This is a genomic window from Paenirhodobacter sp. CAU 1674, from assembly GCF_029222945.1.
In the GTDB taxonomy this organism is placed as follows: Bacteria; Pseudomonadota; Alphaproteobacteria; order Rhodobacterales; family Rhodobacteraceae; genus Rhodobacter.
This window is the reverse complement of record NZ_JARHUH010000001.1, coordinates 395485-453029: the sequence shown is the minus strand read 5'-3', so window position 1 is coordinate 453029 and position 57545 is coordinate 395485. Positions and strand designations below refer to the sequence as shown.

Annotated in this window: 48 protein-coding genes and 1 tRNA gene (2 of these 49 only partly in view); 33 read left to right on the top strand and 16 right to left on the bottom strand. The window is 64.2% G+C overall.

Annotated elements, in window-relative coordinates; genetic code table 11:
• From P2G62_RS02080 to P2G62_RS02070, 3 genes are all read right to left on the bottom strand, one after another.
• Positions 1-914, bottom strand: the beginning of a protein-coding gene (locus P2G62_RS02080; RefSeq protein WP_275733188.1) for a phage tail tape measure C-terminal domain-containing protein. It extends 1183 nt beyond the left edge of the window; 914 of the gene's 2097 nt are visible here — the first part of the coding sequence; it begins with the start codon at positions 912-914; the stop codon falls past the left edge of the window.
• Entirely contained in the window at positions 914-5407 is a 4494-nt protein-coding gene (locus P2G62_RS02075) for a RecQ family ATP-dependent DNA helicase (protein WP_275733221.1), read from the bottom strand. Before P2G62_RS02075 ends, P2G62_RS02080 begins: the two co-directional genes overlap by 1 nt.
• A gap of 1208 nt (positions 5408-6615) precedes the next feature.
• Positions 6616-7518, bottom strand: a complete 903-nt coding sequence (locus P2G62_RS02070; protein ID WP_275733187.1) for a LysR family transcriptional regulator — start codon at positions 7516-7518, stop codon at positions 6616-6618.
• 110 nt (positions 7519-7628) lie between these two features.
• On the opposite strand from P2G62_RS02070, the gene P2G62_RS02065 reads away from it, so the two are divergent.
• The 7 genes from P2G62_RS02065 (at position 7629) to P2G62_RS02035 (ending at position 11119) form a co-directional block, all read left to right on the top strand.
• Positions 7629-8366 (top strand): SDR family oxidoreductase, encoded by a 738-nt coding sequence (locus tag P2G62_RS02065; protein WP_275733186.1) that lies wholly within the window; start codon positions 7629-7631, stop codon positions 8364-8366.
• Positions 8366-8677 (top strand): SDR family NAD(P)-dependent oxidoreductase, encoded by a 312-nt coding sequence (locus P2G62_RS02060; protein ID WP_275733185.1) that lies wholly within the window; start codon positions 8366-8368, stop codon positions 8675-8677. The genes P2G62_RS02065 and P2G62_RS02060 overlap by 1 nt, the downstream gene beginning before the upstream one ends.
• A 145-nt stretch (positions 8678-8822) precedes the next feature.
• Positions 8823-9125: a metalloregulator ArsR/SmtB family transcription factor gene (locus tag P2G62_RS02055; RefSeq protein ID WP_275733184.1), complete on the top strand. Its 303-nt coding sequence runs from the start codon at positions 8823-8825 to the stop codon at positions 9123-9125.
• Positions 9122-10174: a permease gene (locus tag P2G62_RS02050; RefSeq protein ID WP_275733183.1), complete on the top strand. Its 1053-nt coding sequence runs from the start codon at positions 9122-9124 to the stop codon at positions 10172-10174. The genes P2G62_RS02055 and P2G62_RS02050 overlap by 4 nt, the downstream gene beginning before the upstream one ends.
• 10 nt (positions 10175-10184) lie before the next feature.
• On the top strand, positions 10185-10421 hold the full coding sequence (locus P2G62_RS02045; protein WP_275733182.1) for a thioredoxin family protein: 237 nt from the start codon (positions 10185-10187) through the stop codon (positions 10419-10421).
• Between the two features lie 118 nt (positions 10422-10539).
• Entirely contained in the window at positions 10540-10998 is a 459-nt protein-coding gene (locus P2G62_RS02040; protein ID WP_275733181.1) for a GNAT family N-acetyltransferase, read from the top strand.
• 44 nt (positions 10999-11042) lie between these two features.
• Positions 11043-11119, top strand: a tRNA-Arg gene (locus tag P2G62_RS02035).
• Positions 11120-11225: 106 nt separating this feature from the next.
• Here the strand turns inward: P2G62_RS02035 and P2G62_RS02030 are convergent.
• Together P2G62_RS02030 and P2G62_RS02025 are read right to left on the bottom strand one after the other, a co-directional pair.
• Entirely contained in the window at positions 11226-11720 is a 495-nt protein-coding gene (locus P2G62_RS02030) for a hypothetical protein (RefSeq protein WP_275733180.1), read from the bottom strand.
• Complete coding sequence (locus tag P2G62_RS02025; protein ID WP_275733179.1) at positions 11720-12322, bottom strand: response regulator transcription factor; 603 nt, start codon at positions 12320-12322, stop codon at positions 11720-11722. Before P2G62_RS02025 ends, P2G62_RS02030 begins: the two co-directional genes overlap by 1 nt.
• A 774-nt stretch (positions 12323-13096) precedes the next feature.
• Here P2G62_RS02025 and P2G62_RS02020 point away from each other — a divergent pair.
• From P2G62_RS02020 to P2G62_RS02005, 4 genes are all read left to right on the top strand, one after another.
• Positions 13097-15244: a hypothetical protein gene (locus P2G62_RS02020; protein ID WP_275733178.1), complete on the top strand. Its 2148-nt coding sequence runs from the start codon at positions 13097-13099 to the stop codon at positions 15242-15244.
• Positions 15245-15359: 115 nt separating this feature from the next.
• Positions 15360-17561, top strand: a complete 2202-nt coding sequence (locus P2G62_RS02015) for a hypothetical protein (RefSeq protein ID WP_275733177.1) — start codon at positions 15360-15362, stop codon at positions 17559-17561.
• Positions 17562-17921: 360 nt separating this feature from the next.
• Positions 17922-19886, top strand: a complete 1965-nt coding sequence (locus tag P2G62_RS02010; protein WP_275733176.1) for a type I secretion system permease/ATPase — start codon at positions 17922-17924, stop codon at positions 19884-19886.
• Between the two features lie 10 nt (positions 19887-19896).
• Positions 19897-21225 carry an HlyD family type I secretion periplasmic adaptor subunit gene (locus tag P2G62_RS02005; protein WP_275733175.1) on the top strand — a complete coding sequence of 443 codons (1329 nt, stop codon included), beginning with the start codon at positions 19897-19899 and terminating at the stop codon, positions 21223-21225.
• 81 nt (positions 21226-21306) lie between these two features.
• Here the strand turns inward: P2G62_RS02005 and P2G62_RS02000 are convergent, their stop codons facing one another.
• Positions 21307-21666, bottom strand: coding sequence for a DUF5368 domain-containing protein (locus P2G62_RS02000; RefSeq protein ID WP_275733174.1), 360 nt, complete (start codon positions 21664-21666; stop codon positions 21307-21309).
• 10 nt (positions 21667-21676) lie between these two features.
• Positions 21677-23035, bottom strand: a complete 1359-nt coding sequence (locus P2G62_RS01995; RefSeq protein ID WP_275733173.1) for an FAD/NAD(P)-binding oxidoreductase — start codon at positions 23033-23035, stop codon at positions 21677-21679.
• Positions 23036-23586: 551 nt separating this feature from the next.
• On the opposite strand from P2G62_RS01995, the gene P2G62_RS01990 reads away from it, so the two are divergent.
• From P2G62_RS01990 to P2G62_RS01965, 6 genes are all read left to right on the top strand, one after another.
• Positions 23587-25119: an acyl-CoA carboxylase subunit beta gene (locus P2G62_RS01990; protein WP_275733172.1), complete on the top strand. Its 1533-nt coding sequence runs from the start codon at positions 23587-23589 to the stop codon at positions 25117-25119.
• Positions 25120-25129: 10 nt separating this feature from the next.
• Positions 25130-25588: a DUF6497 family protein gene (locus tag P2G62_RS01985; protein ID WP_275733171.1), complete on the top strand. Its 459-nt coding sequence runs from the start codon at positions 25130-25132 to the stop codon at positions 25586-25588.
• Positions 25589-26165: 577 nt separating this feature from the next.
• A complete protein-coding gene (locus tag P2G62_RS01980) occupies positions 26166-26480 on the top strand; it encodes a hypothetical protein (protein ID WP_275733170.1) in 315 nt (104 codons plus the stop codon).
• A gap of 102 nt (positions 26481-26582) precedes the next feature.
• Positions 26583-26978 carry a hypothetical protein gene (locus P2G62_RS01975; RefSeq protein ID WP_275733169.1) on the top strand — a complete coding sequence of 132 codons (396 nt, stop codon included), beginning with the start codon at positions 26583-26585 and terminating at the stop codon, positions 26976-26978.
• A 337-nt stretch (positions 26979-27315) separates the two neighbouring features.
• A complete protein-coding gene (locus tag P2G62_RS01970; protein WP_275733168.1) occupies positions 27316-27516 on the top strand; it encodes a hypothetical protein in 201 nt (66 codons plus the stop codon).
• 176 nt (positions 27517-27692) lie between these two features.
• A complete protein-coding gene (locus tag P2G62_RS01965) occupies positions 27693-29696 on the top strand; it encodes an acetyl/propionyl/methylcrotonyl-CoA carboxylase subunit alpha (protein ID WP_275733167.1) in 2004 nt (667 codons plus the stop codon).
• Between the two features lie 126 nt (positions 29697-29822).
• On the opposite strand, the gene P2G62_RS01960 is transcribed toward P2G62_RS01965, so the two are convergent.
• Complete coding sequence (locus P2G62_RS01960) at positions 29823-30233, bottom strand: DUF4174 domain-containing protein (protein WP_345799259.1); 411 nt, start codon at positions 30231-30233, stop codon at positions 29823-29825.
• A 244-nt stretch (positions 30234-30477) separates the two neighbouring features.
• On the opposite strand from P2G62_RS01960, the gene P2G62_RS01955 reads away from it, so the two are divergent.
• The 5 genes from P2G62_RS01955 (at position 30478) to P2G62_RS01935 (ending at position 35819) form a co-directional block, all read left to right on the top strand.
• A complete protein-coding gene (locus P2G62_RS01955; RefSeq protein ID WP_275733165.1) occupies positions 30478-31392 on the top strand; it encodes a hypothetical protein in 915 nt (304 codons plus the stop codon).
• Positions 31364-33493 (top strand): methylmalonyl-CoA mutase, encoded by a 2130-nt coding sequence (gene scpA, locus P2G62_RS01950; protein ID WP_275733164.1) that lies wholly within the window; start codon positions 31364-31366, stop codon positions 33491-33493. Before P2G62_RS01955 ends, scpA begins: the two co-directional genes overlap by 29 nt.
• Positions 33494-33691: 198 nt before the next feature.
• Positions 33692-34384 (top strand): TerB family tellurite resistance protein, encoded by a 693-nt coding sequence (locus tag P2G62_RS01945; RefSeq protein ID WP_275733163.1) that lies wholly within the window; start codon positions 33692-33694, stop codon positions 34382-34384.
• Entirely contained in the window at positions 34384-35400 is a 1017-nt protein-coding gene (locus P2G62_RS01940) for an endonuclease/exonuclease/phosphatase family protein (protein WP_275733162.1), read from the top strand. Before P2G62_RS01945 ends, P2G62_RS01940 begins: the two co-directional genes overlap by 1 nt.
• Complete coding sequence (locus P2G62_RS01935; RefSeq protein ID WP_275733161.1) at positions 35397-35819, top strand: AAA+ family ATPase; 423 nt, start codon at positions 35397-35399, stop codon at positions 35817-35819. The genes P2G62_RS01940 and P2G62_RS01935 overlap by 4 nt, the downstream gene beginning before the upstream one ends.
• Here P2G62_RS01935 and P2G62_RS01930 read toward each other — a convergent pair.
• The 4 genes from P2G62_RS01930 to P2G62_RS01915 all read right to left on the bottom strand — a co-directional run bounded on the left by P2G62_RS01930 (position 35816) and on the right by P2G62_RS01915 (position 41449).
• Positions 35816-37369 carry a Ppx/GppA family phosphatase gene (locus tag P2G62_RS01930; RefSeq protein WP_275733160.1) on the bottom strand — a complete coding sequence of 518 codons (1554 nt, stop codon included), beginning with the start codon at positions 37367-37369 and terminating at the stop codon, positions 35816-35818. The genes P2G62_RS01935 and P2G62_RS01930 overlap by 4 nt on opposite strands.
• A 56-nt stretch (positions 37370-37425) precedes the next feature.
• A complete protein-coding gene (locus tag P2G62_RS01925; protein WP_275733159.1) occupies positions 37426-39591 on the bottom strand; it encodes an RNA degradosome polyphosphate kinase in 2166 nt (721 codons plus the stop codon).
• Positions 39592-39666: 75 nt separating this feature from the next.
• Positions 39667-40359, bottom strand: a complete 693-nt coding sequence (locus P2G62_RS01920; RefSeq protein WP_275733158.1) for a DnaA/Hda family protein — start codon at positions 40357-40359, stop codon at positions 39667-39669.
• Complete coding sequence (locus tag P2G62_RS01915) at positions 40343-41449, bottom strand: AI-2E family transporter (RefSeq protein ID WP_275733157.1); 1107 nt, start codon at positions 41447-41449, stop codon at positions 40343-40345. Before P2G62_RS01915 ends, P2G62_RS01920 begins: the two co-directional genes overlap by 17 nt.
• Before the next feature lie 303 nt (positions 41450-41752).
• Between P2G62_RS01915 and proS the strand changes: the two genes are divergently transcribed.
• The 6 genes from proS to P2G62_RS01885 all read left to right on the top strand — a co-directional run bounded on the left by proS (position 41753) and on the right by P2G62_RS01885 (position 47253).
• Complete coding sequence (proS, locus tag P2G62_RS01910) at positions 41753-43090, top strand: proline--tRNA ligase (RefSeq protein WP_275733156.1); 1338 nt, start codon at positions 41753-41755, stop codon at positions 43088-43090.
• Positions 43090-43578 (top strand): DUF2937 family protein, encoded by a 489-nt coding sequence (locus tag P2G62_RS01905; RefSeq protein WP_275733155.1) that lies wholly within the window; start codon positions 43090-43092, stop codon positions 43576-43578. The genes proS and P2G62_RS01905 overlap by 1 nt, the downstream gene beginning before the upstream one ends.
• A 104-nt stretch (positions 43579-43682) precedes the next feature.
• Complete coding sequence (locus P2G62_RS01900; RefSeq protein ID WP_275733154.1) at positions 43683-44840, top strand: cytochrome c peroxidase; 1158 nt, start codon at positions 43683-43685, stop codon at positions 44838-44840.
• Positions 44841-44950: 110 nt separating this feature from the next.
• Entirely contained in the window at positions 44951-46243 is a 1293-nt protein-coding gene (locus P2G62_RS01895) for a lipoprotein-releasing ABC transporter permease subunit (protein WP_275733153.1), read from the top strand.
• Positions 46236-46919: an ABC transporter ATP-binding protein gene (locus P2G62_RS01890; RefSeq protein WP_275733152.1), complete on the top strand. Its 684-nt coding sequence runs from the start codon at positions 46236-46238 to the stop codon at positions 46917-46919. The genes P2G62_RS01895 and P2G62_RS01890 overlap by 8 nt, the downstream gene beginning before the upstream one ends.
• A 10-nt stretch (positions 46920-46929) precedes the next feature.
• Positions 46930-47253: an ArsC/Spx/MgsR family protein gene (locus P2G62_RS01885; RefSeq protein WP_275733151.1), complete on the top strand. Its 324-nt coding sequence runs from the start codon at positions 46930-46932 to the stop codon at positions 47251-47253.
• A 150-nt stretch (positions 47254-47403) separates the two neighbouring features.
• Here the strand turns inward: P2G62_RS01885 and P2G62_RS01880 are convergent, their stop codons facing one another.
• Together P2G62_RS01880 and thrS are read right to left on the bottom strand one after the other, a co-directional pair.
• On the bottom strand, positions 47404-47610 hold the full coding sequence (locus P2G62_RS01880) for a cold-shock protein (RefSeq protein ID WP_275733150.1): 207 nt from the start codon (positions 47608-47610) through the stop codon (positions 47404-47406).
• A 244-nt stretch (positions 47611-47854) separates the two neighbouring features.
• Complete coding sequence (gene thrS, locus P2G62_RS01875; RefSeq protein WP_275733149.1) at positions 47855-49801, bottom strand: threonine--tRNA ligase; 1947 nt, start codon at positions 49799-49801, stop codon at positions 47855-47857.
• 327 nt (positions 49802-50128) lie between these two features.
• Here thrS and P2G62_RS01870 point away from each other — a divergent pair, with 327 nt between their 5' ends.
• On the top strand, positions 50129-50875 hold the full coding sequence (locus P2G62_RS01870; RefSeq protein ID WP_275733148.1) for an alpha/beta hydrolase: 747 nt from the start codon (positions 50129-50131) through the stop codon (positions 50873-50875).
• A gap of 82 nt (positions 50876-50957) precedes the next feature.
• Positions 50958-51668 (top strand): alpha/beta hydrolase, encoded by a 711-nt coding sequence (locus P2G62_RS01865; protein WP_275733147.1) that lies wholly within the window; start codon positions 50958-50960, stop codon positions 51666-51668.
• Positions 51669-51770: 102 nt separating this feature from the next.
• Here the strand turns inward: P2G62_RS01865 and ilvN are convergent, their stop codons facing one another.
• Both ilvN and P2G62_RS01855 read right to left on the bottom strand, forming a co-directional pair.
• Positions 51771-52331 carry an acetolactate synthase small subunit gene (ilvN, locus tag P2G62_RS01860; protein WP_275733146.1) on the bottom strand — a complete coding sequence of 187 codons (561 nt, stop codon included), beginning with the start codon at positions 52329-52331 and terminating at the stop codon, positions 51771-51773.
• An 83-nt stretch (positions 52332-52414) separates the two neighbouring features.
• A complete protein-coding gene (locus tag P2G62_RS01855) occupies positions 52415-54160 on the bottom strand; it encodes an acetolactate synthase 3 large subunit (RefSeq protein ID WP_275733145.1) in 1746 nt (581 codons plus the stop codon).
• 674 nt (positions 54161-54834) lie between these two features.
• On the opposite strand from P2G62_RS01855, the gene P2G62_RS01850 reads away from it, so the two are divergent.
• The 3 genes from P2G62_RS01850 to P2G62_RS01840 form a co-directional block, all read left to right on the top strand.
• Positions 54835-55437 carry a TRAP transporter small permease subunit gene (locus tag P2G62_RS01850; protein ID WP_275733144.1) on the top strand — a complete coding sequence of 201 codons (603 nt, stop codon included), beginning with the start codon at positions 54835-54837 and terminating at the stop codon, positions 55435-55437.
• Entirely contained in the window at positions 55437-57260 is a 1824-nt protein-coding gene (locus P2G62_RS01845) for a TRAP transporter large permease subunit (protein ID WP_275733220.1), read from the top strand. The genes P2G62_RS01850 and P2G62_RS01845 overlap by 1 nt, the downstream gene beginning before the upstream one ends.
• Positions 57261-57492: 232 nt before the next feature.
• Positions 57493-57545, top strand: partial view of a hypothetical protein gene (locus P2G62_RS01840; RefSeq protein WP_275733143.1) — the 5' end (the start) only. 397 nt of this gene lie beyond the right edge of the window; the window shows 53 of its 450 coding nt (coding positions 1-53); it begins with the start codon at positions 57493-57495; the stop codon falls past the right edge of the window.

The following is a 57545-nucleotide window of genomic DNA, read 5'->3' as shown; positions in this document are numbered from 1 at the left end:
TTCTCCGCAAAGACCTGCCAGGCCGCCCTCGCCACGTCCGTGAAACTGACCTGCGCGCCAGTGGTCTCGTTGATCTCGTTCCGCATCCCGGCAATCGCGGCCGAGCCCAGCGCCACGGCGGCCGTCACCAGCGGGAAGCGCCCAGCGACTTGCAGGATGCCTTGGCCAAGGGTGCGGGCCATGCCGCCCAGGTCACGGAAGAGGGCGCCGACCCCGCCATTCCCAAAGCCATAAATCTGAGAAATCTGGCTGCCCTGCTGCGCCATGACCATGAAGGGATTCATGCCGCCTGCGAGTGACACCCCGATATCCTGTAGCTGGAAGGACAGGTTCGCCATACGGTGGCTGGCGTTGCGCGTGGCATTGCTCATTCCGCCCAGCGCGGTGGTGCGACCCTTGATCGCCGCGATGCTGGCCAGAGTTGCCTGCCGCTCGCGGGCAATGGCTGCCGTCATCTCTTCGGCAGAAATCGCCCCAACCCGGTGCGCTTGTCGGATCTCGGTCAGGGTTGATCGATACTCCCGCACTACCGCGAAGAGCGGGTTGTGCTTGGCGCGGAGGTCATCAAGCGCCCGACCATAGGCCGCAACATCCGCCGCGTCGCGCGCCATGCCGCCCGAGACGCCGGTGGATCGGTTCACCGTGTTCATGACTGTGCCGGATACCGCCCCCGCCTGGCGCAAAGCCGTCGCAGCCCGTGCCGCCCGATCGGCGAGGTCCTGCATCTGGCGCATGGCCTCGCCAGCCGACACCCCGGCGGCGTTGAGCCCCGCCGCCGCCCGTGGGCCTGCCGCCTCGATCAGGGTCAGCGCCCGGGCACCCTCCTGGCCGATGCCCACCAGTTCGGCCTTCAGCGCCTGCCCACCGGTCGCGACAAGGCGCACCGATACCCGGCGTTCAGATCGGCTGCTCATTATCTCATCTCGTCATGTTGGGTGGCTTTCACTTGGGCGTTGATGCCGCGCACGGCGAGCAGCAACAGCCCCCGTTGCGCGCTGCGGACATTCTGTGCCCATTCCGCCAGCCATTCGATCGCATCGGGCACAGGGATTGGCTTGTTGCCCAGTTCGCGCGCAAGGTCTGCAATGCCCTCGGCGATCAGATCGACCCATCGGTTCGAACGCTGTTCGTTCAGAACATCAAGGATGTTCTGGATCTTGAGGAGTGCCGTCGGGCGCCTGCGCAAACTCGCTACAAGGCGCTGCATCTCGCGCAGGCGCCAGATGCTTGGCAGCTTTTCGTTGGCCATTTCAACGGGTAGCCCGAGCTTTTCGGCATATGCGCGCACCGGACCAAGCCGCCGCCAATCGCGCGAGATGATGGCTGTGCGCGCCCAGCTAAAGCCGGGTTCCAGCCGCGAAAGTCGCACCAACTCGTCGACGGCCGCGACCGCCTGTTCAGTGTCGTCTGCGCCTACGTCTAAAAATTGCACGCGCCCGCGGCCAACCGGATCATACTGCGCCATCACACCACCACCGGGATCGAGGCTGCGCAGTTTGTCCACGGTGATCGCATGACCCGCCTTCATGCGACCGCGGGCGGGTTCGATCACCTGATTGGAGGCATCAATGATATAGCGGGTCGAGCGGTAGTTCTCGGTCAAGAACTTCGGCTTGGCGCGGTAATCTTCCTCGAAGCGGCGGATGAACGAGATCGAGGCACCGGTGAAGGCATAGATATTCTGATCGTCGTCTCCCACGGCAAAAAGGCTCAGCCGCTGGTCTGGGTCGTCGATCGAGCGTCCGGCAACGGCGGCAATCAGCGCGTATTCCTCGGGGCCGATGTCTTGGTATTCATCCACCAAAATCCAGCGATAGCCCTGAATAAGCGCCTCGCGCTGCGCCTCGGCCTCGGATTTGCTCAGACCCTCGCCGTTGATCTGGCGCACCGCCTCGCGCAGGATCGCATCAAAGTCGCGCGGCTCTGTGGGGCCGCCCGCAAAGCTTGCCCCAACGAGCCGCATTGCCAGCGCGTGACAGGTCGAAACGGTGACGTAGGCTGCATCCTCACCGACCAGATGGCGCAGGCGGGCGCGGATCTCGGCGGCGGCATGGCGGTTGTAGCTCAGCACGAGAATGCCACGCGGGTCTTCGCGCTTTACCCGCAAAAGATAGGCGATGCGATGCACCAGCACCCGCGTTTTGCCCGATCCCGGCCCCGCCAGCACCAGCACGTTGGTTTCTTCACGCTCGTCAGCGACAATCTCTTGCTGGATCGGATTGCCCAGATTTTCGACGATCTGCTTCCATGCCGTGCCAGTGGTCTGGCGGCGAATTTCGACGCTGCGTCCGGGCATCCAGCGTTGCAAGAAACGGTCCTGATCGAGCGCGAAGTAATCTTCGGAAAGGCGCACAGCCTCGTTGATCTGCTCCAGCCCCTTCTCCGCATAGGCCGCCATAACATGGGTTTGCAGCGTTTGTTCGCGGTAGTGCTCTTCAAGCGGCAGAAAGTCCTTTTTGGTGAAACCGGCACGGCTTGGGCTCAGATAGATGGTCATCGCCGAGCGGAACACGGTCAGCCCCTTGCCGAGCGTCATCACCTGTTGTTCGTGCAGCCACAAAAGCGCGCGCTCCATGAGCTTGGTCATGTCCTTCACGCCCGCGGCCTTCAGAAACGCGTCGCCGGTCAGGGCCGCCATCATATCACCGACGGTCGTGTTTACCTGAATATCCTTGCCGCGTGTGCCTGCGGGCAGTGTGGCGATCAGGAAATCGAGGAGCTTTTCGGCGGCCATCCAGCGCACTTCAGAAGTCTGCTCCACAACGCGCCACGAGCGTTGTAACACGACCTCAAGCGTCTTGCTGGAGAGCTTGCGCAGACGAATGTTGCCTGTCCCGCCGTCGCTGTCGCGCCCGTCGCGCTCGATGCTGCGCAAGAGCCGTTCCAGGACATGCGGGCTTACATCCTCTTGGCCCTCGCCGCGCAAAATCTGGCTCGCCGTTGCCAGATCAAGCACAGCACTATCGCCCACACCCGCCTCGGGCGCCAGTTCGCGCATCCGCGCAATCAACGCCTTTTCCAGCCGCATGGCGCGCGTCATGCGCTGGCGCGACTGGTTTTCAACCCCGATATGCACCGAGACGGTGACGGCAATGTCATTGCGTGCAATCCCAAGGGTTTCGAGATCGGCCATCGCCTTGCTTAGCGCACGATGCGAAAGACCGCTGATGCCGGTCAGCTCGTCGGTCGAAATGCCTTGATCGGAGGGTGTGTTCATCACATGGCGCACAATGCTTAAAAGCTGGTCGCGCCACGCTTGGGTGATTTCGGCGCCATTCAGGCGGGCTTCTGCCTCGGCCACCGTGCGCACCATGAGAGAGGAGGGAAACACCTGAACCCGGTTTTCCTCACGCGTGACCAGCGTGGCTTCCTCGAGCCAGGACACCGCCGTTTTAACGCGTGTGTCATCGGTGGCACTGTCGCGCACGAATTCGCGGTCTTTTTCTTCGCGCACGATCTCGCCGGGCGTTGCCACCACCTCGCCACTGTTGCGTGTGTGTTCGTCAAGGCGGCGCAGCGCCTTGAGAATGGCGCCGATCTCGTGGCGCTCAAGCCGTGAACGCGCGGTGAGAGAAAACTGCCGTTCGACATCGTCGGAATGATAGAGCAGCACACAATCGGCTGGCGCCCGATCGCGTCCGGCGCGGCCTGCCTCTTGCAGGTAGTTTTCAAGCGAGCCGGGAATATCGGCGTGAACCACCAGCCGGATATCGGGTTTGTCGATTCCCATCCCGAAAGCGTTGGTGGCCGCAATCACCCGCAAATCGCCCGTGCGGAAGCGTTCTTGCACCGCCTGCTTGTCGTCTGCGGTCAGCCCGGCGTGAAAATGCTCCGCCGCCAGCCCCTGCGCCTTGAGGAAACCCGCGACGCGCTCGGTCTCCTTGCGGGTGGCGCAATACACCACGGCCCCCGATTGCTCGCCCTCAGGCAAGTGCTCGGAAATCACCGCCAGAATATCGCCGAGCTTGCTGCCTTTGCCGGTTGGCTGCACTGAAAATCTCAGGTTGGTGCGCGTGGCCCCGCCGTCGAAAAGCCCAAGCTCAACGCCGAGCCGCTCGTGGAAATGTTCGGTGATATCGCGCACCACCTCGGGTTTGGCGGTGGCCGTCAGGCACAGAACCGGGGCAAGCGGCGCATCGCCCGAAAACTCGCGGATGAAGCGGCCGATATAACGGTAGTCGGGCCGAAAATCGTGCCCCCATTTCGACACGCAATGCGCCTCGTCCAGTACCCAAAGCCCCACTTCGCGCTGCTTCAGCACCGAACGGATCGACACGCTTCGCAATTGCTCCGGCGAAATCAGCAAGATCGCGGCCTGCCCGAGCCGCACCCGGTCCAGCGCATCTTGCCGCTCGGGCATTGAAAGCATGCCGTTGATCGTCACCGACGAAGTGATCCCGGCGCGCTCCATCCCCTGCACCTGATCGGCCATCAGCGCGACGAGCGGCGAAATCACCACCGTCAGCGCGCCGGTCTTGTCATAAAGGCTGAGCGCCGGGACCTGATAGCAGACAGATTTGCCGGTGCCGGTGGGCAGAATGCCCAGCACATTTGCATGGCTCATCGCCTCGGCCACAATAACCTCTTGCAGCGGTCGACCGTTCTCATCCACTGGCTGCGGACGGAACCCCTCAAAGCCGAACCACTTTTTCAGCGCGCCAACGGGGTTGTTCTTTTCAGCGCACCATTCGCAGCTTGGGTCGCCACAGTTGGTATCGCGCAGCGCGCGCACGATCAGCGCGGCCTGGGGAAAGCTCGCCCGCACCCAGGGCGGCATGACGGATTCGCCACCCGCAACCGAGATCCAGGCCAACGCATAGGCCAGCGGCCAGCCCATTTGCGGGTCGGATAATTCATCGAGGACGGGCCCGATCTGCGCACCGCATGCCTTGCCCATAAGGAGCGCCCTGATTGCGACAAAGGCAGTGGCGCGATCGGGCAGCGGGGCTTCGCGGATATGGGTGAAGGCTGCGTCAAAGCCATCGGCATGAACCCTGCGGGTTGCAAGGTAATGATAGGCAATCAGGGTCTCGGGCGATTGCGCCCCGATCTCGGCCAGCGCCTTAACCTGGTTCTCTAACACCTCAAACACCAGCCGCGCATCAAGCTCGGGGTCATTCACATGCCCCGCCTGCAACCGCCCGTCATGGTAATGTTTCACGAGGTGATGGTAGGGGTTGCGCGGAAACGCCAGAGGGTTGAGCCAAAGCGTATCGATGGGCGCTGTCATCTTTGCCGCTAACCGCGGGCGCGCCGCCAGCAGATGCTCGATGTCGTGGCGCAGGATGTTGTGGCCGATGACATGCGGCGTCTTGTCGAGCGCCTTTTCAAGCCGGTCGAGCGCCGTCTTGAGCTCGCCCTTCGGCGCCACAACCGCGGGGCCATTACCATGCTGCACTGCAGCCAGATCAAATATCTCGGCAGTCTTGGGATTGACCTCGAGATCGACTGACAGACACCGTTCTAGCAAAGGAACCTTGTCGTCGGGCCGTGATCGTATGAAGTTAAAAAAGCCCATATGCTCCAAGGCGATAGATATTATGATGCGAGTTTAGATCGCTCCTGGAGACACCGCAATAGGACAGGTTTTGACGCGGAGATGGGGAATTGCGCAGGGATTTGGAGGGCAGGGTGTCCCCCCGGTCGACTTCTATGGTGTGTTGTATTCGGTCCTTACCCGCCGGTCGAGAGCACGCAAAGCCGCGGCGAAGTTTGGCGGCGAGTGTCGCTGATGCGGGAGGAGCCGACAATTCACGTGTAAGACGCCGAATATTCTTAACACCCTCCCCACAGAAGCGGGTCATCCCCTATGGCCTTCACGAGATCCACAAGTCGCGTGCGCGCCTTTAATACATCGCTTGGAGTGCCCAGCCCCATATTATCCACCTCAATCCCAAGGAGATAATCGACAACTTCTTCCTGCGTTTGCCCATTTCTAAGCATGCCCGCTGCTCTGAGTAGGTAGGCATCGTATTCGTCTTCGAAAGGCTTACCTCTCCACGCCTCTTCGCTGCTAAGTAGTCCAATTGGGTCCCATTTTGCCCACCCAATGTCGCGAAGGCGGTCGATGTCGATCTTGGTGTGACGTAAGTTCATGGTCTCACAATGCTCGGCGCTAGAATGGGTCGGAATAGTAGGGAGTGATCAAACGTCTGCATAGGGCTCGAAACGGCCATGCGGCGTCGCGTCAAGCCCCCTCTGCAGGCGTGGTGTGATCTGACTTTCCGCGCGAAACCGTGGCGAGTGCGGGTGGCTAAAGGCCAATATATGCAGGGGTTCGCGCTCGGGTTCGGTCAGCATCAGGCCCTTGGCGATGCGCTCGATCACATCGACCGAGGGGGGGGGCGCCCCTGTTCAAGCCAGGTGCACCAGGTCGGGCTGATATTGGCGCGCAGGGTGACCTCTTTGCGGCGAAGCTCGGCCTGCCGCTGGTGTCGCTCGAAGGGGAGGCGCTGGCCCGACATCTGGGCTGATTTACGGGCTTTGCCGGGCTCGACATGCCCGCCAGCAGCGCCCTGACCCGGGGCCAGATCGACTGGTATCCCGCAGGGTCGACGTTGCTCGAGGATCTGCGTGCCTTCGAGGCGTGGGGCTGAGGCCGCATCGGGCGGCGGATCAGTCCCGACAATCTGCGGGCTGCGCAAAGAGCGGGGTGACCCAATCGAGGAACACCCGTACACGCGGCGAGAGCTGCTGGTAGCGTGGATAAAGCAGCGAGACCGGCGTGGGCGGTGGCGTGTGGTCGGGCAGGACCTCGATCAGCGTGCCGCGCGTCAGATCCACCTCGGCGTGGTAGCGCGGGATCTGGATCAGCCCCAGCCCCTGCCGCGCGGCAGCGAGGTAGCTTTCGGCGGCATTCACCGCGAGTTGCACCGGCAGCGTGACGTCGCGCGTCTTGCCCCCCTCGCGGAATTCCAGCGGCAGCACCGTCCCCGTCGCGGTCGAGCGAAACCCCACCATCCGGTGCCCCTCCAGCGCGTCCGGCTGCTGCGGCACCCCGTGGCGGGCAAGGTAGTCAGGCGCGGCCAGCGTCACCTCGGGTAGCATCGCTATCCGCCGCGCGATCAGGTCGCTGTCCTGCGGCTCGCCCACGCGCAGTACGCAATCGACCCCCTCGCGGATCAGATCGACCAGCCGGTCGCCCTCGCTCATGTAGACCTCGAGATCGGGATAGGCGCGCAGGAACCCGGGCAGATGCGGCAGCACGAAATGCCGCGCCAGCGTGCCATGCACATCGACGCGCAACCGGCCCTTGGGCAGGGCCCCGGCAAAGGCACCCTCGGCATCCTCGATATCGGCCAGGATCCGCAGACAGCGCTGATAATAGGCCTCGCCATCGAGCGTCGGCGCCACAGTGCGGGTGGTGCGCTGCAACAGCTTCACCCCCAGCCGCGCCTCCAGTGCCTTGACCGCATCGGTGACGGTCGAACGCGGCAGCCCGAGATCGGCGGCGGCCCGGGTAAAGCTGCGCCGCTCGGCCACCCGGGCGAAGACATGCATGGCGTCAAGGCGGTCCATCGAGGCTTAGTATCCGAAATTGGCGAATTGTGATGCCAATTTTTCGCAGATTATCCAGAATATTCCAGGGTTATATCTGTTTCATCCGAAACCCGAGACAGGAGCACCCCATGTCTGGACCGACCAAAACCGCCCTTGTCACCGGCAGCTCGCGCGGCATCGGTGCCGCCATCGCGACCCGGCTGGCGCAGGACGGCTTCAACCTCGTGATCAACTACACCGGCGCTGCAGAGGCGGCGGCCAAGGTCGTCGCGGCGATCGAGGGCGCGGGCGGGCGCGCCATCGCCGTGCAGGCCGATGTGTCCGACCCCGCGGCAGTCAGGGCGATGTTCGACGCCGCGGAGGCGGCCTTTGGCGGCATCGACGTGCTGGTGAACAACGCCGGCATCATGCAGCTCAGCCCGCTGGCCGCAGCCGATGACGCCCATATCGACCGCCAGATCGCGATCAATCTGAAGGGCACGCTCAATACCCTGCGCGAGGCCGCGCGGCGGATGCGCGATGGCGGGCGGATCGTCAATCTGTCCTCCTCGGTCGCAGCGCTGAAATTCGAGAGCTATGGTGTCTATGCCGCGACAAAGGGCGCGGTCGAGGTGCTGACCGGCATCCTGGCCAAGGAGATGCGCGGCCGGGCGATCACGGTGAATGCGGTTGCGCCGGGACCGACCGGGACCGATCTGTTCCTTGACGGCAAGCCCGAGGCGCTGATCGAGAGACTCGCCAAGGCCAATCCGCTGGAACGGCTCGGCACGCCCGAGGATATCGCCAACACGGTGGCCTTTCTGACCGGCCCCGATGGCGGCTGGGTCAACGGGCAGGTGCTGCGCGCCAATGGCGGCATGATCTGATGAGCAAGAAAATCGCACTTGTCACCGGCGCGTCGAGCGGCTGTGGCGGGCTGACCGCGCTGGCGCTCGCCCGCCGCGAGCTGCGCGTCTATGCTTCGATGTGCGATATCGCCGGGCGCAATGCCGCCAAGGCGCGGGATGTGGTCGAGAACGGCGCTGCCGAGGGGATCGACCTGCGCCCACTGGAGCTGGATGTGCAATCCGAGGCCTCGGTCGGCGCGGCGGAGCGGGCGGGAAGCGGTCTTTCGCTGAATATGCAGTGTGACCTGCCACGGGGTTTTCCCGTCAACGTCGATCAGAGCTTGGCTTGATACCACGGACAGGGAAAGCGCAGGTCGATCGGGGGGCCTGAGATGGCACGTCGCCCCGGGGCGCAGGGAGCGCGGCTGCGGCATCAGGTAGCATCGCTTTTGCCTCCGCTTAATGCGCTTATGCGCATAAGCAAATGAGGTTGTGATGATCGTTCAAACATTGTCCGCATTGGCTGACCCGACCCGCTTGGGGGCGATGCAAATCCTGTGGGATCATGGTGAGCATTGTGCCTGCGAGTTGCTTGACCGTCTGTCGGCCACGCAAAGTCGCCTGTCGCGGCATCTGGGGGTGCTCAAGACTGCCGGGCTGGTGGTGGATCGGCGTGACGCGCAATGGGTGCGCTATCGTATCAACCCTGATCTGCCCGCTGAAACCGAGGCGGTCGTGGCGGCGGTTCTGGCCGCTGCGGCGACGGAAGGCCGGGTGCAAGACAGGAGCGCCGCATGACCACGCTTTCCCCCACAAAATCCCGTCCCGCATGGCAATGGAGCGTCGTCGTTCTGGCGGCCGCCGTGGTCTGGTGGGCGCTTTATACCCGCCTTCCCGCGCTGTCGGCGGCTCTGGTCGGGCTGTTGCCGGTTGCGCCGGACAGCCATCTGGGCGCGGCGCTGGCGTTCTTCTTCTATGACGTGCCCAAGGTGATGATGCTGTTGGCGCTGGTCGTCTTCGCGATGGGCGTGGTGCGCAGCTTCTTCTCGCCCGAGCAGACCCGCGCGTTGCTGGCGGGGCGGCGTGAGGGCGTGGCCAATGGCATGGCGGCGGGGCTGGGGGTGCTGACGCCGTTCTGTTCGTGCTCGGCCGTGCCGCTGTTCATCGGTTTCGTCTCGGCCGGGGTGCCGCTGGGGGTGACGTTCTCCTTCCTGATCGCGGCGCCGATGGTGAACGAGGTGGCGCTGATCCTGCTGATCGGGTTGGTCGGCTGGCAGGTGGCGGCGGTCTATCTTGCCTTCGGGCTGGGCATCGCCATCGTCGCAGGCTGGGTGATCGGGCGGCTGCATCTGGAGGGATGGTTGCAGGACTGGGTGCGCGACATCCATTCCGGCGCGGCAACGCCGGGCGCGGTCGAGGGCACGGCGTTCAGCTGGCCGGAACGCTATCGCCGCGGCTTCGATGCCCTGCGCGAGATCTTTGCGAAGGTCTGGCTGTGGATCTTGCTTGGCATCGGCATGGGGGCGGCCATCCACGGCTATGTGCCGCAATCGCTGCTCGAACGGATCATGGGCGCGGATGCCTGGTGGTCGGTGCCCGCGGCGGTGGTGCTGGGCGTGCCGATGTACACCAACGCCGCCGGTGTCATCCCGATCGTCGAGGCGCTGCTGGGCAAGGGCGCCGCGCTTGGCACGGTGCTGGCCTTTATGATGTCGGTGATCGCGCTGAGCCTGCCCGAGATGATCATTCTGCGTCAGGTGCTGACGCTGCGCCTGCTGGCGGTGTTCATCGGCGTCGTCACCGCAGGTATTCTGGGTGTCGGCTTCCTGTTCAACGCTCTGTTCTGAGGAGAGCATGATGAAAGACGTCAAAATCTATGGTCCCGGTTGCAAGCGTTGCGAAACGACCGCGGAGATGATGCGCGCGGCCGCCGCCGAACTGGGCATCGAGGTGCAGGTCGAGAAAGTCACCGACATGGCCGCGATCGCCCGTGCGGGTGTGATGTCCACACCGGGGATCAGCGTCGACGGCAAGCTGGTGCATGCGGGCGGTCTGCCTGACCCGGAAAAACTGGCGGGTTGGTTGCAGGGGTGAAAAGACGGGCAGGGGGGCGCGGGTCTATTCGCGCTGCCCCCTTTCCTTTCATCGCCAAGTGGCGACAATAGGGTGGTGCATTTGATGTACCACCCTCATCAGTCGTTCGGAGAAGCCGATGATCACCATCACCCGCGAACATCCCGTGCAGGAAGATCTGGCGCTTTTGCATCGCCGCCATACCGATGCGATGCATGCCGATACGCCGCCCGAATCGATCCACATGCTGCCCGCCTCGGCGCTTGCCGCCCCCGGGATCGCCTTTTTCGTGATGCGTGAAGAGGGGCGGGCTGTGGGCATGGGCGCACTCAAGCGGATCGACCCGACCCATGCCGAGATCAAATCCATGCATATCCTGCTGGAGCTGCGCGGGCGGGGCCTTGCGCGGATGATGCTGGATCATCTGATTACCGAAGCGCGCGAGGCCGGTTTCGCCCGGATCAGCCTGGAAACCGGTGCGCAACCGTCGTTTCTGGCGGCGCGCGGCCTTTACCTGGCGGCGGGTTTTGTCGAATGCGAACCCTTCGCCGGCTATCGCCCCGATCCGAATTCGACCTTTATGACGCTTGTGATCTGACGGGCTTGCACGCGCCCGCGCCATGGCGCAAAACGGAGGCGTGCGGTCCCGTAGCTCAACTGGATAGAGCAGCCGACTTCTAATCGGCAGGTTGAGGGTTCGATTCCTTCCGGGATCGCCAAAGCTTTGAACGCAAATGGCCCGGTTTTCAGCGGGCACAACAGCGCCGGATCACAGCGTTAATCCCTGGGTTCAAACACCCACAGAAACAACGCCCTGCAGGCAGATCAGCACGGATAGCCGAAGGCACGGATCATCTCCCAGAGATCGCGGTTCAGGGTGGTCAGATCGGATATGGTCTCGCGCAGGCCGGAAATCGCCTCGGCGTCGAGGCGTCGTTTTTCCCCCATGCGGATGGCATCACGGCGGTCGGCGATCCGCATCTGGATCGTGCTGATACCGCCGCCATCCGGGTCGAAGGCATAGATCGCGTGGTTGTAACGGTTCCGCTCGGCCGCATGCCGCACCATCTTTTTGGTCACCTGCAGAAGTCGGTTCAGATCCGCCTCGGGCAGGCCCTTGTGCTTGGCAAGACGTTCGACCAGATCCACCCGCGCACGGGTGGTGTTGAGCGTCAGAAACAGGATCAGCGCGGTATCCTTGTCGCAGCCGATCAGCCCGGCAATGACATGCACCAGCAGACTTTCGGTATTCGTCCAGACATAGGTCAGTCGGCCAATCTCTTGCAGCGCCCCGTCGAAGCTGGAGGCGGCGGGGCGCATCAGCTGCGGCCCTGCGCGGCCATGTATCGACTCGCGGCCTCGGTGCGGTTGGCAACACCCAGCTTGGCGATGATATTGTGGATGTGCAGCTTGACGGTATGTTCGGACAGACCTAGCGCATTGGCGATGACCTTGTTGCGCTGGCCCTGCGCAGCCAGATGCAAGACCTCGCTTTCGCGCGCGGTCAGACCCTCGCAGGGTCGCCGTTCGGCGGCCATCTGATACGCGGCCTCCTGCGCATCCGAACGGCCCACCAGTGTTGCGGGCACAAGGATTTCCCCCGACAGGAACACCTTCATCAGCGCGACCAGTGCCTCGATGGGCATGCTGATCGGCAAGAACCGCATCTGCTCGCTTGAGATGCGGTCCTGCTGGCGGTGCAGCAGCCTGCGCGCCAGTTCGCAATCGCGATAGGCCAGCACCGGCGCCGCCCTGCCGCACAGGCTCCGCATCCTCTCGGGGGTTTCGAACAAAGACGCACCATAGGTTTCTTCAAAGACCACCAGGCGTGCCCCCCCAGGCGCCCCGGTTGCATCGAATTCACTGCGCTCGATCCGCCGGGTGCCAATGTCGCTGATCTCGCTCCCCACGAGACGCAGCATGACGTCCGGAAAAACAAACGTGCTGCCGATATAAACAATCTGATCGCGCGTGCCTTCGGCGGGCCGCACGACGGAACTGGTGCCAGTCACTGATCTTCCCCCCAATCACAATACTTAATAATTGCCAGCCCTTTTTTTGGGCTGTTTTCTATTCCCTGTGGGAATAATAGCTCAAAACGGCTGTTCCTGAAACTAATCGAAAGATTATCGCCGCCCGCTTGAATGATTCGTTCTTGACCGGCGGGTCGCCTTGGGGCTGCGAAATGGCAGGGCCGACCCAATACAACCCAGGCGTGAAACATGATTGCCCGCATGACTTTACCTTGGGGCATCTTGGGGTATTGCTGATTGCGGGCCCTGTCGTGCAGCCCCGCCGACAGGATTAGACCCCGCGCCCGTGGCTGTTCTGCAATCTTTGATAGATCGTTAATAAAATCAGTGTCTTGGCTGAAATTCGCAAAAAACTAACCATTTGGTCATCTAGCACGGTCCAGAGCTTGCTGGCAGCCTGAGTTTGCTGGCCCTCAGGGGTCAGGATCGGTTTTGGGGGAGTGGGGCCAGGGCCCCGACGAATCAGGAACAGCGATGTCTGCGCAGCATGGCCCTTGGGGTCCGACTGCGCGGAACGACGGGCACTGACGCCATCGGCGGCAGTGATCGGTGCGCTGTTGTCTGGCCGATCCCACGAGGGAGCCGATCAACGCAACCAGCCCTGTCTATGCCGCTTTGGAGATGACTGGCGGTGCTCGGGGCAGCAAACCGAGGAGAGAAGCCATGTCCCGCAGAGGTCACAGCGGCACCAATCAGGTGATGTTCGACGATCTGGAAGTGGAAGAGGTCGACATTGATGTCGATGCCGAGATCGAGATCGAAAAGGCCGATATCGACATCGACAATCAGCAGCAGCAACAGCATGCCGACGCAGATGCGGATGCCGATGCAGACGCCAACGCCGGTGCGGTCGCGAATTCCGAGGTGAAGGTCGATACCGACACCGACACCCGGACCGAAACCGATCAGAACCAGCAGCAACAGCAACACCAGCAGCAGCAAAACAGCAATGGCGGGGATGACAGCAACGCCAATTCCAACGATGTCGATGTGAACATCGATTTCGGGGGCGGCGAATGGATTCCCCGCGATGACGACAATATTGACATTGACCTGTCGGACCATGCCTCGATCGGCGAATTCTACGGCGCCGGGCGTGACATCGAGACCGGCAATGACCAGTCGCTGAGCAATATCCTGAACAATTCGTTGACGGGTGGCGGCATGGCGACGGGCGTGGTCAACGCGCAAAACGCCAGCCTCTATGACGATGACACGCTCTATGATCCCAGCGTCAGCAACAATGCCGCGTTCAACTTCGATGGCACGGCGGCGGGCGGTCATGCCACCTCGGCTGACGGGATCAACACCAGCTCCAGCGGCGGTGCTGGCGGCGGCGAAGGCGCGGCCAATGGCGGTGTGGCCTGGGGGGGCGCGGCGCTTGGCGGCTTTGCGGCGGGCGGTGATGGCGAAGGCGACGAAGGCGGCAATGCCGAAACCGAAACCGGCAGCGGCGGCGATGCGGCGGTGAACTCTGCCGCGCTGGGTCTGGGCCTGAGCCAGGCCGATCTGGACAATGAAACCACCGGCGGGCGCGGCGGCGATGCCGACGCCGATACCGATATCGACACCCATGTCGAGGATGAATCCTCGACCACGGGCCAAAGCGGCAGTGGCGGTGATGCGGGGGCCGTGGGTCTTGGTCTGGGCCTGTCGGGGGCCGCGTCCGAAGCCGAGGCCGAGGATGCCACGGGTGGCGATGCCGGTGCCCTGGCGTTGGGTCTTGGCGTGGGCGCCAATGGTGCGACGGCCGAAGCCGAAGATGCCAATGGCGGCGATTCCTCGGCAGAGGGTCTGGGCCTTGGCCTGGGGCTCGGGGCGTCGGGCGCCGGGGCCGAGGGCGGTGACGGCGGCGATTCCGGTGCGCTGGGACTGGGTGGCGGTCTGGGCGCCGCGGAAAGCGATGCCGATGCCAAGAGCGGCGGCGCCAGCGGCCCGATGGGCATGATGATGTCCGGGCTCGGCATGCCGCATGGCGGCAGTGACAGCGGCGGCGGCAGCGTGGCCTCCTCCGAGGCGACCGGGACCGGCACGGGCCAGGGCATCGGTTCCTCTCAGGGCGGTGACGGCGGTGCGGCGGGGGCCGAATCCGGCGATGTCGGCGCGGTTGGCACGGGCCAGGGCATCGGGTCGTCGCAGGGCGGCAATGGCGGCAGCAATGACGCCTATGCGGCCAATCAGGGCGACGGCACCGGCCAGGCCAGCACCGGCACCACGCAGGGCGGCATGGGCGTCAACCAGGCCAGCTCGGGGGCGCAATCCGCCGCGGATGGCCACGGGGGTGCCGACAGCGATGCCGGTGATGGCGGGATCACCTACCTCTTTGCCGATCACGACATCGACGGCAGCGCCGAGGGGATGGCGCAGGCGATTTCGGGCTATGGCACGGGGGGCTATTCCGAAAACGCCGCCAACAGCAGTGCCGATGGGTCGGGCATGTCGAGCGCGATGCTGGGCAGCACCGGGGATGGCGGCGCGGGCTATGCCCATGGCGGCAATGGCGGCTATGGCTATGGCGGCGACGGCGTGATCGGCGACAGCACCGGCGGCAGCGCCTATGGCGGGGCTGCGGGCGATGTGTTCAACGGTGACGGCGGGGCCGGGGGCAGCGCCGGTGTCTGGGGCTCGCATAACGGTGACGATGGCTATGTCACCGGGGAATCCCATGCCTCCGCATCGGCGACGCTGGATCTGGCGGCGTTCAACCAGAACATCGTCATGGGCGCCAATGTGCTGGGTAATACCGTCGACATGACCGTGGTCGGTGGCAACCACAGCACCACGCTGATCGGCGATGACGACATGAGCTGAACCTGAACCGATACGGCGGGCCCCTGACGGGGCCCGTCTGGCTGCTTTTCGTCAGAAAACAGCCCCGCCTGAACCGCAGGCACCGGGGGGGCAGACGCATCGGGGGGCGCGTCTCATGGCATTTGATCACATCACTGAAACTGTCGCGCATTTCATCGGCGCGTTCCAGATGGACACCGAAGCCGCGCGCCTGCGCGAGGCGTATGACAGTTTTCGCGGCCATCCGGCCGCGCCCGATACCACCTTCGATCCGGTGCAGGTGCGCATCCATATCACCTCGCCCTATGATCTGGAGGATTTCGACCCCAAGCTGCGGCTTGCCTTGCCGGTGGCCGCGCCAGGCCAGCCCGAGCCGTGGGCCTGGCAGATCGCGCCGCCCGCGCATGTTCAGGTCGCATCCCCGGAAATGCGGCATTCCGATCAGTTCGACGTGCCCGCGGCCCCGGCGCGCGGCGCCGATGTCCACTGGACGATCCCGCTGCCGCCCGAGCTGCTGACGGTCACGATCCAGGTGTTGTATCTGTCGGACAATGACCTGCTTTCGTTTCGCGGCGGCACAGAGTTCATCGCCCCCGAAGATCTGACCGCGCGGCTGCACGACTATGCGCAGCAGGCGACCGTTCTGGGCGGCGATCTGTCCGGTCTTATCTCGCAGATGCTGCCCGATGCGGGCCCGCCCGGCGCGTCCGAGGCGCTGAGCTTTGCGCAGGCCATCACCGCACTGCCAGCAGATCAGGGCGAGGGGGGGCTGATCCGGCTGGCGCCCGGCGTGGCATCGGACACCGATGCGACCGACCGGCTGTATGTCAACGGGCAGCATGCCGAAGCGATGCCCGAGCATCGCGATTATCTGCCCGCCCCGATCGCCGCGCGGATCGACCCGCCCGAAATCAGCGAGGCCGACACCGAGGCGCCGCATGCGGGGTCCGCCAGCGCCTATGCCGTGCCTGCGGGCCATCATCTGAGCACCGGCGGCAATCTGACCGTGAACGAGGCCTATATTGCCGTAAATGGCGTGGATGCCGATGTGATCCTGGTCGGCGGCGATCTGGTGCAGATAGATGTGATCAATCAGGTCAATCTGGTCTATCTGACCGACGCAACCGGGGGCGCCGACGCTTTGGTCGCGGGCCATCTGGTCGCCCGCAGCCCTGTGGATGCCGTCCTGTCCGGGGGGGCGCAGGTCGGTGTGGCGCAGGCGCAAGACGATCTGTCGGGCGTGACCGGCAGCGATACGACAGGGGCCACAGAGGCCGCCGACAGCGGGGCCGGGGCCTTCCATGTGCCGGGCATGGCCCGTGCCTTCAACGCGGCGCAGATCGACCCCGCGCTGATCCTGCCGCCCGGCCCGGACGGCACCGACGATCCCGCGGCCTCTCCTGCGCAAGAGGGCCCGCTTCAGCTGCCCGCCTATTGGCAGGTCGAGCGGATCGAAGGCGATGTGGTGTTCGAAAACCGCATCGAGCAGCATATCTTCGCCAGCGACCATGACCGGGTCGAGGCCGTGTTCACCGCTTCGGCCAGCCAGATCAGCACCGGCGACAACACGCTGTCGAACTTCACCACGATCGAGGCGCTGTCGATGCATTACGATCTGATCATCGTCGGCGGCAGCTACATCACGCTGAACGTGATCGAGCAGATGAATGTGCTGTTCGATGTCGACCAGATCATCGGTCTGCCCGATGGCGGCGCGCTGGGCTGGGGGGATGATCTGTTGCTCAACAGCGCCGAGATCCTGCACGGCAGCCGCGATACGTTGCAGGCGCTGCAGGACAATTTCGCCAAGCTGCTCGACACCATGGCGGCGGGCGCGGGCACCCTGTCGGCGGCGGTTGCGCAGGATCCGTTGTTTGCGGGGCATGGCACGCTGTCTGCTTTGTATATCTCGGGGGATCTGATCGAGACAAACATCGTCCGGCAATTTTCCTATCTGGGTGACGTCGATCAGATCGCTTTGGCCGAAGGGGCCGCGATGGCGTCGGCAGTCCTCGCGGGCATGCAGATTGATACCGGCGAGAATGCGATGCTGAACGCCGCGTCGATCAACGATTTGGGCATCGATTCCACGGTGATGGCGGCGGGGCAGGTCTATTCGGACGCCCTGATCCATCAGGCAGGGTTGATCGACGATCAGATGCCGGGGCTGGACGGGCTGGCGGGGCCGGGCTCTGCCCTGGCCAGCGAGGCGGTGGCCTTTCTTGCGCCCGAGATGATGGAGCATGGCCCCCCCGATGATCCGCAGGGCGGGGCCGCCTTGGCAGATCTGGCGGCGCAGACCGCCCCGCAGGACGGGCTGCATCTGCTGACGGCCTGAACACCGCGCGGCAGGGCGGCCCGCCGGGCGCCGCCGCCACACCAGACCGCCGCAAGGCGGCGCACAGGGAGAGACAAGGTGAAGGACCATACCGACGCCAGCAATGCACCCCCGCGGGCACCGCAAAGCGACCTCACCGCGAGCGCAGGCCCGGTCCCGCCGGAGCCGTGCCCTGCGCCCGCCACAGCAAACCCGTCGCCCATGTATGCCCCCATGGCGGCGGAGGTGCCGAACCTGCAACAACCTGCGCTGTCTCGTGCGGCGCGGATGACGGCAGCGGCACAGCCAGCCCGGGCTGCTTCTGCCGCAGCGGAAATGGCCCGGGCTGCGCGCGCGGACGCGCCGGACGCACCGGCCGGCATGCCGCCCCAGTCCCGCGCCGAGGCCCTGCGCGAAGCCGCAGATCTGCGCGGCCCGAACCCCGGCGGCACACCGCTTGCCCCGCCGATTGAACAGGACCGCGGCCCGCGCCTGCGCACCGAGGATGGCGCCAAACCGCCGCGCAGGCCCGGCCAAGGCCCCGAAGACGGCGGCGGGGGCGGCGGGTCGAACGGTGGCGCCACCTTCCACCGTCGTCTGGGCCCGGAAGATTATAGCGGCGCGATGAAGCGGGGCATCCGCGCGGTGCGGGTCAACCTGGGCCTTGTCTTCACCATGACGCTGGCCACCAATATCCTGATCCTTGCGATCCCGATCTATCTGTTCCAGATCTCTGACCGGGTGATGACCAGCCGCTCTGTCGATACGCTGATCATGCTGACGCTCGTGATCGTCGGCGCGGTGGTCTTGCAGGCAGCACTGGATGCGATCCGCCGCTTCATCCTGATGCGCAGCGCGGTCGAGCTGGCCGCGCAGCTGGGCGCGCCGATCCTGTCGGCGGCCGCGCATGCCTCGCTGGCGGGCAATGGCCGCGAATATCAGACGCTGGGCGATCTGCAGCAATTGCGCGGGTTCCTGACCTCGGGGACCTTGCTGTCCTTTCTGGATGTGCCCTTCGCACCGCTGTTCATGCTGGCAATCTTCCTGGTGCATCCCGATCAGGGCATGATCGTGGTGGTCACCGGCCTTGCGCTGGCGCTGATCGCGCTGATCAACCAGAAGGTCACGCATGAACCCTTTGCTCGTGCCACCGCCGCGCAAAGCCGCGCCAATCTGCATCTGGATTCGATGACCCGCAACAGTCAGGTGATCAACGCGATGGCGATGATCCCCGAGGCGGTCGAGATCTGGGGCCGCGACACCGCGCAATCGCTGCGCGCGCAGGTGCTGGCGCAGGATCGCAACATCGTTTCCGCTTCGGTGTCGCGCGGGGTGCGCCTGCTGGCGCAGGTCTGCATGCTGGGCTGGGGGGCGCATCTGGCGCTGGCGGGGGAAATCACCGGTGGCATGGTCATCGCCTCGTCGATCATCGCGGGCAAGGCGCTGGCGCCGATCGAGGGCGCGATCGAGGGCTGGCATGTGTTCTTGCTGACCCGCGCTGCCCATGGCCGCATCCAGCGGTTGCTGCAAGGCTCCCGGCTGCAGTTCGAACGGCTCTGGCTGCCGCGCCCCGAAGGTCGGCTGGATGTCGAGCGGCTGCTCTATGTCCCCGGCGGCACGAAACAGGTGGTGCTCAACGGCATTTCCTTTTCGCTGAACCCCGGCGAGGCGCTGGCGGTGATCGGCAATTCGGGCGCTGGCAAGACGACACTGGGCAAGATGCTGGTGGGATCGGTGCTGCCGACCTCGGGCAATGTGCGGCTGGATCTGATGGATCTGCGCAATTGGGACCCGCGCCAACTGGGCGAGAACATCGGCTATCTGCCGCAGGACGTGCAGCTGTTTCCGGGCACGATCAAGGAAAACATTGGCCGGATGCGCCGCACCGCCAAGGACGAAGACATCTATCGCGCCGCCGTGCTGGCCGATGTGCATGACATGATCGCGCAACTGCCGCAGGGCTATGAAACGATGGTGGCCGCCGATGGCGCGCCGCTGTCGGGGGGGCAGAAACAGCGCATCGCGCTGGCGCGGGCGTTCTTTGGCAATCCGCGGTTTCTGGTGCTGGACGAGCCGAATTCCAATCTGGATGTGGCGGGCGACAAGGCGCTGGCGCGCGCGATCGAACATGCCCGCGCCAATGGCATCACCACCGTGGTCATCACGCAAAAACCCGCGCTGCTGAACTCGGTGGACAAGATCATGCTGCTGGCCAATGGCAGCGTCGCGCTGTTTGGCGCCCGCGATGTGGTGCTGGAACGGCTGGCCGGGCAGGCCGGGGGCGCGGGCGATGCCGCCGGGCTGGACAAGGGCCCGGGCGGTCAGCTGCCGCGGCGCGATACATAGGGGGCGGGTGATGACAACGGTCGATCCGGTGGAATGGTATGCCGATGTCCCGCGCCGCGTGTGGGGCCATGCGGTCCTGGGGTTTGCGCTGATGGTTCTGGCCTTTGGCGGGTTCGGCATCTGGGCGTTCCGCGCCCCTCTGGCGGCAGCGGTGATGGCGCAGGGCAGTTTTGTCGCCACCGGCCAGAACAAGGTGATGCAGCATCTGGAAGGCGGGATCATCGCCGAAATTCTGGTTCGCGAGGGCGAGACGGTCAGCGCCGGACAGCCGATCGTGCGGCTGGATGGCACCCTTGCCAGCGCCACCAAACGCGAGCTGGACGTGCGCCGCGCGCGGCTGGAGGCAACCGAGGCGCGGCTTCTGGCCGAACATCGGGGCGCCGACAGGTTGCTGTTTCCCGCCAGCCTGACCGATAAGGCCGCCGATCTGGAAATCGCGTCGATCATGGAAGGTCAGCGCAAGGGGTTTGAGGTCGCGCGCTCGGCCCTTGCCAATGATCTGGCGCTGATCGGTCGCAATATCGAGGCGCTGGAGGCGCGCAGGCAGGGCTATGCGCTGCAGCGTCAGTCACTGGCCGCACAGGCCGCGATCCTGTCCGAGGAACTAGGCAATAAGCAGGGTCTGCTCGACAAGGGCATCGTCTCGCGCGACACGATTTCGGCGCTGCGCCGGGCGCTGCTGGATGCGCAGGGGCAGGGCGCCCGACTGGAGGCCGAGGTGCAGGAGATCGACAGCATGCGCGCGCGCTATCAGACCCAGATCGAGCGCACGCTGGATGAACACCGGCAAGCGGCGCTGAGCGAATTGCAGGGTATACAGGCCGAACTGGAAAGCGTGCGTGAACAACTGAACAAGGCGGAAAACGTCTTGTCGCGCACCGAACTGCTGGCGCCGGTCGCCGGGACGGTCGTGCGGCTTTACTATCATACCGCGGGCGGGGTGATCGAACCGGGGCGCGCGGTGGCCGAAATCCTGCCCGCGGATGCGCCGCTGATCGTGGAAACGCTGATCTCGCGCTCGGATATCGACAGTGTTCAGGTCGGGCAGGAGGCCACGATCAAGCTCAACGGTTTGAACCAGCGCACGACGCCGGTGCTGTCGGGGCGGGTGGATTATGTCTCGGCGGATGCGGTGGCGACCGGCGAGCCGGCCTCGGGACGCGAGGCCTATGTCGTGCGCGCCTCCTTGACCCGCGACGAGTTGCGCCGGGTGCGGCATTTCACGCCCAAGCCCGGTATGCCGGTGGAAATCATGATCCGCACCGAAACCCGCAGCTTCGCGCAGTATATTGCCAAGCCGGTCATCGACAGCATGTCGCGCGCCTTCCGCGAGCAATGACGCAGGGCGGACGACGGCGCAACGGAAACGGCGGGCTGAGTGGGGGCAGCCTGCCGTTGCCCGGACAGTCTTGCAATCGGCTCAGTCGGTGTCGCGGGGTTTGCCCGCGATAAGCGCCTGCGCGGTATAGACCAGGATCGCAGTTCCGATTGCGCCCGTTCCCGCCACGCCCAACAGGACGATCCAATCAATCGGCCCGCCTATGTCGGACAGGCCGGAATGGGTGACCCATTGCACGAAAAGCACCGCCGCGATGCCGCCCACCGGCATGAAAAGTTGCGCGGCCAGAAATTTGCGTGCCGACAGATGCCGGTCGCGGATCAGCACATAGAGATAGGCGATCGTCACCACTGCGGCGACGGCGACCATCGTCCAGAACAGGCCCCGCCCGAAGATCTCTTCAAAGACCGCGACCAAGGTTTCCAGCGTCAGTTGTTGCATGATCCTCTCCTCAGGCCTTGCCGCGCAGCATCGCATTATAGGTGGGTTTGAGCGCAATTTCCTTCATCAGCCAGGAAATCCACAGCTCCTCGAGCGGCGCGATCACCCCGGGGAAGGAGGGGGTGAGGTTGTTCTTGTAGTCGAACTCCACCAGCATCGCGCGCCCGATCTTGGTGATCATCGGGCAGGAGGTGTAGCCGTTGTAAACCGCCGTGCCCTCGCGCCCGGCGATGTCGGCGACAAGGTGATCCTCGACCACGGGGATCTGCCATTTCACGCTCGCTGCGGTCTTGCCCTTGGGCACGCCGTTGATGTCGCCCACGCCAAAGACATTGGGATAGCGCAGATGGCGCAGGCTGCCCTGATCGACCTCGATCCAGCCCTGATCGACCCATTTGTCGGCCCAGCTCAGCCCCGAGTCGCGCACGACCTGGGGGGCGCGCTGCGGCGGGATCACATTGGTGAAGTCAAAGGCGATGGCTTCGGTGCGCGCGCCGGTCACCGTAACGGTGCCATCAGGATTGAGCACACGGCTTTCGGGGATGCGGTAATAGGCGGTGCGCGCCTCGGCGTCGATCCCGGTCAGGACATGGTTCCAGCGCGTGTCAAAGCCGCGATCCCCGAACAGGAGTTTGACCTTCTCATTCACCACCGGCACCGAGAAGAGCGTGTCGTTATGCGCCGCATAGATGATTTGCGAGGCATCGCGCGTGCCTTTGCGGCGCAGATAGTCGTCGGTGATGAAGGTGTATTTGAGCGGGGCGCCCGCGCATTTCATCTCGGTCGCCGGGCGGCCAAACAGGCCCACGCCGCCCTTCGCGGTGAACGCGTCCATCGCGCGCCAGGTGGCTTCTGCATAGTCGGGGCCCGCATAGACCGCGCCGATCCCGTTGCTGCCCACCTGATCCAGTGAAAAGCCTTCGATCGCGTTCCAGTCCAGGGTAAGCCCGGTCGCGAGGATCAGATAGTCATAAGGGAGCTTGTCGCCGCCCGCAGTGGTGATGACCTGCGCCTCGGGGTCGATGTTGGCGGCGTACTCCTGGACCCAGTTCACGCCTTTGGGCAGCCAGTCGCCTGTGCCCGAAACCGAATAGGCGGCGGGTTTCAAACCCGAGGCGATCAGCGTGAAACCGGGTTGGTACCAATGGTCTTTGCGGCCATCCACGATGGTTATTTCAGCACCGTCCAGGCGCTCGACCAGGCGGTTGGCCATCCCGGCACCTGCGGCGCCAGCGCCGAGAATGACGATTTTCGCTTTTGTAGAAATGGGTTGGGCCTGGCTCTGGGTCGCTAGACTGAGCACCGCCGCACCGCCTGCCAAGCCCAAAAACCCGCGCCGGGACGGGCGGAAATCCTTCAGGTAGGACATGGTTCTGATCTCCTCATCACATTCACGATTTGGAATACCATGGTATGCAGCGCAAGGCGACCTGCCAAAGGTGACAATAAGACATATATTAACGGGCAAATTGTCGCGCTTGTGTCAGGTGTTCTGATTTTCCCGGCCGACCAATAATCGCGCGACCTGTTTCGCGGGGTGTGTATCGCCCCGGTGAAATCCTGATCAGGATCAGCCGCGGATCTGAATGCCTCGACAGGTGCGCGCATGGCATTCGTGGCATCCCCCGGAAGATATGGGGCAGGTTCAGGCTTTGCCGCCAACGGTTCCGGCCGCGGCGCATCGGTCAACGCGTGGCTGAGCCTCGGAATTGGGTCGCCGAAACCGCCGTTTGGGGCTACAATTGCGCCTCAGATCGCAACCTTGAAGCCCGCCATCGGACGGATTGCGTTTTCGAAGGCTGGTTTGCTGATTTGCAATTTGCGGCGCGGCGCCTGTCAATATTTTGCAAATTTACGGAAATCCGCTTTGTAACATTGTTGCGCGCGTATAGTGTGCGCCAAACCGTCGGAGGGGACCCCATGAAAGATATCCTGAATCAGCTCGAAGAGCGCCGCGCCGAGGCCCGTCTGGGCGGTGGTCAGCGCCGTATCGAGGCCCAGCACAAGAAGGGTAAACTGACCGCGCGCGAACGCATCGAGCTGCTGCTCGACGAGGGCTCGTTCGAGGAATTCGACATGTTCGTGGCGCATCGCTGCACCGAATTCGGCATGCAGGCCGAGCGCCCGGCGGGCGACGGCGTGGTGACCGGCTGGGGCACCGTGAACGGCCGCATGGTCTATGTCTTCAGCCAGGATTTCACCGTTTTCGGCGGTTCGCTGTCTGAAACCCATGCGCAAAAGATCTGCAAGATCATGGACATGGCCATGCAGAATGGCGCGCCGGTCATCGGTATGAACGATTCCGGCGGCGCGCGCATTCAGGAAGGCGTGGCCTCGCTCGCAGGCTATGCCGAGGTGTTCCAGCGCAACATCATGGCGTCGGGCGTGGTGCCGCAGATCAGCCTGATCATGGGCCCCTGCGCCGGTGGTGCGGTCTATTCCCCGGCGATGACCGACTTCATCTTCATGGTAAAAGATTCGTCTTACATGTTTGTGACGGGCCCCGATGTGGTGAAGACCGTCACCAATGAAATCGTCACCGCCGAGGAACTGGGCGGGGCCTCGACTCACACCCGGAAGTCCTCGGTTGCGGATGGCGCCTATGAAAACGACGTCGAGGCGATCGCCGAAACGCGCCGCCTGATCGACTTCCTGCCGCTGTCGAATCGTGAAAAGGCGCCGGTCCGGCCGTTCTTCGACGATGTGGCGCGGGTCGAGGAAAGCCTCGATACGCTGATCCCGTCGAACCCGAACCAGCCCTACGACATGAAGGAACTGATCACGAAGATCGCCGATGAGGGCGATTTCTTCGAGATCCAGAAGGATTACGCGGGCAACATCATCACCGGCTTCATCCGCATGGAAGGCCAGACGGTGGGTGTGGTCGCCAACCAGCCGATGGTTCTGGCAGGCTGTCTGGACATCGACTCGAGCCGCAAGGCCGCGCGCTTCGTGCGCTTCTGCGATGCGTTCGAAATCCCGATCCTGACGCTGGTCGACGTGCCCGGCTTCCTGCCCGGCACCGGCCAGGAATACGGCGGCGTCATCAAGCACGGCGCGAAGCTGCTGTTCGCCTATGGCGAGGCGACCGTGCCGAAGGTTACCGTCATCACCCGCAAGGCCTATGGCGGCGCCTATGACGTTATGGCGTCCAAGCACCTGCGCGGCGATTTCAACTATGCCTGGCCCACGGCGGAAATCGCGGTGATGGGCGCCAAGGGCGCGGTCGAGATCCTGTATCGCAGCGAGTTGGGCGAACCCGAGAAGATCGCGGCGCGCACCAAGGATTACGAGGGCCGCTTCGCCAACCCCTTCGTGGCGGCGGAAAAAGGCTTCATCGACGAGGTGATCATGCCGCATTCGACCCGTCGCCGGGTGGCGCGTGCCTTTGCTTCGCTGCGCAGCAAGAAACTGTCGAACCCCTGGAAAAAGCACGACAACATTCCGCTCTGAGGGGCGCGGAATGGGGCGCGTGGCCGGGCAGGTGCGGGGCATCGCGGGGCTGATTGCGATCAGTCTCGGGGTTGGCCTGCTTGCCCGGCCCGTCTCCGCCCAAGATCGGGGGGCGATTGTCCTGCCGGACGTGCCGCCGATCGCGGTGCCTTCGGGGCAGGAGGTTCGCTGGATCGATTCGATCACCGATACCGGCGGGCCCGAGGGGCTGACCCTGCGCTTCCGGTTCCTGGCGCCGCAGATCGGCGGGCCGGACCCGATCGCGCCGGATGTCGCGCTGGAGGATATGGCGGCGCTTTGCGAGAGTTTCGCACTGCCGCGACTGCCCGCGCTGGGACCAAAGCCCGCGCAGGTGGTGATCAGCCTGTCGGATCGGGTTTTGCCCTTCGGGGAGGCCGACGACGAGGCGGTGCAATATTTCGAGGCCTATTCGGTGACGGACGGGGCCTGCATTTGGGAGATGTTCTGATGCGCAAGGACGTGGCACATGGCAAAGGGCAGGGGGCGCAGACTGGCGTCAGCCTTGGTCTTGGCCTGCCCGACGCTTGCGCGCACGGGCATGCGCGGAAAGTCGCCGATGCACGGCGGCCACAGCGCTGTGACATCGTTCGTCCCCCCTTCTGTGGCGCTGCGGCGCAGAGTAATCTGATCTGCGAGGGGAATCCTCTGCCTCATGGAATGAAACAGGGGCGAACGACTGCGGGCAGAGCCCCGTTCAGCGTTGCGCCGATCAGGAGAAAAGCATGTCGAAAAAAGTTCTTATCGCGATCGCTCTGGTTGGTTTCGTGGCCGCTTGCGCCCCGAAAGAAGAGCCGGTTGCTCCGGTTTCGGTCGAGCCGACCTACACCGGCAAATACAAATAATCTGGTTGCGGGGCGGGGCGTCAGCCCTGCCCACACCGATCCGGTTGCTCTGGCGCCGGGCCTGACCTGCACCCTGCTGTCGCCCGCAGGGAAGACTTCTTCTGATTTGATATGGCGCATGGCGCAGAATCGCGCGGCGGTTTACCTTAGGGAGGCTAACAAGCCAAACGGGAGGATGGACCCATGCGAATTCGCCTTGCACTCGGCCTCGGGACATTGGGCATTGTCGCTGCCTGCGCAGCACCTGCCCCTACGCCGATCATGCCTGAACCGATCTATGACAAATACGGTGATGTCGTCACGGCGGGATGCCGCCCGCGCGATACGGCCATCTCTGCGCAATATCCCGGCACCTTGCCGATTTGCGAAGAACTGTGTGGCCCCGGCCAGACGGCAGCCGCAAGCGATGTTGCCGGTCAATATACCTGCGTTCCGATCCGCGAACCCAATGAGGGCCGCGATTCCGGTGATACGGACCAGCAGCCCACGCGCGGTTGAGGCAAGAGCAAAACACGCGCGCGAGCGTATTTGTGTAGCGCATGCTTTGCACAGCGCTCCGGGTCGCGATAACGTGCGCCCCCTAACCAAGGAGGGCGCACGATGCTGAAGCACCGTGGATTCCCCGGGCGTCTGCCGGGGACTGATTTTCAATTTGTCATTCGGCGCGCCAACAAGCAGGGCGCGACCAAGATCATCAAACGCGAACGGTTCCGCGACCGCGCGCCTGCCGACAAGCGGGCGGATGCCGGATTCATGGCGGCACTTTGGGCGCAGTTCGGTGAAGAACCGTTCGAACGCGGCAATCTGGATGCGGGGCGGCTGAGCTGGCTGTTCGGCCGAGAGGTGGTTCCCGCCGAAGAGCCCTTCGATCCGGCGTCCTATGACGCCTTGCTGAAGATCGACCTGAAGAAAGCCCAGGCTTCCTTCCCCGAAGTCTTTGCCGCTCCCGAAGAATTCATCTGGGATGATGAGGACGAGGAGGGCGATTGGGCATGATTTCGCCGCGCGCCCCGTGGATTTGGCAGCATGCCGCCGACGCCGGTTTTCCGGCGCGATTGGGCTTTGCCAAACCCCGCCCGAGCGCGCAGCATGAGGGTGTGCAGCGCGATGCGGCGACGCGTGGCGCTGCGCGATCCATCCCTACCCCTTCCCTTTCCTCGCGGTCTGATCTGTCGGTCAGACCGCACCTTTTCTCCGTTTGCGGTGCGGCAGATCGGCAAGCCATTGCCGATGCGCGGGTTTTTGCGCGCCAACCGGCGGCTTTGGGCTTTAAATCGTCGGCGATTGCGCTAGATTCTTCTGGAACAGAACAATCCCTTGGAGGCAGAACCCCATGCGTAAATCCCCGATCCTTCTTGCAATCTTCGTTGCGTCCGCTCTGTCGGGTTGCATGGCGACCGACAGCGAACGCGCGCTTGGCGGTGCGGCTGCCGGTGCGCTCGTCGCGGATGCGACCGACACCAACGTGCTTGCTGGTGCGGCAATCGGTGCTCTGGCCGGCACCTATTGCGACGACGCGGGCATCTGCAACTAAGGCGCAGGCCGCCTCTTTTTCGCTGATCGGGGCGCGTGCGCGCGCCGCTGTTCAGCCGTCAGATCATGCCATCGGGGCTTTGCCGCCCCGGTGGCATTTTGTTTTGCCAATCGAACCACCAATCACGAAGAGCGGGGCGGGGTTTGCACCCTCGTGCCCGATGGGAAGGGACTGACATGTTCAAGAAAATCCTGATCGCAAACCGCGGCGAAATCGCCTGCCGGGTGATCAAATCGGCTCGCAAGATGGGCATCAAGACGGTGGCCGTCTATTCCGATGCCGACGCGCATGCGCTGCATGTGAAGATGGCTGACGAAGCCGTGCATATCGGCCCGCCGCCCGCGAACCAGTCCTATATCGTGATCGACAAGATCATGGATGCGATCCGTCAGACCGGCGCCGAAGCGGTGCACCCGGGCTACGGCTTCCTGTCGGAGAACATGAAATTCGCCGAGGCCCTGGAACAGGCCGGCGTCGTCTTCATCGGGCCGCCGTCGCCTGCGATCGAGGCGATGGGCGACAAGATCACCTCGAAGAAACTGGCGCAAGAGGCCGGCGTTTCGACGGTGCCGGGCTATATGGGGCTGATCAAGGACGCCGACGATGCGGTCAAGATCTCGGGCGAGATCGGCTATCCGGTGATGATCAAGGCCTCGGCCGGCGGCGGCGGCAAGGGCATGCGGATCGCCTGGTCGGAAGCCGAGGTCAAGGAAGGCTTCGAATCCTCGAAGAACGAAGCGGCCAACAGCTTTGGCGATGACCGTATCTTCATCGAGAAATTCGTGACCCAGCCGCGCCACATCGAAATTCAGGTGCTGGCCGACAAGCACGGCAACTGCGTCTATCTGCACGAGCGCGAATGCTCGATCCAGCGCCGCAACCAGAAGGTGATCGAAGAGGCGCCTTCGCCGTTCCTCGATGCCGCGACCCGCAAGGCGATGGGCGAACAGGCCTGCGCGCTGGCCAAGGCCGTGGGCTATACCTCGGCGGGCACGGTGGAATTCATCGTCGACGGCGATCGCAACTTCTACTTCCTGGAAATGAACACCCGTCTGCAGGTGGAACATCCGGTCACCGAGCTGATCACCGGCGTCGATCTGGTCGAACAGATGATCCGCGTCGCCGCGGGCGAGCCGCTGCCGTTCAAGCAGGAAGACCTGAAGATCAACGGTTGGGCGATGGAATCGCGTCTGTATGCCGAAGACCCCTATCGCAACTTCCTGCCCTCGATCGGCCGTCTGACCCGCTATCGTCCGCCGGTCGAAGGCCACACCACCCGCGGCGGCATCGTGCGCAACGATACCGGCGTTTACGAGGGCGGCGAGATTTCGATGTTCTACGACCCGATGATCGCCAAGCTGTGCACCTGGGGTGAAACCCGCGCCGATGCGATCGAGGAAATGCGCCTGGCGCTGGATACGTTCGAAGTCGAGGGCATCGGCCACAACCTGCCGTTCTGCTCGGCGGTGATGGACCATCCGAAGTTCTGCGCAGGCGAAATGACCACGGCCTTCATCGCCGAGGAATACCCCGACGGGTTCGAGGGTGTCACCCTTGAACATGCGACGCTGAAACGTGTCGCGGCGGCTGCGGCGGCGATGAACCGCGTCTCGGAAATCCGTCTGTCGCGGATCTCGGGGACGCTGGGCAACCACGAACGCCATGTCGGGGAAAACTGGGTCGTCACCCTGCAGGGCGAGGAATTCGTGGTGAAGGTCTCGGCGGACAAGGCGGGGTCGACCGTCAAGTTTGCCGACGGCACGCATCTGCGCGTCGAATCCGACTGGGTTCCTGGGCATTCGCTGGCCGAACTGCTGATCGAAAGCCAGCCGCTGGTGCTCAAGGTCGGTCTGATCCCCTCGGGCTTCCGTCTGCGGGTGCGTGGGGCCGATCTGAAGGTGCATGTGCGCACGCCGCGGGCCGCCGAGCTGGCCAAGCTGATGCCGGAAAAACTGCCGCCGGATACCTCGAAATTCCTGCTCTGCCCGATGCCGGGTCTGATCGTGAAGATCAACGTGGCCGAAGGCGACGAGGTGCAGGAAGGTCAGGCGCTGGCGACCGTCGAAGCCATGAAGATGGAAAACATCCTGCGCGCCGAGCGCAAGGGTGTGGTCAAGAAGATCAACGCGGCCCCGGGCGCCAGCCTGAAGGTCGACGAAATCATCATGGAGTTCGAATGACATGATGCTGTCGCAGGCCAAAGGCGCGCGGGGCATCGCCCCCACCGCCCCGGCGGCTGCGGCAGCCTGTCCGAAACCCGCCCGGGGCTGTGATGGCCCCGGTGCGATCCTGTTCAAACTGGGGAATTACCGGTTCGTGCCGTTGCGGATTTCCTCGCGCCGGATCGGCATCTTGTCGATCGCCCGCATGATCTCGCGCCCGTCCCAGGGCATCGGCTTGCGGATCGAAACCTGCCCGTCCTTGGTCATCAGCACCAGCGAAAACCCGCGCGGGCGCAGTTTCAGCCGCGCCGGGCTGGGGGTGCCGGGCTCGGTATCGGTGATGACCACCACGTCGCGGGCCGCCAGTTCCGGCCAGCGCGCCTGCAACAGCCGCATCTGTTCGACAAAGGCCGGATCGGCGGGGCTGTCGGCAAAGACGACGACGGGGCGGTTTTTCCAGATGAATTCGTTCAAATCCGCTTCACTGCCCGCAATCGGGGCGAACTCGGCCGCCTCGGCCGGTGCATCCGAGATGGCGTCCTGGGCGGCCGCCAATAGCGGTACAGCGCCTGTCCACGCGGCAAAAAAAGCAATGAAACCAAGCCTGAGCGCGCGTGACATTGACACCTCCATTGCCCCAGATATAGGCCCTGTGTCCTTGTGCTTCTATGGGCAATCGGGCGAATTTTCGCAAAATCCGGGCATTAAGCAGTTCTCCAGAGATATGCGGGCACACTCAGCCATGGGTCGGACCCGCGGACGCCAGCGCGTTCCCCGGGCGCATCGAACGGGCTGGAACATGGATGTCATCTTGCACATCGGTGCGCATCGCACCGGCACAAGCTCTCTGCAGGCGTGGCTTTTGCAGAACGAAACCCTGCTGGCCCAGGCGGGCACCGCCGTCTGGGGGCCTGAACGCACCCGCGCGGGTCTGTTCGCCGGGCTGATCAAGCGCCCCGATCTGGTCACTGCCGAGGATGACCTGCTTGCGCGCCGGGCCGCGACCCGGATTGCGATGGAAATCGACCGTCTGGAAGATGCGGGCCTGCGCCGGTTGATCGTTTCGGAAGAAAACGTGATGGGCACGATGCCGGTCTGCCTGGATCACGCGACGCTCTATCCCGATCTGCGCGGCAGGCTGGACCGTGTGGCCGAGGCGATCGGCCCGCACCTGACCGGCGTCGCGCTGTCGGTGCGGCGCCCCGATCAGTGGTGGGCCTCGGTTCTGGCGGTGGCGCAGGCGCGGGGCGCCAAGGCCCCGGGCGCCGAATTCCTGGATCGGCTGGCACGGCATCCGCGCAGTTGGCGCCGGGTGGTAGAGGTGGTGCGCACGGCCTTCGGCCTGCCCGTCACCGTCTGGTCGTTCGAGGGGATGCTGGGCGCGCATGCCGCGCAACTGCAGGCGATGGCGCCACAGGCCGATCTGCCTGCCGGGCTTTATGACCAGCGGTGCATACGCAATGCCGCCCCCCGCCTTGCGGCGGCGGGTCGCGGCGCCGGACACCGGGGGGGCGGCACGCGCTACATGCCGTTTTCCACCCGGCAATGCGGGGCGATGACGCTGCGCTACCTCGAAGATCTTGCCTGGTTGCGCAGCGCGCCGCCGGGCGTGGTATATGTTGAAATGGACGCTGAAACACCGGGGGCACATCCGGGTGCGGCGGCAGAGGAAGAAGGACTGTTCCATGACGAACAAAAAAGAGGATTGGGTTAAGGTCGCCCAGAAGGAACTGCGTGACCGGCCGCTGGAAAGCCTGACCTGGCATACGCTCGAAGGCATCGACGTGAAGCCGCTTTACACCGAAGAGGATGTGAAGGATCTGCCGCATATGGGCACGCTGCCCGGCATCGGCCCCTTCACCCGCGGTGTGCGCGCGACGATGTATGCGGGCCGCCCGTGGACGATCCGTCAATACGCGGGCTTCTCGACCGCCGAGGAAAGCAACGCCTTCTACCGCCGCGCGCTGGCGGCTGGCCAGCAGGGCGTGTCGGTTGCCTTCGATCTGGCTACCCACCGCGGCTACGATTCGGATCACCCGCGTGTGGTGGGCGATGTCGGCAAGGCCGGTGTGGCGATCGACAGCGTCGAGGATATGAAGATCCTGTTCGACGGTATCCCGCTGGAAAAAGTCTCGGTCTCGATGACGATGAACGGCGCGGTGATCCCGATTCTGGCGAACTTCATCGTCACCGGCGAAGAGCAGGGCGTCGATCGCAGCCTGCTGTCGGGCACCATTCAGAATGACATTCTGAAGGAATTCATGGTCCGCAATACCTATATCTATCCGCCCGAGCCCTCGATGCGGATCATTGCGGACATCATCGAATATACCAGCAACGAGATGCCCAAGTTCAACTCGATCTCGATTTCCGGCTATCACATGCAGGAAGCGGGCGCGAACCTGGTGCAGGAACTGGCCTATACGCTGGCCGACGGGCGCGAATATGTGCGTGCGGCGCTGGCGGCGGGGATGGACGTGGACGCCTTCGCGGGCCGTCTGTCCTTCTTCTTCGCGATCGGCATGAACTTCTTCATGGAGGCCGCGAAACTGCGTGCCGCGCGTCTGCTGTGGCACCGCATCATGACCGAGTTCAACCCGAAGAAGACCGGCTCGCTGATGCTGCGCACCCACTGCCAGACCTCGGGTGTCAGCTTGCAGGAACAGGACCCCTACAACAACGTGGTGCGCACCGCCTATGAGGCGATGGCGGCGGCGCTGGGCGGCACGCAGTCGCTGCACACCAACGCGCTGGACGAAGCCATCGCGCTGCCGACCGATTTCTCGGCCCGGATCGCGCGCAATACCCAGCTGATCTTGCAGGAAGAAACCGGCATCACCCATGTCGTCGACCCGCTGGCGGGCAGCTATTACGTCGAAAGCCTGACGGCCGAGCTGGCCGAAAAGGCCTGGGCGCTGATCGAGGAAGTCGAGGCGATGGGCGGCATGACCAAGGCCGTGGCCTCGGGCATGCCCAAGCTGCGCATCGAGGAATCGGCGGCGCGTCGTCAGGCGATGATCGACCGGGGCGAAGAGGTGATCGTGGGGGTGAACAAGTATCGCCTCGCCAAGGAAGACCCGATCGACATTCTGGACATCGACAACGTCAAGGTGCGCGAGGCGCAGATCGCGCGGCTTGAAAAAATGCGCGCGACCCGTGACGAGGCAGCCTGTCAGGCGGCACTGGCCGAACTGACGCGGCGCGCGAAAGAAGGTGGCAACCTGCTGGAGGGCGCTGTCGCGGCAGCGCGCGCCCGTGCCAGCGTCGGGGAGATTTCACTGGCCATGGAAGAAGTGTTCGGGCGTCACCGCGCCGAGGTGAAAACGCTGGCCGGCGTCTATGGCGCGGCCTATGACGGCGACGAGGGCTTCGCCCAGATCCAGCGCGATGTCGAGAAATTCGCCGAGGAAGAGGGGCGCCGCCCGCGTATGCTGGTCGTCAAGATGGGCCAGGACGGTCACGACCGTGGTGCCAAGGTGATCGCGACCGCCTTTGCCGACATCGGCTTTGACGTCGATGTGGGCCCGCTGTTCCAGACCCCGGAAGAGGCGGCGCAGGACGCGATTGACAACGACGTGCATGTGGTGGGGATTTCCTCGCAGGCCGCCGGTCACAAGACGCTGGCCCCGAAACTGATCGAGGCGCTCAAGGCGCAGGGCGCCGAGGACATCATCGTGATCTGCGGCGGCGTGATCCCGCAGCAGGACTATGATTTCCTGAAAGCGGCGGGTGTGAAGGCGATCTTCGGGCCGGGCACCAATATTCCGGCCGCCGCGCGCGAGATTCTGGATATCGTGCGCGCGACCCGCGCCTGAGGGACCGGCCGGGGGCGCCACCCCCGGACCCCCGAGGTATCTTGAGCAAGCTGAAAAGGGCAGGGGAAACCTTGCCCTTTTGCATGCGGGGGCGGGGGGGCGCTGCGACGATAGGCAGCGCTGCCGCCGACGCAAATTTGACCGCCCCTGCGGTCTTGCGCTGGTGCAAAAGCTGCGGCGAGGCGCTAGAGTGCCACCATGGACAAACCGCTTTCGCTTTGGTCGCGCATTTCGCAGGCGCTCGCCGCCCTGACCCGGGGCGAAGGGCTGTCGGCCGTTTTCGATCACCTGCGCACCCCGCCCGAACGCTCGGTCGCGTTCACCATCGCGGTGATTGCCCTAGGGGCGAAGATGGCCAAGGCCGACGGTCGGGTGACGCGCGACGAGGTGGCCGCCTTCCGGCGCGTGTTCCAGATCCCGCCGGGGGAAGAGGCCAATGCCGCGCGTGTGTTCGACATGGCACGCACCGATGTGGCGGGGTTCGATGCCTATGCGCGCAAGATCGCGGCGATGTTCGGCCCCGGTGCGCCGGTGCTGAAGGATCTGCTGGAAGGCTTGTTCGCGATTGCCGTGGCGGACGGCGATTACCACGAGGGCGAGGATGCCTTCCTGCAGGAAGTGGCCCGGATTTTCGGGTTGGAGGAATGCTGCTTCCGGGCGATCCGGGCCAGTTTCGTGCCCGAGGCTGCGCCAGACCCCTGGGCGGTGCTGGAACTTCCTCCGGGCACGCCGCTGGACGAGGTTCGCGCGGTATGGCGGAACCGGGTACGCGAGGCCCATCCCGACCGCGCCATTGCCCGCGGTCTGCCCCCCGAGGCGGTGCGGCTGGCCGAGGCGCGGCTGATCGCACTGAACCGTGCCTGGGATGAAATCCGCGATCGGGCGGCGTGATGCGGATAGCCACCTACAATGTCGAATGGTTCGCCAATCTGTTCGACCGGAGGGGGCGCCTGCTGGCCGATGACGAATGGTCGGCGCGCTACAAGGTGACGCGCGCACAGCAACTGGGCGCGTTGGGCATCGTGTTCACGGCGGTGAATGCCGATGCGGTGCTGGTGGTCGAGGCGCCCGACAACAATTCGCGGCGCAAGACCGTGCCGATGCTTGAGGGGTTCGCCGCCGAATTCGGGTTGCGTCAGCGCCGCACACTGATCGGGTTCTCGAACGACACCCAGCAGGAAATCGCGCTGATGTATGACCCCGATGTGATCACGGCCACGCATGATCCACGCGGTGGCGAGGGGGCCAGCCCGCGGTTCGACCAAAGCTTGCGGATTGATCTGGATATTGATGCCACCTTGGACACGGTGACCTTTTCCAAACCGCCATTAGAGGTCGCGCTGGAAACGAAATCGGGCGAAACCCTGCGCCTGATCGGGGTGCATATCAAGTCCAAGGCGCCGCATGCCGCCCCCAGCCCCGAGGCGGCAACCCGGATCGCGATCGAGAACCGGCGCAAGCAGCTGGCGCAATGCATCTGGCTGCGTCAGCGCGTGGATGAACACCTTGATGCGGGCGAGCGGTTGATCGTGCTGGGCGACTTCAACGACGGTCCGGGGCTGGACGAATACGAACAGCTGTTCGGCCGTTCAGGGCTGGAAATCGTTGCGGGCGAGGGCGGCCCGCCGGAGCGCCGGATGCGCGACCCCCATGCACGGCTGTCGCACCGGCACCACAGCACCGCGGCGCAGCCTTCGTCGGCGCGGTTCTATCTGGCTGACGAGAAACAGTATTTCTCGGCGATGCTGGATTACATCATGCTGTCGCCCGATCTGTGCGCGACTGGCCCGAAATGGCGGATCTGGCATCCGTTCGACGATCCGGTTTGCTATCGCACCCCCGAGCTGCGCGAGGCGCTGCTGCAGGCGTCCGATCATTTCCCTGTCACGGTGGATATTTCGCTATGAATGCCTATCTTTGGGGTATGCAACCGATCCGTCACCTTGCCCTGATTGCCTGTCTGGCCGCCTCTCCGGTGCTGGCCGAGGAGGCTCCGTCCACGCCGCAAGGCGACATGGAAGAGGGGTTCAGCCTGCTGGAGCGGGGCGCGCGGCTCTTGTTTCGCGGTTTTTTGGACGAGATGGGCCCGGCGCTTGACGACATGCAGGGCGGTCTGGAAGAGGCCGCGCGCGAGATGGGCCCCGCGCTGCGGCAGTTGCTGGCCCTGGTAGATGATGTGCGCAATTACGAACCGCCCGAGCGGCTGCCCAATGGGGATGTGATCATCCGCCGCCGTGCAGATGCACCGCCGCCCCCCGAACTGCCCAAGCCCCCCGAAGACGTGCCGGGCAGCACCGCCTCGCCCGAAGGCGAAATCGAGCTTTAGGGCAAGATCACCTTGGGTTCGGCCTTGAGCGCAGTGGCAAGCGAGGCAAAGCGTGCTTCGGCCACCTCGCCGAACAGGCCCGCGCCGCGCTTGGTCAGGCGCAATTCAAGAAGGTTTTTCTTGGGTTTGTAATCCAGCGCGCCGGCATCCTGCGGTTCGTGGATTGCGAACATCGCGCCAAAGCGCATCGCCTTGCCCAGCACCTCGGCTTCCTGGATCTGTTCGGGGGTGAGCAGGGAAAACAGCGGCTCGAACCGGCTGCCCGCGCGGGAATTCTTGTAGCGATGCAGCAAGGCCAGCCCCAGAAACACCCGCTCGGGGTGGCTCAGCGCGGCCATGTTGGCGCGGGTGACATTATCGAAACAGGCCTCGGCGCGGTAATCGGGATGGGTGCGCCAGGTGGTGTCATGCAACAGGCAGGCGGCGCGCATCAGGCGGTATTTTTCCGGCGTGACCTGCCCCCAGATCGGTTGGATGAAGGCGTGCAGCTTCTTGCCGAAGCCCGGCATCCGCGACATCGAGCGTTCGGCATGGCGGCAGGCCTCGATCAGCGGATCGCGGCGGCGCAGCCGTTCGGGCATCTGTTCATAAAGCAGCCCTTCGCGGATGCCATAGGACGAGATGTCGATTTCCTTCGGCGTGAAGCTTTCGATCAACTCGCGCAGCACCAGACTGGCCAGCGGCACCAGTTCCATGCGCGCGTTGGAAATCCCGGTCCGCGCGCGCAGGTCTGCCAGATCGTTCTTCTCGATCCAGTCGAGGGTCTTGATCAGGCCTTCAGGCTCCATCCGGTATTCGTGCAGCACCAGCAGCGGATAGGCGCGCCGCTCCATGTCGAGCCGTGCAATCGCTCGCCAGGAACCCCCGACCAGATAGATCCGTTCGTAATCGGTGCCCATCTGTGCCGCCAGATCGGTCACCACCTCTTTGATATGGCTGATCAATTCCTTGCGGCCGCCGTGCACTTGCTGCAACCGGAACGGCCCCAGCTGCGAGGTGACACGGCGCCAGACCCGGCCGCGGCGCACCTCGGCCAGTTCCATCGAATTGCCGCCGATGTCGCAGATCAGCCCGTCGGCCTCGGGCCAGCCCAGAAGCACGCCCTGCGCCGACAGACGTGCCTCTTCGGCGCCGTCGATCACATGCAGATGCAGCCCGGTTTCGCGTTCGACCAACGCCTGAAATTCCGGCCCGTCCTCGGCATCGCGCACAGCGGCGGTGGCAACGCAGGTCAGCGGCGCGATGCCCATGCCCTTGGCCAAGAGCGCGAACCGGCGCAGTGCGGCGAAGGCCCGTTCCCGCCCGCGCGGGTTCAGCCGCCCGGTTTCGGCCAGCCCCTGACCCAGCCCCGCCATCACCTTTTCGTTGTAGAAATAGGCCGGGCTGCGGGCGGCGCCGTCAAACACCACCATCCGCACCGAGTTCGAGCCGACATCGACCACACCCACGCGCGAAAGCGCGCGCGCGCCCGGATCATCGAACAACGGCTTTCCAAAAGGGTCCCATTCATCGGCCTGCGCGAGGGTGGGGCCTTCGGTCTTTCCGGTCATTCTGTCGTCCTGCCTTGGCTTGCCGCCGACTCACGGGGGCGTGACCAAGCTACTCTCTAGTCCATGCTGTGGGCAAGCTTCGGCACGTCTTTTGCACCCGCCGAGCCGCGCCCCGACAGCGAGGGATTTTCCATGAAGAAGCGGTGGCAATTGAACAAATCGTCTTTGCCTTCGGGCAGATAGCGGATGAACTTGCCATCGGGCTGCAAGATCCAGCTTTGCGCCTCGTCGGCCATGTTGGCGGCCATGATCTGGCTGACGATCTGGGCCTTGACGGTGTCGTTCATCGCCTCGACCAGGGTTTCCACGCGCCGGTTCAGGTTGCGGCCCATCCAGTCGGCCGAGGAAAAGAACACCCGCGCCTTTTTCGACGGCAGCCCATGGCCATTGCCGAAACAGACGATGCGGGAATGTTCCAGGAACCGCCCGACGATGGATTTCACGCGGATATTTTCGGACAACCCCTTGATGCCGGGGCGCACCCCGCAGATGCCGCGCACCACCAGGCTGATCTTCACCCCTGCGTTCGAGGCGGCATAAAGCGCGTCGATCACCTCGGGTTCGATCAGGCTGTTCATCTTGGCCCAGATCTCGGCCGGGCGTCCGGCGCGGGCGTGCTCGGCCTCGGCGGCGATCAGTTCCAGCAGCCGCGGTTTCAGCGTGATCGGCGAAATCGCCAGGTTTTCCAGCCCTTCGGGCTGCACATAGCCCGACAGATAATTGAACACCTTGGTGGCATCGCGCCCCAGCGCGGTGTCGCAGGTGAAGAAGCTGAGATCGGTATAGATCCGCGCGGTGATCGGGTGGTAGTTGCCGGTGCCGTAATGGGTATAGGTCACCAGATTGTCGCCCTCGCGCCGCACCACGGTGCTGATCTTGGCGTGGGTCTTGTAGTTGATGAAGCCGTAGACCACATGCGCGCCCGCCCGTTCGAGCCGCCGCGACTGGCGGATGTTGGCGGCCTCGTCGAAGCGTGCCTTGAGTTCGACCAGCGCGGTGACCGATTTGCCAGACTCCGCCGCCTCGCACAGGGCATCGACGATCGGGCTGTCCTTCGAAGTGCGATACAGCGTCTGCTTGATCGCCAGAACATTCGGGTCCGCCGCCGCCTGATTGAGGAAACGGATCACCATGTCGAAGGTTTCATAGGGGTGATGCAGCAGCATGTCCTTTTGCCGGATCGCCGCGAACATGTCGCCGTCATGGTCCTGCACACGTTCGGGCACGCGGGGCACGAAGGCGGGCCACAACAGATCGGGGCGCGAGGACAGCACCAGTTCCTTCAGGTCTGCGATGCCCAGAAGGCCGCGCATTTCAACCACTTCGCTAGGGTCGACATGCAATTCGTCCATGATTAGCGCACGCAATGCCTCGGGCGCGCCGGTGGTGATCTTCATACGGATCACCTGGCCCCGGCGGCGGCGTTTCAGCGCGGTCTCGAACTCGCGCACCAGATCCTCGGCCTCGTCCTCGACCTCGAGGTCGCTGTCGCGCAACACCCGGAAGGCGCAGTGGCCGGTGTCGCGATAGCCCGGAAACAGCATGCCCAGATGCAGCAGCAGCAATTCTTCCAGCGGCAGGAAGCGCGCCTCGCCGGGCAGGCGCACGAAGCGGTCGATCTGCTGCGGGATCGGCAGCAGGGCCTGCAAGCGGCGCTTGTCAGTTTCGCGTTCCAGTTCCAGCGCCAGACAGAAGCCGGTGTTGGGGATGAAGGGGAAGGGGTGCGCCGGGTCGATCGCCAGCGGCGACAGCACCGGGAAAACCTTGCTCAGGAAGTGTTCGGCCAGGAATTCCTGATCGCGCGCGGTCAGTTTGGAGCGGGTCAGCAGATGGATGCCCTCGGCTTCCATTTCGCGTTTCAGCTTGTTCCAGGTGGTCTGCTGGGTTTCCATCAGACGCCGCGCATCGGCATTGATCAGCACCAGCTGCTCGGCCGCGGACAGCCCGTCATCCGAGGGCGTGGCATTGCCTTCGCGCACCAGCTCGCGCAGGCCCGCGACCCGCACGGTATAGAATTCATCCAGGTTGGTGGCTGAAATCGACAGGAACCGCAGCCGTTCCAGCAGCGGCACGCGCGGGTTGGTGGCCTCTTCCAGCACACGCCAGTTGAACGCCAGCCACGACAGCTCGCGGTTGAAAAAACGGGCGGGCCCGGAAATCACCTCGGCGGGGAGTTCGACGGGCGCGGGGAACGGGGTTTTCAGAAAATCAGCCTGGGTCATGGTGCGCTTATGCTCGTCTTTTGTAATGGCGCTGTGACAGTTTTTGTAAGGGCGCTGGGGCGCATTCTGCGCCCCTCAATCCAGACTGTCCAGAACCTCGGCTGCCAGCGGACGGGTGATTGCGCGCCCTTCGGCCAGCGCACGCGCATCCAGCGCCGCAACCAGCCGGCGGGCCGTGGCCAGGCTGCGGTCCATATGGCTGACCAGCCAGGGGATCAGCGCGGGGGGCACCGTCAACTGCCGGTCCGAAAACAGTTTTATCAGCACGGCGGCCAGCAGCGCGTCATCGGGCGGGCTGATGCGGACATTGGCCGTGGCCTCCATCCGGCTGCGCAGATCAGGCAGCGTCAGCCCCCAGTCGCGCGGCGGCGTGGCGGCGGTCAGCAGCAACAACCCCCGCTCGGCCTGCAGCAGGTTGTGCAGGTGAAACAGCGCGGTCTGCGTGGCGGGATCGGCGGCCACATCGGCGGCGTCTTCGACCACCACCGCGCGTGCCTGCACCAGCTGCGGCGCGGCCTCGGTCGTCAGATCGTCGGCGCGAACCACCGGGGCGTGGCGCGCGTCAGCCCAGATCTGCGCCAGATGCGATTTGCCCGCGCCTTCGGGACCGATCAGCAACATCCGCCCCGAGGGCCAGCTTTCGGGCGCATCCAGCGTTGCCAGCGCCAGCGCATTGGCGGGCGCGACAAAGAAATCGTCGCGTCCCTGCGATTGGCGCAGGGGCAGGGGCAGGGGCAGTTGCTGGCTCACGTCAGACGGTGTCCTCATCGTGCGCACCCGATTGGGCGGGGGGCGTCTCTTGCAGCCCTTCCAGGCCTTTGTAAAGCCGCCCCGCAAGATAGTGGTCCAGCGCAAAGCGCGTCAGCACGCCGATCACCGCCGCAACCGGCACAGCCACCAGCATGCCGACGAAGCCAAACAGCGTGCCGAAGGCCGACAGCGCGAAGATCAGCCACAGCGGATGCAGCCCGACCGAACTGCCCACCAGCTTCGGTGTGATGATATTGCCTTCCAGGAATTGCCCGGCGGCGAAGATCGCGGCGACGATCCCGATCGACACCCAGTCGCCCCAGAACTGGAACAGCGCCAGTCCGATCGCCAGCACCCCGCCAACCAGCGCGCCGACATAGGGAATGAAGGTCAGCCCGCCCGCAATCGCCCCGGCGATCAGGCCGAAGTTCAGCCCCGCCAGCATCAGCGCGATCGAGTAGAAGGTGCCCAGAATGAGGCAGACCGAAACCTGCCCCCGCACGAAACCCGACAGCACCCGGTCGATACTGCGCGCCAGATGGCGGACGGTGTCGACATGGTCACGCGGCAGCCAGCTGTCGATCTTGGCGACCATCCGGTCCCAGTCGAGCAGCATGTAAAAGGCCACCACCGGCACCACGACGATGAAGACCACGAAATTCACCACCCCCATGGCCGAACTCAGCAGCGTCGAGGCCAGCTCGCCGCCGCGCGCCTTCACCGCCTCGCCTGCCGCGGCCAGTGTTTCGTTGATGACCGAGCCGGGCTCCATCAGCGAGGGGAAGGTGGTGGTCAGGAAGCTTTGCAGTCGTTGTGCGATTTCGGGGGCGGTGGCGACCAGTTGGCTGAGCTGGCGGATCATCATCGGCAGCACCGCCAGCCCGATCACCACGAAGCCCAGCGTTGCGATCAGCGCAATGGTCGCGGTGGCAGAGACCCGGCTCAGCCCCATCCGCTCCAGCCGGTCGGCGACGGGGTCCATGAAATAGGCGATCGCCCCCCCCACGAGAAAGGGCAGGATCACATCGCCCAGACCCCACAACACCGCCGCGAGCCCCACCGCCGCAACGCCCCAATAGGTGACCTGCTGGCGCACCGGTAAAGCCATGACGTTCCCCTTGCAAAGCGTTGGGCCTGTTACACATACTCAGGCTAGATTGCGGTTTTGGGACCGGAATTCAAGGGGTGGGGGATGCGCACCCCGAGAGGGCACGCGAATGCGCGGCTGTCGCGGTCCTTTCCTTCTTGTGCTGCCGGACCTGCGTGTCGGTGCCAAAGGGCGCATGTCGTTCTGCCGATGCCGCGCCCCAGGTGCCGTGGCCTTGGTGCGTTGACCCCGCAAGCCCATCTTGCCCCGCGCGGCGCTTTCCTCTACCCCATTTCCCAACGAAACCCTTGCCACAGGTCCGATATGCGCCTTTCCCGCTACTTCCTGCCCGTTCTGAAAGAAAACCCCGCCGAGGCGCAGATCGTCAGTCACCGGCTGATGCTGCGCGCGGGCATGATCAAGCAGCAGGCGGCGGGGATCTATTCCTGGCTGCCGATGGGCTTCAAGGTGCTCAAACGGATCGAGCAGATCGTGCACGAAGAACAGATCCGCGCGGGCCACATTCCGCTGTTGATGCCGACGCTGCAGCCCGCCGATCTGTGGCGGGAATCGGGGCGGTATGACGATTACGGTCAGGAAATGCTGCGCATCAAGGACCGGCACGAGCGCGAGATGCTCTATGGTCCGACCAACGAAGAGATGATCACCGACATCTTCCGCAGCCATGTGAACAGCTACAAGGAACTGCCGCTGACGCTGTATCACATCCAGTGGAAGTTCCGCGACGAGGTGCGCCCGCGCTTCGGCGTGATGCGGGGGCGCGAGTTCCTGATGAAGGACGGTTATACCTTCGATCTGACGCGCGAGGATGCGCTGCATGCCTATAACCGCCACATGGTCAGCTATCTGCGCACCTATGAACGCATGGGCCTGACGGCGATTCCGATGCGTGCTGCCTCGGGCCCGATCGGGGGCGACAATACGCATGAATTCCTGGTGCTGGCCGACACCGGCGAATCCGAGGTGTTCTATGACGCCCGCGTGCCCGCGCTGAAACTGGGCGATCGCGCCGTCGATTACGACAACCGCGAGGAAGTCGCCGCGATCTGCGAGGAATTCACCACGCTTTACGCCCGCACCGACGAAACCCATGACGAGGCCGTCTATGCCCAGGTGCCCGAAGAACACCGCAAGGTGGGCCGCGGCATCGAAGTGGGGCAGATCTTCTATTTCGGCACCAAATATTCCGAGGCGATGGGGGCGACGGTCGTCACCCCCGACGGCAGCCGCGTGCCGGTCGAGATGGGCAGCCATGGCATCGGCGTGTCGCGCCTTCTGGGCGCGCTGATCGAGGCCAATCACGACGACAAGGGCATCATTTGGCCCGAGGGCGTGACCCCGTTCCATTGCGGCATCGTCAACCTCAAACAGGGCGATACCGGCACCGACGCGGCCTGCGAGGCGCTTTACAAGGCGCTGCGCGATCACGGGCTCGATCCGCTGTATGACGACCGCGAAGACCGCGCAGGTGCCAAATTTGCGACGATGGACCTGATCGGCCTGCCCTGGCGCATCACGGTGGGGCCGCGCGGCCTGGCCAATAATCTGGTCGAGCTGACCTCGCGCCGCACCGGCGAAAGCGAAGAGATGTCGGCCGCCGCCGCCGTGGCGCGGATCGTGCAGATCTACGACGGCATCTGATGCGCAGCACGCTGGCCTTTCTGGGCGGCCTGGCGGGGGCGGTGACGCTGTCGCAGGGCCCCGAGTTTTCGCAGCAATACCTGCAACGTCTGGGCGGTCAGGCCGAGGCGCTGGGCCGGGTGGTTGCGGAATTCGACGCGTCAGCGGCCCGGGCCGGTGTGAGCCGCGATCAGGCGCTGGCCGAGCTGTCGGGCTCGACCTTCCTGAATACGCATCAGGGCGATATGCGCGCCCTGATCGCCCGGGCCGAGCGGGTGCAGGCGGATTACACGCTGCTGCGCGCCGCGGGCCCGCTGGAACGTCTGGCCTTGCCGCATCGGTTCCGCGATCAGGAAACGCTGCAGGCGACCTGGGCGGACTTCCGTCCCGCGGTGCCCGTTACGCCCACCGGTTTCATCGCTGCAGGGATCGGCTTTGCCGGGGCCTGGGTGCTGGCATCGCTGCTGCTGGGCATGTTCCTGCGTCCGTTCCGGCGACGCCCGGCGTGACGGGCGCTCTGGACTTGACTAAAACACTCGGCTATTGACTTTCCTCAAGGAATAGCGGGCGCCTTGGCCGGTAATTTCCGGTCACGATGACCGAGGAGAAAGCGATGAGACCGATCTGGATCACGGCGGGCGTGGCCGTGCTGGCACTGTCGGCGGCGGGCCTCGCGCAGGCGCCGGTGGCCCCTTATGACAGCCTCGAAAGCTGGGGGGAGGCGCTGTTTTTCGACACCGACCTGTCGGCCAATCGCACCGAAAGCTGTGCCAGCTGCCATTCCCCGGATCTGGCCTTCACCGATCCGCGCGAAACACAGGCCGGGCGCGCGGTGTCGATCGGTGACGACGGTGTCAGCCTGGGTGACCGCAATGCGCCCACCGCCGCCTATGCGCGCTTCTCTCCCGCCTTCCACCGCACCGATATGGGCAAATGGAAAGGCGGGCAGTTTCATGACGGGCGCGCCGCGACGCTGGCCGATCAGGCCAAGGGGCCGCCGCTGAACCCGATCGAGATGGGCATGCCGGACGAGGCCGCCGTGGCGGCACGGCTGTGGGACAACCCGCGTTATCTGGCAACCATGACGGCGTTGAAAGGCCCGCAAACCGCCACCGATCCGCTGGCCGCCTATGATGCGATGGCCGAGGCGATCGCGGCCTTCGAAGCCACGGACAGTTTCGCGCCCTTCGATTCCAAATACGACCGCTTCCTGCGTGGCGAGGAAAAGCTCAGCGATGAAGAGGAATTGGGGCGTCTGCTGTTCTTCTCGAACCAGTTTACGAATTGCAACATCTGCCACCAGTTGAACCGCGGCCCGCTGGAGGAAGAAGAGACCTTTTCGAACTATGAATACCACAATATCGGCACGCCTGCGAATGTGCAGGCCCGTGCCGTGAATGGTGTTTCCGCCGATCATGTCGACCGTGGCCTGTTGGATAATCCGAACATTTCCGATCCTGCGCAGGCCGGCAAGTTCAAGGTGCCGACCCTCCGAAATGTCGCTGTGACAGGGCCTTACATGCATAACGGTGTGTTCGCGGACCTGCGCACGGTCGTCCTGTTCTATAACAAATACAACTCTCGGCGGCCGGAACGGCAGATCAACCCCGAAACCGGCCAGCCCTTCGGCCCCCCCGAGGTTCCCGAAAACATTTCCTTGACCGAGCTGGAAACCGGCCCTGCGCTGGACGACAAACGTATCGACGCGATCGTGGCCTTTCTGGAAACCCTGACCGACAAGCGTTATGAGCCGCTGCTTCGGGACCGCTGAGCGGAAAAACACGCCGCAGGCGCCCGGGGTGCAACGCATCCGTGAAGCCACTTGGGCTTGACCTTTGGGCCCGCCCGGGCCAGCGTGCCGCAGCCCTTGGGATAGAGTTCATGGTCCGTCGCACCCCCCCGTTTTCCCCGTTCGAATTTCTGATCGCCTGGCGTTATCTGCGCGCCCGCCGCAGTGAAGGCGGCGTCAGTGTGATGACCTGGATCAGCCTGGTCGGCATCATGCTGGGCGTGGCCGCGCTGATCATCACACTGGCCGTGCGCGCGGGGTTCCGGGCCGAATTCGTCGATACGATTCTGGGCTCCAACGCCCATGTCACCGTCTATTCGGCGCCGATGGAGGAGGTCGAAGGCTCGGGTGTCTATTCCAACCTGATGCGCGACTATGACGCGCGCGCGACGCGGTTGCGTGCGGTCGAGGGCGTGACCCGCGCCGCGCCGCTGGTGCGGGGCCAGGTCATGACGACCTTCGGCGAACGCTCCAACGTGGCCGAGGTCTATGGCATCGCCGCGCCCGATCTGGCAACGATTCCGCGCGTCGCGAACCCCGCCACATCGCTGGGCGATCTGGCGCAGTTCGAAACCGGCATCGCGATGGGCTCGGGTCTGGCGCGGGAATTGGGGGTGGGCCTGGGTGACAAGGTCAAGCTGATCTCGCCCAATGGCGCCAAGACGGCCTTTGGCACCAGCCCTAGGGTCAGCGTTTATACCGTCGTCTATATCTTCACCGCCGGGCGCTGGGACATTGACCGCACGCGGATCTACATGCCCTTCGCCGAGGCGCAGAGCTATTTCAACCGCGAGGGCGGGGCCGACGAGATCGAGGTCGATGTGACCGACCCTGAAAAGGTCGATGACTGGACGCCGGCGTTGATGGCGGCAGGCGGCGCGGGCACCATGCTGTGGAGCTGGCGCGACGCTTCGGGCAGTTTCCTGCGCGCGCTGGATATCGAAGACAACGTGATGTTCGTGATCCTGTCGGTGCTGGTGCTGATCGCGGCAATGAACATCACCTCGGGGCTGATCATGCTGGTCAAGAACAAGGGCCGCGACATCGGCATCTTGCGCACGATGGGCCTGACCGAAGGCTCTGTGCTGCGGGTGTTTTTCCTGTGCGGGGCCTTCACCGGGGTGATCGGCACGGCGCTTGGCGTGGCTTTGGGCTGCCTGTTCGCCGTCTATATCGACCAGGTGATGAGCTTCGTGAACTGGCTCAACGGGGGCGGGGTCTGGGACCCGTCGATCCGGGGCATCTATGCGCTGCCCGCGAAATTGCAGATGAACGATGTGCTCAAGGCGGTCGGGTTGTCGCTGGGGCTGGCCTTCGTGGTGACGATTTTCCCGGCGCGCAGGGCCGCGCGCCTGAACCCGGTGGAGGCGCTGCGTTATGAGTGATGTGCTGACGCTGGAAATGTTGGAAAAGTGCTATAATCGTGGCAAGCCCGGCGAGATTTCGGTGCTGCGTGGTGTGAATTTGTCAATCCCGCGCGGGCAGGTCGTCGCCCTGGTTGCCCCGTCGGGCGCAGGGAAGTCGACGCTTCTGCACATCGCCGGGCTGCTCGATACGCCGGATTCCGGGCGTGTGGTGCTGAACGGGCAGGATCTGAGCGGGGCCTCGGACCGGAGCCGCACCGAAGCACGCCGCGCCGATCTGGGGTTTGTCTATCAGTTCCACCACCTGCTGCCCGAGTTCACCGCCGAGGAAAATATCGTGCTGCCGCAACTGGCCAATCGCGTTTCGCGCAGCGCGGCCCGCGCCCGTGCGCAGGAATTGCTGGGCAAGGTCGGTCTGGGCGGGCGGATGGATCATCGCCCTTCGGCGCTGTCGGGCGGCGAGCAGCAGCGCGTGGCTTTCTGCCGGGCGCTGGCCAATGCGCCCAAGCTGCTGTTGGCGGACGAACCGACCGGCAACCTTGATCCGACAACCTCGGATCAGGTTTTCGGGGTGTTGATGGATCTGGTGCGCGACACCGGGATGTCGGCGCTGATTGCCACGCATAACCTTGAACTGGCTGCGAAAATGGATCGCATTGTGCGGCTTGATGCAGGCCAGCTGACGGAACAGGGCTGAGGGGAGCATCATGATCGTCTATGGCATCAAGACCTGCGATACGGTGAAAAAGGCACTGCGCGCGCTGGAGGCGGCAGGCCATGCGCCGGTGCTGCGCGATGTGCGGGCCGAACCGCTGAGCGCCGCGGAGATTGCCGAATTTCAGGCGGCTTTCGGTGACAGGCTGATCAACCGCGCCTCGACCACCTGGCGCGGGCTGAGCGAGGCCGAGCGGGCCGCTCCGGTGCCCGAATTGCTGGCGGCGCATCCGACGCTGATGAAGCGCCCGGTGATCCGCGGAGTGGAGCTGACGCTGGGCTGGGACAAGGCCGCGCAGGCCGCGCAGGGGCTGTAAGCGCCGGGGGGCGATTCCCCCGCGCCATGCGAGGGCATGCCGCTCCAAGCGGCGCGCTGCGGGTATCCACGACGCAACCGCCGCGCGCAAAACGAAAACGGCCCGCGCAGGGCGGGCCGAAAGGGGGGTGATCCCCGAAATCCTGCCGGATCAGAGCAGTTTCAGATCCGAGGCCGAAGCGCGGCCATCGCGGCCCGACTGCAGCTCGTAGGCGATTTTCTGGTTGTCATTCAGGCCTTTCAGGCCTGCGCGCTCGACCGCCGAGATGTGCACGAACACATCTTTGCCGCCATCATCGGGGGCAATGAAGCCATAGCCCTTGGTGGTGTTGAACCATTTAACGGTGCCGGTGGCCATCCCGTCTCTCCTTTTCAATTCTCCCGGGGCGCCATTGCCTCGGGCCGTGCAGCCAGGTCTTTCGGGTCTTCCGGCTGCCCCGTGCAAGGGAGCGGTAGGAAAGTCTGCAGTCACGCGATGAAAAGCATGCCCGAACCGTGCAAAAAATCAATGACAAAAGAAAACACGAAAAGGGGAGGCGAAAACCTCCCCTTTTTTTTGGCCGTGTGCCCAAATTTCCCGCAGGCGTGCAGCCGACGGCAGGTCAGCGCAGATCGGGCGGCGTGCCTTCGGCCTTCAACTCGGCCAGAATCGTATCGAGCGAGACCGTCTCGGTGCGGTTCTCGCCCAGACGGCGGACGGATACCGTGCGATCCTCGACCTCTTTCATGCCGATGGCAAAGATGTAGGGAACCTTGCCCAGGCTGTGTTCGCGCACCTTGTAGTTGATCTTCTCGTTGCGCGTGTCGGCCTCGGCGCGGATGCCCGCCATGATCAGTGCTGCGGTCACCTCTTCGACGTAATCGTCGGCGTCCGAGACGATCGAGGCCACCACCACCTGCCGCGGCGCCAGCCACAGCGGCAACTTGCCGGCGTGGCTTTCGATCAGGATGCCGATGAACCGCTCGAAACTGCCCAGCACGGCGCGGTGCAGCATCACGGGGCGGTGTTTCGCGCCATCCTGCCCGATATAGCTGGCGTCCAGCCGCTCGGGCAGGTTCGGGTCGACCTGCAGCGTGCCGCATTGCCAGTCGCGCCCGATCGCATCGGTCAGCACGAATTCCAGCTTGGGCCCGTAGAAGGCGCCTTCGCCCGGCTGCAACTCGTAATCATAGCCCGCGTGGTTGCAGGCATTGCCAAGCGCCGCCTCGGCCTGATCCCAGCTTTCCTCGGTGCCGATGCGCTTGTCGGGGCGGGTCGACAGCTTGATGCGCCAGTCGGTGAATCCCAGATCGGCATAGACCGAAGACAGGAATTCGATGAATTTCTTCGTTTCGCTTTCGATCTGCTCGTCGGTGCAGAAGATATGCGCGTCGTCCTGCGTGAAGCCGCGCACCCGCATGATGCCATGCAGCGCGCCCGAGGGTTCATAGCGGTTGCACGACCCGAATTCCGCGATCCGCAGCGGCAGGTCGCGATAGCTTTTCAGCCCGACGTTGAAGATCTGCACATGGCAGGGGCAGTTCATCGGCTTGAGCGCATTGAGCGTCTTTTCGCGAGCATGATCTTCGTCGACTTCAACGATGAACATGTTTTCCTGATAGCTTTCCCAATGCCCCGATGCTTCCCAAAGCTTGCGGTTCACCACCTGCGGCGTGTTCACCTCGACATAGCCGTCGACGCGCTGGCGGCGGCGCATGTAATCTTGCAGCAGGGTATAGATGGTCCAGCCGTTCGGATGCCAGAACACCTGGCCGGGGGCCTCTTCTTGCATGTGGAACAGGTCCATCTCGCGGCCAAGCTTGCGGTGGTCGCGTTTGGCGGCCTCTTCCAGCATTGTCAGATGGGCCTTCAGATCATCGCGGTTCTTGAAGGCCACGCCGTAGATCCGCTGCAGCATCGGCCGCGTGCTGTCGCCCAGCCAGTAGGCGCCGGCGACATGGGTCAGCTTGAACGCATCGGCCGGCACCTGGCCGGTGTGCTGCAGGTGCGGGCCGCGGCACAGATCCTGCCAATGCCCGTGCCAATACATCCGCAGGTCTTCACCTTCGGGGATGCGCTCGATCAGTTCGATCTTGTAGGGCTCGTTCTGGGCCATGTAATGCTCGACCGCACGCACCCGGTCCCAGACCTCGGTGCGCACCGGCTCGCGGGCGTTGATGATCTGCTTCATCTTCGCTTCGATCTGGCCCAGATCCTCGGGGGTGAAGGGCTCGGCGCGGTCGAAATCGTAAAACCAGCCGTGATCGCGGACCGGGCCGATGGTGACCTTCACGTCGGGCCAGATTTCCTGCACGGCGCGCGCCATGATATGCGCCAGATCGTGCCGGATCAGTTCCAGCGCCGGGCCGTCATCCTTCAGCGTGTTGAGCGAGATCTTGGCATCGCGCGTGATCGGCCATTGCAGATCCCAGTGCTTGCCGTCGATCTGCGCCGAAATCGCGGCCTTGGCCAGCGACTTGGAAATGCCTTCGGCCACCTGTGCAGGGGTCACGCCGGCGTCATAGCTGCGCTGATTGCCATCGGGGAAGGTGAGGGTGATCTGGGACATGTCGTCCTCCTCGTCAGTTTGGCGCCCACGGAACGCCCGGTTGCGGGTTATGATGCACGCGGTATGGCGCGGCGCCGGGGCCAAGTCAACGGGGGGCGCTGCTTGCAGAGGTCGCAGGGGGCGCTGCCCCCTCTGCCTGCGGCATTCACCCCCGGGATATTTAGGCCAGAAAGAAGACAGGAGACGATCTTTCATTCTTTCTGGTCCAAATATCCCGGGGGAGGCCGTAGGCCGGGGGCAGCGCCCCCTGCGCCGGAAGAGGTTGGCGCGCGGGTTGAGGCCGGGGCGCGGGGCGGTTAGGCTCGGGCGCAAACGCAGGAGATGCCCATGACCGATTTCATCACCACCCCCGAAGGCCGCCGCATCGCTTATGTCCCGACGGCGGGCGCGGGGCCGGGGATCGTGTTTCTGCACGGGTTCAAATCCGACATGGAGGGGACGAAGGCGGTTGCCCTCGAAGCCTGGGCACGGGCGCAGGGGCGGGCCTTCCTGCGGCTGGATTATTCCGGCCACGGCGCCTCGGACGGGGTGTTTGAAGAGGGCGCGATCGGTGACTGGTTCGAGGATGCGCGCGATGCGATCCTGGCGCTGACCGAGGGGCCGCAGGTTCTGGTGGGCTCCAGCATGGGCGGCTGGATCGCGCTGCTGATCGCGCGTCATCACCCGGAAAAGCTGGCTGGTCTGGTGACCATCGCGGCGGCGCCCGATTTCACCGAAGATGGCTATTGGGCCAGTTTCGACAAGGATCAGCGCCGCGAGCTGGAGCAGGTGGGCCATATCGACGTGCCCTCGGACTATGGAGATCCCTACCGGATCACCCGGCGCCTGATCAACGAGGGCCGCAATCGGCTGGTTCTGCGCAGCCCGCTGGATCTGCCCTTCCCGGTGCGTTTCCTGCAGGGCACGGCCGATACGGCGGTATCGGTCGAAACCGCGCTGCGGCTGCTGGACCACGCTACCGGACCCGACATGCGCCTGACGCTGGTCAAGGGCGCCGATCACCGCTTTTCCGAGCCGGACGATCTGGCCCTGATCGAAAGCGCCGTGGCCGAGGTTTTGGCAAGGATCGGCTGAACGGGAACTTCGGGTTTGCGACCCGGGCGGGCTTGCGGCACAGTGGGGCCAAGAGCGCTCGAGCGCCGCCAGAGGATGAGCGATGATTTCCGAACCCCTGCTGTTTCTGCCCGGCTTCATGTGCGACGCCCGGCTGTTCTGGCACCAGATCCTGGCCTTTTCGGTCGAGCGCCCGGTGATGGTGATACCACTGCTGGGCGATACCATCGAAGAGATGGCCGAGGCCGTGCTGGCGGCTGCCCCCGCGCGCTTTGCCCTGGTCGGGCATTGGCTGGGCGGGCTGGTGGCGATGGAAATGCTGCGACGCGCGCCGGAACGGATTTCCCAGATCGCGCTGGTCGACGTCTCGCCGCTGCCGGAAAGCCCGCAACAGGCGGCCGCGCGGGAAACCAGAATTGTGGGCGCGCGCACCGGGCGGCTTGACGAGGTGATGCTTGACGAGATCCCGGCCTCTGCGCTTGCCCCCGGGCCGGGGCAGCGCGAGGTGCAGGCGATGGTGCTGGAAATGGCCGAAAGCCTCGGACCCGAGGTGTTCACCCGGCAAAGCCGCGCGCTGATGCGCCGCCCCGATCAGCAGCGCGCGCTGCGCAACACCAAGGTCCGGGCCATGCTGATCTGCGGCGAATACGACACGATCTGTCCGCCGCGCCGGCATCAGTTTCTGGCCGAACTGATGCCGCATGCCGAATTTCGTCTGATCCTGAGCGCGGGCCATCTGAGCCCGCTGGAGCAACCGGAAAAGGTCACCCATGCCCTGCGTGACTGGTTTTCCGCGCCCTTGTTGCTGAAGTAAAGGCGCAGTCGACGCGGCGTTCTGCGCGCGGCACTGCCGAAACAGCGCGGATATATCCCCCGGCAGATGCGGCCGGGGGAGCGGGGCGTTACGGCGCGGGCCTCAGACCCCGCGCGCCAGGGCCGCCACCCCGGTGCGCGCCACATCGACAAGCCCAAGCGGGCGCATCAGTTCGGCAAAGGCGTCGATCTTTTCCGGCGTGCCGGTGATTTCGAACACGAAGCTTTCCAGCGTGCTGTCCACCACATTGGCGCGGAAGATATCGGCCAGACGCAGCGATTCCACGCGCTTTTCTCCGGTGGCGGCCACCTTGAACAGCGCCAGTTCGCGTTCGACCGACTGGCCTTCCAGCGTCAGGTCGTGAACCTCATGCACCGGCACGATCCGGCCCAGCTGTGCCTTGATCTGGTCGATCACCGCCATCGTGCCGCGCGTCACGATGGTGATGCGCGAGCGGTGGCCCTTGTGGTCGACCTCGGCCACGGTCAGGCTGTCGATGTTGTAACCGCGGCCCGAAAACAGCCCGATCACACGCGCCAGCACGCCCGCTTCGTTGTCGACCAGCACTGCCAGCGTATGCGAGCTTTCCACATCGGAATGGAAATCGCGCAGGTCATAGGCCGAATGGCTGGTCGAGCCCTTTTTGATGTTCAGAGCGGCCATTGCCTCTCTCCTTTATCGCGTTCGTCTTTCGACTTGGTCCAAATATCCTGCAGGGGGGCCGGGGGAGGCCCCCGGCGCCCGCCTCACACCAGCGTTGCGCCCGAGGCGAAGGCCTCGGCATCGGCGGCCAGCAGCATTTCGTTATGCGGCTTGCCCGAGGGGATCATCGGGAAGCAGTTCTCGTGCTTTTCCACCAGGCAATCGAACAGCACCGGGCCATCGTATTCCAGCATCTCGACGATCTTGGCGTCCAGCTCGGCCGGGTCCGAACAGCGGATGCCCTTCCAGCCGAAGCTTTCCGCCAGTTTCACGAAATCGGGCAGGCTTTCGCTCCAGCTGTGCGAATAGCGTTCGCCATGCAGCAGTTGCTGCCACTGGCGCACCATGCCCAGACGTTCGTTGTTCAGGATGAACTGCTTGACCGGCGCGCGGAACTGGGTGGCTGTGCCCATTTCCTGCATGTTCATCAGCCAACTGGCCTCGCCTGCGACGTTGATCACCAACGCCTCCGGGTGCGCGATCTGCACCCCGATCGAGGCCGGGAAGCCGTAGCCCATCGTGCCAAGCCCGCCCGAAGTCATCCAGCGGTTGGGGGCCTCGAAGCCCAGGAACTGTGCGGCCCACATCTGGTGCTGGCCTACCTCGGTGGTGATGTAGCGGTCGCGATCCTTGGTCAGGGCCTGCAGCCGCTGCAACGCGTATTGCGGTTTGATGGTGCTGCCGGAATTGTCATAGGCAAGGCAGTTGACGGCCTTCCATTCGGCGATCTGCGCCCACCACTGCGCCAGCCCGGCCTTGTTCACCTTGCGGCCGCGCGATTTCCAGATCTTGAGCACGTCTTCCAGCACATGCCCCACGTCGCCGATGATCGGCAGGTTCACCGTCACCACCTTGTTGATCGACGAGGCGTCGATATCGACATGCACCTTGGTCGAGTTTGGGCTGAAATCGGCCACGCGCCCGGTGATCCGGTCGTCGAACCGCGCGCCCAGGTTGATCATCAGATCGCAGCCGTGCATCGCGAGGTTGGCCTCGTAGAGCCCGTGCATCCCCAGCATGCCCAGCCAGTTCTTGCCGCTGGCCGGATAGGCGCCCAGACCCATCAGCGTCGAGGTGATCGGAAAGCCGGTCGCGTCCACAAGTTCGCACATCAGCTGACACGCCGCCGGGCCCGAGTTGATGACGCCGCCGCCGGTATAGAACACCGGGCGTTCGGCGGTTTCCATCAGCTCGACCAGCTTGGTGATCGCCTCGATATCGCCCTTCATCCGGGGCTGGTAGTGATCCACCCGCGCGGTTTTCGGGCCGGTATAGGTGCCGGTGGCGAATTGCACGTCTTTGGGAATGTCGATCAGCACCGGGCCGGGGCGGCCCGAGGTGGCGACATGGAAGCCCTGGTGGATGATCTCGGACAGCTTGTCAGTGTCCTTCACCAGCCAGTTGTGTTTCGTGCAGGGACGGGTGATGCCCACGGTGTCGGCCTCCTGGAAGCCGTCGGTGCCGATCATGAAGGTCGGCACCTGGCCCGAGAAGACCACCAGCGGAATGCTGTCCAGCAGCGCGTCGGTCAGCCCGGTCACCGCATTGGTGGCGCCCGGCCCCGAGGTCACCAGCACGCAGCCCGGTTTGCCGGTCGACCGGGCATAGCCCTCGGCCATATGCACGGCGGCCTGTTCGTGGCGCACCAGAATGTGACGGATATCGTTTTGCTGGAAGATCGCATCATAGATCGGCAGAACCGCGCCGCCCGGATACCCGAAGATCGTATCGACCCCCTGATCCTTGAGCGCCTGCACCACCATTTCCGCGCCGGTCATCTGCCGTGACATCACCTTACTCCATCGCCTCGGGACTGTGCCCGCATCATCCAGTTTCGCAACAAAAAGCCCCCGCATTTCTGGCGAGGGCGCATGGGAACCTTCATGGTCAAACCGTCACCGGCCCATGCGCATCTTCCCTACGACTACAAGGAACGACCCCATTGTCTGTCCTTTCTGTTGCGTTGCAGCGGACATTATGGGGGCGGGCGTAGGGCGTCAACGGCAAATCTGTGAATATTATGTCGCATGTCGGGGATTTTCCTTTCGATTTGTTGCGCCGGTTGCGGTTTTTGCTGCAACTATCCGAAAATCAGGACGCGGATTTCCGGGCCCGGGGGGCTTGGGGCGTGGTTTTGGCCGTGCATCGGCCAGGGCGCGGCAGGGGGAAGGGCAGGATTCGTCCCCTCGGCTGCAGGGGGGGGGGCATGCAAGGCGGGTTTGCGGCCAATGCCCCCTTCCTTCTGTCGGGGCGTTTCTTTATCTTGCCGCCAGCTTTGGCCCCGGAAACACACGCGAAAGTGGTGCGGACGGGGGACTTGGCCTCAATCATGGTGGCGCTAGCGGAAACTGGTTAGGAAATTGGACCAAATCGGACCAATTTTCTTGACCTGAGCCCGCTGCTCGGCCAAGGAACGCTGAAGCCCTCGGGGATAGGGGGCAAAACTGGGAAGGGGAGGACGGACATGGGCGGTTTGCTGGCCCTATCGCGCCTGATCGACCGGATGAACGAAGTGATCGGCAAGGGCGTCTCGTGGCTCATTCTGCTGGCGGTCGTGATCTCGGCGGTCAATGCGACCATTCGCAAGATCTTCAACGTATCGTCGAACTCGTGGCTGGAGCTGCAATGGTATCTTTACGGTGCTGCGTTCCTGCTGGCGGCGGCCTATACGCTCAAGCAGAACGAGCATATCCGCATCGACATCCTGTATGGCGCGCTGTCGCGGCGCAAGCAGCACTGGATCGACCTGTTCGGGCATCTGTTCTTCCTGATGCCGATGGTCTGCCTGATGCTGTATCTGCTGGTGCCCTATGTCGGCAAATCCATGTGCCTGAGCGCCTTCCTGCCGGCAGGTGTGGTCTGCACCCCCGAAGTGTCGCAAAACGCGGGCGGTCTGGTGATCTGGCCGGCCAAGATGCTGCTGCTGATCGGCTTCGTGTTGCTGTTCCTGCAGGGCCTGTCCGAAATCATCAAGAAGATCGCGGTGATGCGCGGGCTGATCGAAGACCCGCATCCGGCGACGGGCCATCACGGCCATGACATGATCGCCGAGGAGGAAGCGCTGTGATCCTGGAACTCATCGCGCAGAACATGGCGCCGATCATGTTCCTGTCGCTCATCGGCTTTCTGCTGCTGGGCTATCCGGTGGCCTTCGCGCTGGCCGCGAACGGCCTGCTGTTCTTCTTTATCGGCGTCGAACTGGCGCCCCTGTCCGGCGGCTCTATCAACCTCAGCTGGCCGTTGCTGAACGCCATGCCCGAACGGTTCTGGGGGGTCTTGTCGAACGAGACACTCCTGGCCATCCCCTTCTTCACCTTCATGGGGATCGTGCTGGAAAAATCCGGCATGGCCGAGGATCTGCTCGACACGATCGGGCAGCTGTTCGGTCCGGTCCGCGGCGGTCTGGCCTATGCGGTGATCATCGTCGGCGCGCTCTTGGCCGCCACCACGGGCGTGGTCGCGGCTTCGGTGATCGCGATGGGGCTGATCTCGCTGCCGATCATGCTGCGCTACGGTTATGACCGGCGGATCGCCAGCGGGGTGATTGCCGCCTCGGGGACATTGGCGCAGATCATTCCGCCCAGCCTTGTGCTGATCGTGCTGGCCGACCAGCTCGGCCGTTCGGTGGGGGATATGTACAAGGGCGCGCTGATCCCGGGGCTTGTTCTGACCGGCATCTATCTGGGCTATGTCGCGGTGATCTCGATCGTTCGCCCGGGCATGATGCCCGCGCTGCCGAAAGAGGCCCGCACGCTGGGATCTGGGGTCACCTCGCTGGTGATCGCGCTGGCGCTGGGTGTCGCAATCTTCATCTTCGCCCGCGACTGGATGGACGCGAGCCATGGCGGCAATGCGGGCATCCTGGCCGCAGGGCTTGCGGTGATCGTGGTCTATGTGCTGGCGGTGCTGGACAAGGCGCTGAAAATCAACCTGATGAGCCGTCTGGCGCAGCAGGTCGTGATTGTGCTGATCCCGCCGCTTGCGCTGATCTTCCTGGTGCTGGGCACGATCTTCCTGGGCGTGGCCACGCCCACCGAAGGCGGCGCGATGGGGGCGGTCGGCGCCCTGATCCTGTCTGCCGTCAAGAAGCGGCTGAACATGACGGTGGTGCGCGAGGCGCTGGCCGCCACGACGCGGCTGTCGGCCTTCGTGATGTTCATCCTGCTGGGCGCGCGGGTGTTCTCGCTGACCTTCTATGGCGTGAACGGGCACCTGTGGGTCGAACATCTGCTGACCTCGCTGCCGGGCGGCGAGATGGGCTTCCTGATCGTGGTCTCGCTGCTGGTGTTCTTCCTGGCGTTCTTCCTCGATTTCTTCGAACTGGCCTTCATCATCGTGCCGCTGCTTGCGCCTGCCGCAGAAAGCCTGGGCATCGACCTGATCTGGTTCGGCGTCATCCTGGGGGTGAACATGCAGACCAGCTTCATGCACCCGCCCTTCGGCTTTGCGCTGTTCTTCCTGCGCTCGGTCGCGCCGAAATCGCCCTATGTCGACAAGCTGACGGGCAAGCTGACCGAGCCGGTGAAGACCTCGCAGATCTATTGGGGGGCGGTGCCCTTCGTCTTCATCCAGATCGTGATGATCGGCATCGTGATCGCCTTCCCGGGGATGGTGATGCATTACAAGGGCAAGCCCATTGACCCGTCGAGCGTGCAGCTGACCCTGCCCGACATGCCGGGCCTTGGCGGCGGCTTCGGGGGGCTTGGCGGTCTGGGCGCACCGGGCGCGGCGCCGGGCACCGACTCCGGCGGCGGGCTCGGCCTGCCGCCGCTGGGAGGCCTCGGCGCGCCGATGGGCCAACCGGCCGAATCGCCGCAAGGCGGAGGCGCGAGCCTCGGCATCCCGGCCCCCATGGGCCTTGGCGGATTGCCCCCGGTCACCGGGAACTGAAACGAGAACGGCGCCCCTAGGGGCGCCGTTTTTCGTTGGGGGATGCCGGACATTATTGCCGTGCGCGTCTGAAAGCGAAAATAGCACGGCATTGCCGCGAGGCTGGTTAGAGCCCATTGCTGCCTTAGGGCAGCCATATTGCGGCCATGCAAACCAGCTACCCGTCGGGGGCAACGCTGCCAGTCATGCAGATGCGACAGTCACGTTTTCAGCGATAAAGATAGGGTATGAGATGTTCAGGAAGTCTGGTCTTGTTTTTCTGTTTTTGGCATTGGCATCCTGTGG

What these genes read in the sequence shown, in the direction of transcription:
- P2G62_RS02070 (WP_275733187.1), bottom strand. Translation starts at nt 7,518, where the DNA reads ATGGACCGCCTTGACGCCATGCATGTCTTCGCCCGGGTGGCCGAGCGG.
- P2G62_RS02065 (WP_275733186.1), top strand. Translation starts at nt 7,629, where the DNA reads ATGTCTGGACCGACCAAAACCGCCCTTGTCACCGGCAGCTCGCGCGGC.
- P2G62_RS02060 (WP_275733185.1), top strand. Translation starts at nt 8,366, where the DNA reads ATGAGCAAGAAAATCGCACTTGTCACCGGCGCGTCGAGCGGCTGTGGC.
- P2G62_RS02055 (WP_275733184.1), top strand. Translation starts at nt 8,823, where the DNA reads ATGATCGTTCAAACATTGTCCGCATTGGCTGACCCGACCCGCTTGGGG.
- P2G62_RS02050 (WP_275733183.1), top strand. Translation starts at nt 9,122, where the DNA reads ATGACCACGCTTTCCCCCACAAAATCCCGTCCCGCATGGCAATGGAGC.
- P2G62_RS02045 (WP_275733182.1), top strand. Translation starts at nt 10,185, where the DNA reads ATGAAAGACGTCAAAATCTATGGTCCCGGTTGCAAGCGTTGCGAAACG.
- P2G62_RS02040 (WP_275733181.1), top strand. Translation starts at nt 10,540, where the DNA reads ATGATCACCATCACCCGCGAACATCCCGTGCAGGAAGATCTGGCGCTT.
- P2G62_RS02030 (WP_275733180.1), bottom strand. Translation starts at nt 11,720, where the DNA reads ATGCGCCCCGCCGCCTCCAGCTTCGACGGGGCGCTGCAAGAGATTGGC.
- P2G62_RS02025 (WP_275733179.1), bottom strand. Translation starts at nt 12,322, where the DNA reads ATGCTGCGTCTCGTGGGGAGCGAGATCAGCGACATTGGCACCCGGCGG.
- P2G62_RS02020 (WP_275733178.1), top strand. Translation starts at nt 13,097, where the DNA reads ATGTCCCGCAGAGGTCACAGCGGCACCAATCAGGTGATGTTCGACGAT.
- P2G62_RS02015 (WP_275733177.1), top strand. Translation starts at nt 15,360, where the DNA reads ATGGCATTTGATCACATCACTGAAACTGTCGCGCATTTCATCGGCGCG.
- P2G62_RS02010 (WP_275733176.1), top strand. Translation starts at nt 17,922, where the DNA reads ATGCCGCCCCAGTCCCGCGCCGAGGCCCTGCGCGAAGCCGCAGATCTG.
- P2G62_RS02005 (WP_275733175.1), top strand. Translation starts at nt 19,897, where the DNA reads ATGACAACGGTCGATCCGGTGGAATGGTATGCCGATGTCCCGCGCCGC.
- P2G62_RS02000 (WP_275733174.1), bottom strand. Translation starts at nt 21,666, where the DNA reads ATGCAACAACTGACGCTGGAAACCTTGGTCGCGGTCTTTGAAGAGATC.
- P2G62_RS01995 (WP_275733173.1), bottom strand. Translation starts at nt 23,035, where the DNA reads ATGTCCTACCTGAAGGATTTCCGCCCGTCCCGGCGCGGGTTTTTGGGC.
- P2G62_RS01990 (WP_275733172.1), top strand. Translation starts at nt 23,587, where the DNA reads ATGAAAGATATCCTGAATCAGCTCGAAGAGCGCCGCGCCGAGGCCCGT.
- P2G62_RS01985 (WP_275733171.1), top strand. Translation starts at nt 25,130, where the DNA reads ATGGGGCGCGTGGCCGGGCAGGTGCGGGGCATCGCGGGGCTGATTGCG.
- P2G62_RS01980 (WP_275733170.1), top strand. Translation starts at nt 26,166, where the DNA reads ATGCGAATTCGCCTTGCACTCGGCCTCGGGACATTGGGCATTGTCGCT.
- P2G62_RS01975 (WP_275733169.1), top strand. Translation starts at nt 26,583, where the DNA reads ATGCTGAAGCACCGTGGATTCCCCGGGCGTCTGCCGGGGACTGATTTT.
- P2G62_RS01970 (WP_275733168.1), top strand. Translation starts at nt 27,316, where the DNA reads ATGCGTAAATCCCCGATCCTTCTTGCAATCTTCGTTGCGTCCGCTCTG.
- P2G62_RS01965 (WP_275733167.1), top strand. Translation starts at nt 27,693, where the DNA reads ATGTTCAAGAAAATCCTGATCGCAAACCGCGGCGAAATCGCCTGCCGG.
- P2G62_RS01955 (WP_275733165.1), top strand. Translation starts at nt 30,478, where the DNA reads ATGGATGTCATCTTGCACATCGGTGCGCATCGCACCGGCACAAGCTCT.
- scpA (WP_275733164.1), top strand. Translation starts at nt 31,364, where the DNA reads ATGACGAACAAAAAAGAGGATTGGGTTAAGGTCGCCCAGAAGGAACTG.
- P2G62_RS01945 (WP_275733163.1), top strand. Translation starts at nt 33,692, where the DNA reads ATGGACAAACCGCTTTCGCTTTGGTCGCGCATTTCGCAGGCGCTCGCC.
- P2G62_RS01940 (WP_275733162.1), top strand. Translation starts at nt 34,384, where the DNA reads ATGCGGATAGCCACCTACAATGTCGAATGGTTCGCCAATCTGTTCGAC.
- P2G62_RS01935 (WP_275733161.1), top strand. Translation starts at nt 35,397, where the DNA reads ATGAATGCCTATCTTTGGGGTATGCAACCGATCCGTCACCTTGCCCTG.
- P2G62_RS01930 (WP_275733160.1), bottom strand. Translation starts at nt 37,369, where the DNA reads ATGACCGGAAAGACCGAAGGCCCCACCCTCGCGCAGGCCGATGAATGG.
- P2G62_RS01925 (WP_275733159.1), bottom strand. Translation starts at nt 39,591, where the DNA reads ATGACCCAGGCTGATTTTCTGAAAACCCCGTTCCCCGCGCCCGTCGAA.
- P2G62_RS01920 (WP_275733158.1), bottom strand. Translation starts at nt 40,359, where the DNA reads ATGAGGACACCGTCTGACGTGAGCCAGCAACTGCCCCTGCCCCTGCCC.
- P2G62_RS01915 (WP_275733157.1), bottom strand. Translation starts at nt 41,449, where the DNA reads ATGGCTTTACCGGTGCGCCAGCAGGTCACCTATTGGGGCGTTGCGGCG.
- proS (WP_275733156.1), top strand. Translation starts at nt 41,753, where the DNA reads ATGCGCCTTTCCCGCTACTTCCTGCCCGTTCTGAAAGAAAACCCCGCC.
- P2G62_RS01905 (WP_275733155.1), top strand. Translation starts at nt 43,090, where the DNA reads ATGCGCAGCACGCTGGCCTTTCTGGGCGGCCTGGCGGGGGCGGTGACG.
- P2G62_RS01900 (WP_275733154.1), top strand. Translation starts at nt 43,683, where the DNA reads ATGAGACCGATCTGGATCACGGCGGGCGTGGCCGTGCTGGCACTGTCG.
- P2G62_RS01895 (WP_275733153.1), top strand. Translation starts at nt 44,951, where the DNA reads ATGGTCCGTCGCACCCCCCCGTTTTCCCCGTTCGAATTTCTGATCGCC.
- P2G62_RS01890 (WP_275733152.1), top strand. Translation starts at nt 46,236, where the DNA reads ATGAGTGATGTGCTGACGCTGGAAATGTTGGAAAAGTGCTATAATCGT.
- P2G62_RS01885 (WP_275733151.1), top strand. Translation starts at nt 46,930, where the DNA reads ATGATCGTCTATGGCATCAAGACCTGCGATACGGTGAAAAAGGCACTG.
- P2G62_RS01880 (WP_275733150.1), bottom strand. Translation starts at nt 47,610, where the DNA reads ATGGCCACCGGCACCGTTAAATGGTTCAACACCACCAAGGGCTATGGC.
- thrS (WP_275733149.1), bottom strand. Translation starts at nt 49,801, where the DNA reads ATGTCCCAGATCACCCTCACCTTCCCCGATGGCAATCAGCGCAGCTAT.
- P2G62_RS01870 (WP_275733148.1), top strand. Translation starts at nt 50,129, where the DNA reads ATGACCGATTTCATCACCACCCCCGAAGGCCGCCGCATCGCTTATGTC.
- P2G62_RS01865 (WP_275733147.1), top strand. Translation starts at nt 50,958, where the DNA reads ATGATTTCCGAACCCCTGCTGTTTCTGCCCGGCTTCATGTGCGACGCC.
- ilvN (WP_275733146.1), bottom strand. Translation starts at nt 52,331, where the DNA reads ATGGCCGCTCTGAACATCAAAAAGGGCTCGACCAGCCATTCGGCCTAT.
- P2G62_RS01855 (WP_275733145.1), bottom strand. Translation starts at nt 54,160, where the DNA reads ATGTCACGGCAGATGACCGGCGCGGAAATGGTGGTGCAGGCGCTCAAG.
- P2G62_RS01850 (WP_275733144.1), top strand. Translation starts at nt 54,835, where the DNA reads ATGGGCGGTTTGCTGGCCCTATCGCGCCTGATCGACCGGATGAACGAA.